Here is a 44,704-nt window from a genome sequence, read left to right on the forward strand (position 1 = left end):
ACAGCAGCGTGTCGCGCTGGAGCGATCCATTCCGGGCAATGGCGTCGGCGACGGCCTTGGCGGCGGTGATTGACGGTTCGGTGAAATCGAATTCGAGAGCTGCGGCTGAGGTGCGCATCGAGGGCTTCCTTCTTGTCGCCCGGTGCTCATCACCGGATCAACAAGCCGAAGGCTCCCTCTCCTCTGAACGCGTTGTGCCCGACGAAGCATCGCTACCGCGAAGCCATCTTCCAAAGCCGGTCGGGACACGTCTGCCGCAGATAGTCGCGCAGGACGTCAGGCATATGGATCGATATCAGGCGGCCAACGCGGCTCGACTTCCTGTCAAACGATCCTTGGGCTTCATCACGACGACCGTCTCGGGCTTCCCGACCCGTCGGCCTAGTTTATCCCGCGCAGGGACTTCCGGAACAACTTCCCGCACTTCGATGGAGTAGCTCGGCATTTTATTCTCGGCTGCGATCTTCTTCAGCTGACTTTTCAACGTGCGGAGCGGCGACGTTGAGCCGATCTTCGCACCCAGCATTTCCAGAGGCATTTCATATTCTTCATCACGACAATAGCAGTGCGCCAATTCATAAAGGCGTCGCTCAATCGAGCCGAGACGGAAGTAATCGTTGTGGTAATCGTAGATACGGCTGTCACGCGAGACCGCGCGGACGAGCCAGTCACAGAGCTGGACGCGGACCGGCATGAGTTGATCGACGCCGCTCGCCGTTTCGCGAGTGGTCGCCTGCGCTTCCGCGAACCAAGAGAAGAAGCCCTTCGTCCCCACGGTGCCAGTTTTGATGTTCGTCCGGATCTGCGTGCCCTGCAAACGACCGAGCGCTTCGATGAAGCGATCGTAATCACGCTTCGATGGGCGTCCGACGCCGGTCGCTCGGAAGAAGTCGTGTGCATTGAAGGTGAAGACGTTCTGTACTTCACCCCCGGTCCGACCAATATGCTGCACCATCAACGACAGGACGTAGATCAGGACCTCTTTATCCCACATCGTCGCGATACCGCTCGAACTGGGCTTGATCTCGATTTTGACGCCGTCCATCTCGTAGGTCATTGCCTCCATCTGAGGCCGCTTCGCTAACGAGAATAGTGGAAAGTCCATAATGCTCTGCTCGCCACGGACTTTGCCGTGCAGCGGGCTGTCGAGATAGTCGAACAGCTTACCCTGGGTGAGAGCGACTTCTCGCGAATCCATCGTCGGGGCTCCCACCAGCTTCACTTAGCAAACCCGCTTATAGCGGATCGGCCGCAAACCTGCAGTCGGATAAGCGACCGCGTTATCGATAGCACGAGGATTTGGAGCGATTTAGCCGGTAAATCGGGGTGTGTTTCACATTTCGGTAGGTGCGGGCCACCGCAAACTCGGTCGGGACTCGTGCTATCGGTAACGCCGTGAAAGCCGTTCAAAGACCAGGTGTGCAGTACGAGGTCCAGGCCTTTGAAAAGATGACGAGATCCGTCATCGTAGTCCGGCTCCCCGGGAAACCAGCCGCGACATTAGGCTACCGATCGGCGTCGCATCGGTCCCATCGGACATCCCCCGCATGGCGACCGTGCGGCTCGTGTCCTTGAGGCCGTGGAGCGTCCGCCCAAGGTTCAATTCGCCCTTGTCAGCTTTGCTGCTCATTCCGCGAAGATACGCGCCGGGCCGCTGAACCTCGCCGCGCCGGTATTTCTGGATGGTGGCGATGACGGAGGCAGCAGCACCTCGCTGGCCCATGATGCGACAGGCTTCCTTGAACGCGTGATTGCTGATCCCCGACTGGCCCGCAAGCCGCTCCGCGGTGGCGACCACCTCGCCCCACGATCCATCGCGGTAGAGTAGACCGGAACATAGCTCCGGAGCGATCGACATCATGAATTCCGGATCGACACCGTGTTTCTCCAGATCGTCGTCGACGGCAGTTTGAGGTTGAGAGGGGAGGGCGTCCCCATTCTCACTACTTTTCTTCGCCAAGCCACTACGGGTATCTGCTTTAGCAGATTGGAGTTGGTTTGTAGTTGTAGAGTGAGTGTCCTCAGGTCCATCCCAGCATGAACTATCATCCTGATCGCTACCCGTATTGGGGACGGCAATCTTAGCCGAAACAGCCCCGGCAAGACGACGCGCACGCTCTTCGATCTGCTCCACACAGGCCGTCAGAAGGCCGGCATCGCGGACGCAACGCATCTGGTCGGTGGCCATCAACGCCAACGCGAGATCGTCACCCGCCTTCAAATCGTGAAGATCGGCATCGAATGCCGTTTGGGCCAGAGCCCTGATATTCCTGCGGGCAGCGGCAAGGCGCTTGCGGAGCACTGTGAGTGCCGCGTCCTCTGCGGCTCCCTTGGCCGCGCGGGCAGCAAATTCTTGAAGCCTGGTACCGATCGGAGCGAGCACGATGCCGTAGCCCCACGTGATGAAGCCGTCGGCCCCGCGGCGTCCACCACGATGACCGTTCGGACTATCCCGAAAGCTGATCAGACCGAAGGCCTGTGCCTGGTTCAAGAGCTTTTGAACCTGTCGGACGGTTACGCCCAGCTTTTGCGCAAGCAGGTCGTTCGATGGCCAAACGACGGGGATTTGTCCACCCTTCCAGTCCTGCGGCTTCGTCCAGGCAAACAGCAGATCGATGACGGAGACCACGCGCAGGGGGACGCCCATATAAGGAGCAGCCCGTTTAAGCGCCGCAAGCGCGTTGGAAGGTGCCATTCCGGTCTCGAGCCCGCAAAATTCGTCGACAAGCTTTGTCGCCTTGGCGGCATGCTCGTCAAACCGGCGTAGTCCCCGGCCGGGGCTTTGGGCAGCAGCCATCGTTCGTTCTCCCTGGGAGGGGAGCCCGTGCAGACACAGCGACACCGTGGCGCCACGGTCGACGCTTTGGGGTAGCAATATGAAAGGGAGCCAGCTAAGTGAGGGTTCTCACATCCGCCCTAGCAGGCGTCCCGAAAAGCCCGGCCTCGTGCCGGGTTTTTCATGTCCGCACAGCGTCCCCCTTGATCGTTGTGGCGCCCGCCCGGGTGGACGGCGGCGGTCAGCGTTGAGCCGATCCACAACGTTGATTGTTAAGCATCGCTGGCGGGTCGGTCGTGCGCGATGAATCGTGCTATCGGTAACGGGACGGGTAATAATCACGTGCTATCGGTAACGAAGCGTCGATCTTCGCTCGTGCTATCGATAACGCCGTGCCGCTGAGACACGTGCTATCAGTAACGCCGTCGCGTTCTCGCTCGTGCTTTCGGTAACGGCGTGAGAATCGTGCGATTCGTCTGTCTTACGTGACATGTAGCGCAGAGGGAGAGCATCCTCCTCTGTGCCGCGCCGGATAGGCGTGGCGGGGCAATGGCAGTTAAGTTAGCGAGGCACTGCAGGTTCGGGCTCGAAATTGGCTGACGCCGTCTGTCCAAGCGGTAGATCGAACGAGACCTTTTCAGTCGTTCGATATGTCTCTGACGATCAAAAGAACGGAGTCTAGTGTGAGCCGTAGAAAATCGTCAGCCCGATCTCCGATCCTGTATTCGGGACTCCGCGATTTGAAGATCGAGCCACTGCTCCGAAGCAGCAAGAAGGGGAGTGAGCGTGCCGACAATCAGGCGGCGTCCGTCATCGGGATCCGACTGTCTGACTATGTATCCAAGCGCCTCGAGATGCTCGATGTGGCGCAAAGCGGTGGTCGTCGAGCCTCCGCTAAGCTTACAAAGCTGGGACACAGCGATGCGGCGCCGCTCGCACGTGGCCACGTAAAGCTCCAGGATCATGTCCCAGCTCGGATCATAGAAGCGGACCCCGTTGAAGTGGGTCGCCCGCCGACGCCGGCCGACCAACACCGCCCTGGCCTCGGCAAGCCTGCGCTCGGACAGGTCGCTCGCGTCTGGCGGCATAGACAGCAAAGTGTCCTCGATCGCCTTGCGCGGCAGCCGCACAACGACGTCGATCAGGTCGTCTCCTTCAGATGCTGCACCCATAATCGTCTTGATCCGTTTCGGATGTAGGGCTCGGCGTTCGCCGGCAAGCGGAACGTGCCGAGCGCAAGCGCGCCGAGCGCGAGGTAGGCGTAGATCCCAAGCCCGGTGTGGTAGGCAAAGAGCGGCACGCGTGGCAGCAGGGCGCCGAAGATGCTCATGAAGATGTCAGCGACTGCGAAACCGGCCGCCCAGATGGGCCAGAAGCGGATTGTAGTTACACCGAGCCAATAGAAGCCGCCCGCTACAGCGAGATCTATCAGCAAGGTGATCGTTTCCGCGGGCGCGAAATACGCTGCATCCATCAGCCGAAGGGCGGTCGTAACGACCGAGGCTGTAAGATTTATAGCCGCTCCGACACGCTCAGGTCGTCCGCCCTTCAGTGCGGCATAGCCACAAGTGAGCAGCAGCGTGACGTCGAACAGCAGAGCCAAAATAATCTGCAGCGACATCACTTCTCCTGAGGGGTTCGCCCCTAAATTGGAAGGCTCTCAAGCTCGGGCAAAGTGGCCAATGCGGGCTTCGGTGCGCCTTCCCCCCAACTCGTCTCGGTCAGCCCCAGCTGTCGGCCGACCTTTTCGATCGAAAGATGCGCTCGTATCGTCATGTGATCTTGGCCTTCGATGAGGGAGGCCAGAGCTGCGACCGTAGCTTTGACGGTCCGCTGTGTCATCGCGGGAGATAGGCGGTGCGCCTCCGTCGCATCAAGCGTCGTCAGCAGAAATTGCGCCGTGTCACGCGCGGCCAAGTTGATCGATCGCTCCGCTTTGCGCAACTCATCGGCGATAATCCGGCTCGTATTCGAAATTGCTTGCATTACGCCTCCTCGGACGTCGGGCGCCCATTACAGTGTTTTAAGCCCAAGCAGGAGGAGCAGCGTTACGATCGCCATACCGGCCGCAGTCAGCCCCAACGGGGTCACGATCGAGATGATCGCGGTCCAGAAGGCAACCTGCTTCCAGGTGAGCAAATTCGCTGCCGCCCCAGCGGTCGGCAACGGGAGGGGAAGCGGGAAAGTTGGCGGCGCGGAAGGGAGGTCGTTTGCAGGGGGTAAAGGCTCTACCCCTGCGTCGTAATCCGCCAAGAGTCGCGCGGCATCAAAACGGGTCGGCACACCGAGGATATTATTGGCCTTTAACAGCTGCTTATCGACCGCCCTGTGGCTGCTGCCCGTGGCCGCGGCGATCTCCTTCGAGTTGCGGTTCTGAAGCACAAGGCGGAGATAAGACCGTTGCCGATCGGTCAGGCTGGCAATGCGATCCGGTGCGCTTACATCGGGCGTCGGGGTTGGGGGCGTCCGTTCGGCAGGACGTCTGCCCGGTTCGTTGGTAAGCATGCTCTCGAAAATACTCACGACGCGGAATGATTCGGCTCCAGATCAGGGATAACTCCTGACGGGCTCTGTCGATCAAATTGACATTGCGAATGAGTTCAGTCGGCGCGCGAACGCGGCGAACAGGTCACGTTCGACCGCCCACGACGCGTCGGCGAGTTCTTAATTTCGAAGCAGGCCACCCCCATGCGCACCTCGGCGATCGGCAGCGGCCGCCACTCAGCATGAGTGAAGCCCTAGTGAACGGACGGAAATTTGCCGAGAGTTGCGGCTGTGTCGTTCAAGCGCGAGGCCCAAAAGGAAAGGATCTGTCCCTCGGCAGGGCGATCTTCGGCTGTATGCGCGGCAAATTCGGCCAGGGTGCGGGCAAGTTCGGCGCCTGTAATAACGCGTTCGCGTTCCAATATTGTGGCCAGAAGAGCCAGCCAGTCACCATGTGCCTGCACCAGCGCTTCGACCTGAAGCATTCCCGAACCATTTCCGGAGAAACCCTTTGAAGGGCTTTGACGCCGGCGAAACCTCATAAGCAAACTTTTGATCAAGGACATGGCGCGCGTTCCATCAACCGCCCGTAGCCGGGACGGTTGAACACGCGGGAACACTGGTAACCACGCCCCACGTATTCCCCGCACCGACAAGCGGTAGCAAGGTCTTGTATTTCGCGGGCCGCCCGACGGAAATCGGGGACCCAGCATTCGACCGCACATGCGGGCCAAGGATGGTGTTCAAGCCATGCCCAAGCCCGACCGCTATGGCACAAGGCTCAGGCGAAAACACGCTGTCATTGCAAATCCAAGCAGACCCCAGCATCCTGGAAGCAGGCGTCGCGCTCGTTGCCGAATTCGATGTCAATCGGGTATTGATCTCGGGCTGCGCGCCCATAGGTGTGCCACGTGGCACACCTGACGCGAGGATCGTCACCCATATAAGACGGGATGCCAGAGCGGGCTCGGTCGACGCCCCTGCGTCGATAGAGCCGTGCCCGTAGGGGCACGCCCGCTGTTGGCGTATTAGCTTCCGCAACCATGCACAGCGACACAGAAGCGCTTGCTCCTCTAGTGACTGTAGCTTGTAGGCGACTTCTGCACCTTCCGTCGACGGAGGGTTGGAGATCGCTTTGTGTTGTTCGCACAACCGGGAACCCCGCGCGTGTCCCGGCGCTCGTTGATCGGCCGCCTGTTGGGTTTCGGTGTGTCTGCAGCTGTGGGCACCCCTGGCTTGGCGACCATCGCGCCGCATCTCGTTGGCCAGTGGAATTTTGGTCCGCTATCTCCTGACTGGCAGCCCCTGGAAGTCGCAACCGGTGACACGTTGCTGGTGAAGGCTCGGGTAGCGGGATCGCCAGTTGAGGCGGTGCTGGATAGCGGGAGCGGGGCGTCCATCATCGACGTATCGTTGGCGCGAACACTCGGGATGGCGGACGGCGAACGTCGCACGATAAGCGGTTTGGGCGGGAAAGCTGCGGTCCGCTTGATCCATGATGTCGAGGTGCAGCTCGGGCATCGAACACGTCGACTACAGTTCGCAGTGGTAGCGGATCTGGGCGCACTGTCAGCTGCGTTCGGAAGACGGATCAACATGCTGCTCGGCGCAGATATGTTCGTCGGGAATTGCATGGCTCTTGATTTTGGAAATCGGCAATTCGCGCTCATGCCGACCGGCAGTTTCCCCGGCGGTGCGGACTGGACGCCGGTCGCTTTGGGGCATGGTGCGAAGCAGGAGCTATACGTCTCTGCCGCGATCGCAGGATCGAGCGCGGTGCCGCTGATGATCGACCTTGGCAGCTCTGCAGCGCTCATGCTGTCTTCGGCCTATGTCGATGCGCATGGCCTGGCTCGCGGGCGAGCGACATCGACTGCGGCGCTCGGAGGTGTCGAAGGTGTAGCTACCGTCGATGTGTTCATAACGCCGAAGCTGGAGATTGGCGGTCTGGCTGCATGGAACATTCCGACCCTAGGAAATCGCAACTGGCTCTCGACCAGCACGGTCGGCAATATCGGATTGCCGTTAATTGGTCAGTTCGACGCCATATTCGACGTGACTGCCGGGTTTGTGTGGCTTCGCCGGCCCGCCTCGCGAAACCTCCTTTCCATGTTGAAAGATCGAAGCGGGCTTGGCCTTTCGGCGTCCGAACACGCGCTTACCGTCGTCCATATTGCGATCGGCAGTCCGGCAGCGAAGGCCGGATGGAGCGTGGGTGAGCATATCGTCACGGTGAACGGTCATCCCGTCGACACAGATTATACGCATGGGTCGCTCTGGAATTGGCGCTTCGGTCGCTCAGACAGCGTAATCAAACTTGGAATAGAAGGCGGCATCATGCGCGAGCTAAGACTCTCCGATTACTATTAGCTAAACTAGCATCGTAATAATCAGTTAGTGGACACTCGGGTCACACTCCCGCAATGGTTTGAATAATCCGGCAGTCTGCGATTTTTTTGTTGGTGCAGCTTTGGGCGAGCGTCGCCAGCTCGTTATGTAATGAAGTGAGCTGAGCTAGGCGGCGCTCCACATCTTCGAGGTGCCGCGCTGCAATGGCAGATGCCGAGCTGCAATCTTGGTTAGGTGCTTCCGCTAAGGCAATCAGCGAGCGTATTTCGTCGATCGAAAAACCCAACCGACGTCCGTTGCGAACGAAGTTGAGTCGTTGGATGTCGGATGCTCCATAAGTCCGACGTCCGGACGCGGTGCGAGGTGGCTCCGGCAAAAGTCCGATCGTCTCGTAAAAGCGGACGGTGGTCACCTTGGTAGCGGTTTCACGCGCTAGCTGGCCTATCATCATGGGCGCAATCGTCATCGTGTTACCTGCTAATGCGAACGGATCGCAGATTTCGCTTGATCCTACAGTTACTGTAGCATGTAGGGAGGGGCCATGGAACCCAATGAAGCAAGCTGCGGCTGCGCCGGCGAACCGGCTCGCGCGCAACATGATCCAGCCTACCGCCGCGCGTTACTGATCGTCGTGGTGCTCAATCTCGGCTTCGGTGTTGCCGAGCTGTTCGGTGGATTTATTGCCGACAGTCAGGCGCTGAAGGCGGACTCGCTCGACTTTCTGGGCGACGGCTCGATCAGCCTCCTTGGCTTGCTTGCACTCGCCTGGGCGCCCCGGGCGCGGTCTAATATTGCCCTCTCGCAAGGGCTGTTTCTTGGGGCTCTCGGAGTGGGCGTGATTTGCTTCGCGATCTGGCGAGCCCTCAACGCTACCGCACCTGATGCCGAGCTGATGGGCGCGATTGGCGTCGTCGCTCTGGCAATCAATGTCGCCTCGGCATTGGTGCTTGCACGCTTCCGGGAAGGAGACGCCAACGTCCGTGCGATCTGGCTGTTCAGCCGCAACGATGCACTCGCTAATGTGGCAGTGATCGCCGCTGCCGGGCTGGTCGCTTGGACGGGGAGCGCCTGGCCGGACTTGGCGGTCGCCGGTGTAATCGCACTTCTGTTCCTGCACTCGGCTTATGAGATTGTCACAGGCGCGTTGCGCGAACGAGGGCAGCGATAATGCGTATCCTCGACGTGATCAGGGCGCTGCTCTCGGTTCGGTTTTTGGCCACGATAGTTGCCTTGCTCGTCCCCACCGCGGCGATGGCCGATCCGGCTGATGTGCAAACCGCGTGGCGGCTGCTCGACTATGTGGCGGTCGATTATGGTGGTGCCGTTGAGGCCGGCAGGATCAAAAGCAAGTCCGAATATTCCGAAATGAATGAGTTTGCTGCATCGGTTTCGACACGGCTTCTGAGCTTGCCGGCAAAGCCCGAACGGCAAAGCCTCATTCAAGGAGCCGCCAACCTCCAAGCGCTTATTGGCCGCAAGGGATCGGCCGAACAGGTCGCTACCCTCGCGCATGGGCTCGCAGCCGATCTGCTGCGCGCCTATCCGGTGCCGCTTGCGCCCGACAAGGTGCCGGATCTCGCATCGGGATCTGCCCTATTCCAGCAGACCTGTGCCGCTTGTCACGGCATGACAGGGAACGGGCACGGTCCCGACGCGGCCAAGCTTTCCACGCCTCCGATTGCGTTCACCGATGTAACCCGCGCCCGGCAACGGAGTGTGTTCGCGCTTTATCAGGTGGTGACGCAGGGCATTGACGGGACGGCGATGCAGAGCTTCGCTGATCTGCCGAACGATCAGCGTTGGGCGGCTGCGTTCCGCGCTGGCAGCTTTGCCTTTACCGACGAACAGGCGCGAGAAGGCGCGCGGCTGTGGAAGTCGGACCCGGCGCTTCGCAGACGTATTCCGGATTTGAAAACGCTGGTCGCGCTCACCCCGGCTGCGCTCGCCACCTCAATCGGCGAAGCCAAGGCCGACGCCGTGCTCGCGTTCCTGCGTCGCCACCCCGATCAGGTGGTGCAACAGGCGCCCGGATCGCTCTCACTCGCCCGTGCCAAGCTCGCCGAAAGTGTCGCTGCGGCACGGCGCGGCAATGCGCACGGGGCAAAGGAGCTGGCCCTGTCGGCGTATCTCGACGGGTTCGAACCGATCGAACCGACACTCACGGCGCGCGATGCGACCCTGATGGGTCGTATCGAGGGCGCTATGGGCGAGTTCCGCGCCGCGATCGACCGCGGTGCCTCGCCCGAAGATCTCGCAGAAAAGGTATCGGTGCTCGACGGTTTGTTCGACGATGCGGAAGCCGTGCTGTCCCCTGATGCCGCCACGGGGGCGTCCACCTTCCTGGGGGCATTTACAATCTTGCTGCGCGAAGGGCTCGAAGCGCTGCTCATCGTCGTCGCCATGATCGCATTTCTGCGCAAGGCCGATCGCACCGACGCGCTGCGCTACGTTCATGGCGGATGGATTGGCGCGCTCGTCGCCGGCGGCGTCACCTGGGCGGTTGCCACCTATGCGATCGGGATCAGCGGCGCGAGCCGCGAGCTCACCGAAGGGTTCGGATCGCTGTTTGCAGCGATCGTGCTACTTTCGGTAGGCATCTGGATGCACGGCAAGGCGCAAGCCGATCAGTGGCAGCGCTACATTCGCGAGAAGATGTCGCGCGCGCTTTCGGGCGGCTCGGGCTGGTTCCTGTTCGGGCTTGCGTTTGTCGTGGTCTATCGCGAGGTCTTCGAGACGATACTGTTCTATGCGGCGCTCTCGGCGCAGGGGAACAACGCAATGCTCCTTGCCGGTGCCGGGTCAGCGGTTGCTTTGCTGGGCGTGATCGCCTGGGCCATGCTCCGCTACACCCGAAAGCTGCCGATCACGCAGTTCTTCCGCTTTAGCTCGTGGCTGATGGCGGCGTTGACGGTCGTGCTTGCGGGCAAGGGTGTTGCTGCACTCCAGGAAGCTGGGATCATCGACATAGCGCCGCTCGCAGACGTACCACGGCTGTCGATGCTTGGTCTGTTTCCGACCTGGCAATCGGTGCTCGCGCAAATTCTCATGGCGGTCGCTATCGCCATCGGGTTCGCGTGGAACCGGCGTGGCGGAAACCAGCCCCGGAAAGCTACCTCGGCCTAGAGTAGAGGCGGACCGCCTTGGACGGTCCGCCTGCAACGTCAACGTGGCTTTATGGCGGTCACGGTCGGCCCCGTCGCAGTGACCTGCACCGTAAAATCGATCCGCTGCCCAACCTTGACGCCTTTAAGGAGCGTTGGCGGGTTGGCGACAAAGGCCATCGTCATCCCGGGCCATGCCAGTGCGGCGATCGGCCCGTGCTGGAGCGTGACCTTGGCTGTCTTCGGATCGAGCGCCTTGACGATGCCGCTACCGTTGCCGGTTTTGGCGGCCTTCGCCGCCATGCCCGGCATCGGTTTCATCGGCTGTGCTATTACGGGGGTAGCCGTGAGGCTGGCAGCGATGAGTAGTGCGATCGGTTTCATATTTGCTCCTGAGTTGAAGGGGGAAGGGGGAACGTAGAAGCGGCAGGCTGGCGCGATCGTCGCAGCAGCAGATAGGCGGCGGGCAGCACCAGCATCGAAAGAAGTGGCGCCGTCAGCATCCCACCAATCATGGGAGCCGCGATCCGGCTCATCACTTCGGAGCCGGTGCCTGTGCCGATCAGGATCGGAAACAGGCCGGCCAGGATCACAGCGACGGTCATCGCCTTGGGCCGGACACGAAGGAGGGCGCCTTCGCGCACTGCCGCTACGACCGATGCGTCGTCCGGCCTAGAGCCGCGGGCATCGAGCGCGTGCTTTAGGTAGATCAGCATCACCACGCCGAACTCCGCCGAAACGCCGGCGAGCGCGATAAACCCGACACCGGTCGCGACCGACTGGTTGTAGCCGAGCAGATAGAGCAGCCATAGACCGCCGGTGAGCGCGAACGGCAGGGTGCCCATCACCAGCGCGGCTTCATCGAGCCGGCGGAAGGTCGCGTAGAGCAGCAGGAAGATGATGACCAAGGTCGCCGGCACGACGATCTTCAATCGCTCGACTGCGCGCTGCAGATACTCGAACTGTCCGGTATAGGTGACGCTGACGCCGGGGGGCAGTTTCACCTTGGCGGCGATCGCGTTCTGCAGATCACGAACGATGGTGGTGAGCGGCGCGCCGCGCCCGTCGATGTAGATCCACGTCACCGGCCGGCCGTTCTCGCTGCGTAGCATCGGGGGTCCATCGGTGATGCGAACGTCGGCGACGGTGCCGAGCGTGATCTGCTGCCCTGCCGGCGTCAGCACGGCCAGGTTGCGCAAGCCATCGATGCTGTCGCGCAGCTCGCGCGGGTAGCGCACGCTGATCGGATAACGCGCCAGTCCCTCGACGGTCTGGCCGATCGTCTCTCCGCCGATCGCGCCCGACACGATCGACTGCACGTCGGCGACGTTGAGGCCATAGCGTGCCGCAGCGGCCCGGTTGATATCGACATCGATATACCGCCCGCCGGTGAGCCGTTCGGCGAGCGCAGACCCCACCCCAGGCACGGTCTTCGCGACCTGTTCGATCTCGCGCGCGGCCGCATCGATTTCGGCGAGGTTGGACCCCGCCACCTTGATACCGATCGGACTCTTGATGCCGGTCGACAGCATCTCGATCCGGTTACGGATCGGCGGAATCCAGAAATTGGCGAGGCCCGGCACCTTCACTGCCTTGTCGAGCTGATCGATCAATTTGTCCTGCGTCATGCCCGCGCGCCACTGATCCTTGGGCTTGAAGCGGATCGTGGTCTCGAACATTTCGAGCGGCGCAGGGTCGGTCGCGGTGTCAGCGCGGCCGGCCTTGCCGAACACGCTTTCCACTTCGGGTACGGTCTTGATGAGCCGGTCGGTGAGCTGGAGCAACTGACCTGCCTTGGCGGTCGAGATGCCGGGCAGCGCGGAAGGCATGTAGAGCAGGTCGCCCTCGTTCATCTGCGGGATGAACTCGCCGCCAAGCTGACTGATCGGCCAGAGGCTGGTCGCAAACACCAGGCCGGCGATGACCAGCGCCTGCTTCGGCCGCGCCAGTACCCAATCGAGCGCGGGACGATAGATGCGGGTGAGGACGCGATTGATTGGATTGGCATTCTCGGATGGGATGCGACCGCGGATCAGCAACCCCATCAGCACCGGGATCAGCGTGATCGACAGGATTGCAGCGCCAGCCATCGCATAGGTCTTGGTAAAGGCGAGCGGCGCGAACAGGCGCCCCTCCTGACCCTGAAGCGAGAAGATCGGCACGAACGAGAACGTGATGATGAGGAGGCTGAGAAAGAGCGCCGGGCCGACTTCGACCGCAGCGGCGGTGATGACGCGCCAGCGCTCAGCACCCGCTAATGTTTCGTCCGGATGATCGTGCGCCCAATGCTCGAGATGTTTGTGCGCGTTTTCGATCATGACGACGGCCGCATCGACCATTGCGCCGATGGCGATGGCGATGCCGCCCAGGGAGAGGATATTGGCGTTCAGTCCCTGCACGCGCATCGCAATGAAGGCGATGAGGATACCGAGCGGAAGCGTAAGAATGGCGACCAGCGCCGATCGAACGTGCCAGAGGAATAGCGCGCAGACGAGCGCCACGACGATGAACTCTTCGATCAGCTTACTGCGCAAATTGTCGACCGCGCGATCGATCAGGCCCGACCTGTCATAGGTGGTGACGACCTCCACGCCGGGTGGCAGGCTCTTCTTCAATTCCTCGAGCCGGGTGCGTACCCCGTCGATCACCTCGCGCGCGTTCTTGCCCTGGCGCATCACGATGACACCGCCTGCAACCTCACCCTCGCCGTTGAGCTCGGCCAACCCGCGCCGCATTTCCGGACCGATCTGAATTGTGGCGACGTCGCCGAGTGTCACGGGGACACCGCCAACCGTCTTGAGCGGCACGCTGCGGAAATCGTCGAGCGTCTTCAGATAGCCGGTCGCGCGGACGATATATTCCGCCTCGGCCATCTCGAGAACCGATCCGCCGCTCTCCTGGTTGCCGCGCTTCAGTGCTTCGGTCACCGCCTCGTGGGTGATCCCGTAAGCGGCCAGCTTCTGCGGATCGAGGACGACCTGATACTCTTTCACCATGCCGCCGATGCTCGCGACCTCGGCGACCCCCGGCACGGTCTTCAACTCGTAGCGCAGGAACCAGTCCTGGATGCTGTGGAGTTGTGCGAGATCGTGACGCCCGGTCCGGTCGACCAGTGCATATTCATAGACCCAGCCCACCCCGGTAGCATCCGGGCCGAGCGATGCCTTTGCACCCTCGGGCAGACGGCTTTGCACCTGGCTCAGATATTCAAGGACCCGGCTGCGCGCCCAATAGAGATCGGTAGTGTCGTCGAACAGCACATAGACGAAGCTGTCGCCGACGAACGAATAGCCGCGCACGACGCGCGCGCCCGGCACGGACAGCATCGTCGTCGCGAGCGGATACGTGACCTGGTTCTCGACGATCTGCGGGGCCTGGCCCGGATAGGTGGTGCGGATGATGACCTGGACGTCGGACAGGTCGGGCAGCGCATCGACCGCGGTCGAGCGCAAAGCGCCCACCCCGACGACGATCAGCGCGAGTGCTGCGAGCAGGACGAGGAAACGCGCCTTGACGGACGCCTCGATGATCCGCGCGATCACTTCGTGTCGCCCGTGATCGGGCGCGCGGCGATGCCGGTCAGGCTCGCCTCGCTGTCGAGCAGGAACTGGCCCGATGCGACGACCTTCTCGCCTGACGCCAGTCCGGCTAGGATTTCGGTCTGGCCGCTTGCCTCGCGCCCGATACGGACCTCGGCTGGTCGGAAACGACCCTTGCCGTCGGCGAGCATGACGAGCGTGCGCTTGCCGGTGCGGATCACGGCTTCACTCGGCACCAGCAGCGCGGTGTCGGAAGTGCCACCCAGGTGAACGGTCGCGAACATGCCGGGGCGCAGGCGACCGCCCGGGTTACGCAGCTCGACCCGTACCGTGAGCGTCCGGCTGTCCGCCTGCGTCGTCGGCAAGACGGCGATGACGCGGCCGGTGAAGCGCTCGCCGGGGAACCCCGCCAGCTCGGCATTCGCGGTCTGCCCGACTTTGACTGCGGTTGCGCGCACTTCCGGCACCGCAGCGTTCAACCAGACCGTGCCGAGGCCGTTGACCTGCGCGAGCGTCTGCCCGGGCGCGAGCGTGACCCCGGCGCGCGCATCGAGTGTCTGGATAACCCCCCCGATCGGGCTGCGGATGGTGGTCATCCCGCGCCCGCCCGCCACGCCGCCCGGAATGCCGATCAGTCGCAGACGCTGGCGTGCGGCAGCGATCAACGATGGATCGCCGGTTTTGCGCACCGCTTCATATTCGCCCTGCGCGCCGCCCCATTCGGGGACCAACACGTCGGCGATCGGCGCCCCGGCACGGATTATGTCGCCCGGTGCGCGGCCATAGACGCGTTGGATGAAGCCTGCGGCACGTGCCTGCACGATTGCGATGTCGCGCTGATTGAAGTCGATTGCGCCGGTCACATCGAGCGTGCCGGCCAACGTGCCGGTGGTTGCGGTCGCGAGCCGGATGCCGAGGCTCTGCATCGCCGAAGGGTCGATCGTGACGCTTGGCTTTGCCGTTGGGCCGCTACTCGCGTCGGCATATTTGGGGACCGTCTTCATCCCCATAGACGACAGGGAATCCGGATTGTCGTAATGCTCCTGCGGCACCATCGGGTCGTAATAATAGAGCGGCTTGCGAGGAGTATCCGGTGTCCCTGCGGAAGGTGCCCCATTTCGCGAGCCGGCCAGATAATAGCCTCCAGCACCCGCGACGAGGGCGACAGCGGCAAGCGTCGCAGCGAGCTGCGACCGTTGAAGTGACGTGGTCATTGGTCGGCGCTCCCGAACAGGAGAATGAGCCGCGCGCCGTCCGCGGCGACAGTCGCCTCGCGATCGAGCGTGGTGAGGACCGCGTCGGCAAGCGCGGCGTGCGCGTCGGCGATATCGGTGAGGGTGGCGCGCCCGGCGCTGTAACTGCCGGTCTCGAGCGTCACCCGCTGCTCGGCGAGCGGCTGCAGCACGTCGCGCGCGCGCGACCATTGCGCGTGGTGCATCGCGTGATCGGCAAGACCTGCTTCGAGATCGGCGGTCAGTTCGCGCAAACTGGCATCTGCGCTGGCGCGCGCGCTGTTGGCATCGGCAGCGCGGGCCGCGATCAACGGTTCCTGGCGCCGCTTTTTGAATAACGGCAGGCCGATCGTGACGCCTGCAGACACATAATCGCCGAACCGGGGATCGCGGCGTTGGTAGGACAGATCGACGCCGAAATCGGGACGCCGTTCGGCCTCGGCCAAGCGAAGGTCGGCATCCGCGCGACCGATCGTGGCACCGGCCAACACCAGAGTCGGATGCTCGCGGAGCGATGCGCGCAGGCGCGCAGGCTCGACCGTGAAGTCCGGGATCGGACCTGCGATGTCGGGGTCGGCTTCGCCGGTCCAGCGCGTGAGGTCGGCGCGCGCGCGGCCGACCATCGACACCAGTTCGTCGCGCCGGTCCTGTAATTTCGCAACGGCTTCGCGCCCGGCGAGCACCTGTGCTGGCCGAGATGCACCCGACGCGACCGCACCGGGTGACGCTTTGACGAAGCGGTCGAGGCGTTGGAGCACCGTGTCGAGCGCCGTAAGTCTACGCTCGGCATATGCGAGACTGATCCATGCAAGCGCGGCTTGGACCTTGACGATGCGGGCTTCCACGCCGGTCTCTGCGTCGGCGACGCCTATGTCCGCTTCCGCGCGACCACGTTGCGCGCGACGCTTGGCAAGATTGGGAATGTCCTGCGAGACACCGACGCGCACCCAGGTGAAGTTATCGCGCTGTGGCGCGAACGCGAGCGGTCCCGAGATCGGAAAGCTGTCGATCCCGAGCGCGAGCTTCGGATCGGGCAACTGTCCTGCGGCGCTTCGCGACGAACGCATAGCATCGGCACCGAGCGACTTCGCCTTGATCGACGGCGCATCGGCAGCGGCTTTTTGCAGCGCCGCGTCGAAGGTCATCGGTCCAGCAATCGCCGGCATACTGACCGACGCGAGCGCGAGCCATACCAGCGCGCGCGACGCACGGCGGCGTAAGAAGGTTCGCATGTCGTCATGTCCTGATCCTTGAGTTCACATCGCGTCGTACCCGGCGCATGCGCGCCGGGTCGCGTGACGAGCACGCGCGCGGACTTGAAATCAGATCAGGATCGAAGGAGGTTCTGGCTCGGGGGCGGTCGAACGGCCGCGCAAGGCTGCGAAGATACCGATCTGCTCATCACGATCGGAGTGCGCCGCAGCCTGGAGAACCATCGATGCGTCGGACAGCATCATCGTCCCGCCCGCCGCCATCATGGCGATGCAGCCGGCCAAGCCGCACTTGCACGGCTTGTGGGCTGCATTCTTCTCCGCCGCTGACATGCAGTCCGGCATGGATGCCATGTCGCTGGGTGCCATCGCTGCCATGTCCATCGCCCCTGCCGGGGCGGCAAGCGCTTGGGCCGGCTGCTGCACAGCCAGTCCGACCATCACGCCGATCAGCATCAGGAAAAGGAACAGGCGTTTCACATGCACTTCCTGCGGGGTGCCTCTCAACCTGTCAATCGGCCAAGTCTTCTTCGTGGGATCATCGATTTGGTTACATGATGAAATCGAAAGCCCCGCCCTGTTGCCCGTGCTTGGGGAAACAGAGCGGGGCAACACCCGTTATTGCGGGCGCTTACCGTGCTTGCGGAGCCACGCCTGTAGCCCTGCAATATCCTTTTCCTGTTTGGTGATCGTCATCTGCGCCATCTGCCGCGTCTCGGCATCCTTGGCGTCGCGCACCGCGACACGCGACATGGTGATCGCGCCGCGGTGATGCTCGATCATCTTGCGGGTCCACATTTCCGATGGGTCGCCCTGCTTTGCGGCCATCATCTTCTGGTGCATGTCCATCTCGGCCTGACCGTACGGATTGCCAGCCATCATCGTGGCCATATCGCCGTGGTTCATGCCCTTCATCTGGCTATGATCCATGCCCTGCATCCCGCCCTGCTGCGCGAGCGCGGGGGTGGCGAGGATCGCGAAGGCTGCAAACATCGGTATCAAACGCATTCTCGATCTCCTCGGTGATTACTCAACCTTCTACGCGGCAAAGCATCGCATCCCTCACGCCGTCAGCGGATCGGCTGCAGGGTGTTCACCCCGGCGCTCTCGTCGGTTTCGGGCGGGGGAGGGGGAACCTGCTTGTCGCGGTAGGACGGTAGGTCCGGCGCGCCGTTCGGCATGGGGTGCGCTTCCAGCCGCGCAATCATCCGCTTCATGTCTGTGATTTCGCGAACCTGGGCATCGATAATCCCGTCGGCCAGTCGGCGAACCTCAGGGTCTTTGATATGCGCCCGCTCGCTCGTCATGATCGCGATCGAGTGGTGTGGGATCATCGCCTTCATGTAGCTCACGTCGTCCACCGTCTCCTGGCTGCGGACCAGCCATAAGGCGAGCACGAAGACCACGGCGCTGCCAGCAAGAATCGCCAAATTGACGGTCCGGTTCTTATACATCGACCACATGAAGCCGAGCATGATGACGGCCATCGTCGCTCCCATGACGACGGCCATCCATGTTCGGGTCTGGCTATATTCGACGTGACTCCACGTGTAGGTGTTCAGATACATCAGCCCGAACATCACGACGGTCGAAGTTGCGATCATCGCGGCAAAACGACCGTAACCCGTTCCGCTACTTTTCTCGTGGTTATCCATCTTCGTGTTTCCCTATTTGTGCCCCCGCGTCTTTCATCGTCAGAACCACACCCGCACACCGGCCACGAAGCTGGTGGTGGTCGGATCTTTGCCCTCGGCGCGTGTGAAATCGGCGGTACGTCCGGTCTGTGCGACATAGGAGACGCCGATATAGGGCGCGAACTGCCGCCTGATGTCGTAGCGGAGCCGGAGCCCCAGCTCGGCGTCGGTCAGCCCCGCGCCAAGCCGGTTTTCGGGCACGTCCTGCGCCGATAGATTGAACTCGACCCGCGGCTGAAGGATCAGCCGCTGTGTGATGCGCTGGTCGTAATACCCCTCGAGGCGACCGAGCAGATCCCCCTTGGTCGACAGGAACAAAGCGCCCTCGACCTCGAACATATAAGGCGAAAGACCCTCGAACCCGACGGTCGCATAGGTGCGGTCGGGTGACGGCTGGAAGTCGTGGCGGACGCCTGCCTGAAGGTTGAAGTACGGACCGACGGCTCGACTGTAGAGCGCCTGGACTTCGGCACTTTCGACACCCTCGCGTAACGCGCCCTCGCCCTCGCTCTTCAGCCACAAGCGATTGATGTCACCGCCGAACCACGCCTCGCCATCCCAACGATATCCGTCGCGGCCTTGGCGTGCCTGATATTCGGCAAGATTGAACATGGCCTGGTAGAAGGGCTGGCCGCCTTGCTCGAACATCATGTCGTGCCGCGCCTTGGCCATATCGGCCGGCGCGAACTGACGATCGGCGTAATGATCCATCGGTGGCGCGGGGGCCGGTGCGTTCCCGGCGGAAAGCGCCGTGCCGGTCTGCTCCATTTCGGGCATCGCCATCCCGACCATGCCCGGCATGGCCTGCATATCATGACCGCTGTGCTGGTCGCCGGACATATTCATCCCCGGCATTGCCTGCTGGGCGCCCTGTGGAGCCGTTTGGCCGCTCGCGGGCATCACCATTCCCGGCATGGATTGGGACGCGCCCGGCGCTGGCTTTGAGGCATCGCCGGGCATGGTCATGCCCGGCATCGCCGAATGGTCCATGCCCGCCATGCCGACCATCGGGTCAGCCGTTGCGTTCGCGGGCGCCTTGCGCTTCGCGGCAACGGGCTTTGCCTTGACGCGCTTGGCTGGCGCGGACGATTTGGCCGCAGGTTTCTTCTGAGCCGGCATCGTCATGCCGGGCATGTTCATGCCCTGCATCGACTGCGCAGCGACCGGAGCCGCGAGGGTGAGCATGGCGCCCGACGCCAACATGGGAGCGAGGCGCGTCATGCGGCGTCTCCCCGCGGACGGACACTCACGGTTCGCATCATGCCGGCGTGCATGTGGTAGAGGAGATGGCAGTGGAACGCCCAATCGCCGACCGCATCGGCGGTAAAATCCCACGTTACCTTGCCGCCTGGCTGGACGATGACGGTGTGTTTGCGCGGCGCGTGATCGCCGTGCCCCGTCACCAGCTCGAAAAAGTGGCCGTGGATATGGATTGGGTGCCCCATCATGCTGTCGTTGATGAGGTTGATCCGCACACGCTCACCTTCGAGGAAGGGAATCGGCTCCATTTTGTCAGACATCTTCACGCCGTCGAACGACCACATGAAGCGCTCCATGTTGCCGGTCAGGTGAATGTCGAGGCTGCGGCTGGGAGCCCGCACGTCCGGGTTGCGTTCCAGCGCCATCAAGTCCCGGTAGACCAGCACCTTGTGGCCGACATTCTCAAGCCCCTGACCGGGGTCGCCGGTGCGATCCATCGGCATCGGCGAGATCGTCTGGACACCCGGTCCTTTCTTGACCTGCGGGGCTTTGGAGAAGTCGCGCATCTTCATTGACCCCATGTCCATGCCGGCCATGCCCTGCTGGCCACCCATCGAACTGTGGTCCATCCCCGCCATGCCGCCCGCGCTGCCGCCCGTCGCCATCGCACCGTGGTTCATCGCCGAATGATCCATCCCTGACATCGTGCCGCCTTGCGGCATTCCGCCCATTGCCATCGCGCCTGCTGCCGTGCCGGCGCCGAGGGTGGTGAGACTGGCGGACGGGTTTTTCTCATTGGTCGGGTCGGGGCCGCGCATCCCGCCGCTCGACACATCCATGCCGCCCATCGACGACATATCCATGCCCATGTCCTTCATCGTCGCGAGCGGGCGCGGACGAAGCGCAGGCACCTCGGCCGCCATGCCGGGGCGCGGGGCGAGGGTGGCGCGCGCCAGGCCGGATCGGTCGATTGCCTCGCCGACAAGCGTGTAAGCGCGGTCGTCGACCGGAGTGACGATTGCGTCGTAGGTTTCGGCAACACCGATCTGGAACTCGTCCACCTCGACCGGCATGACGTTTTGCCCGTCAGCCTGGACGATGCTGAGCTTGAGACCGGGGATGCGGACATTGAAGGTTGTCATCGACGATGCATTGATGACGCGTAGTCGCACGCGCTGCCCGGGCGTGAACAGCGCGGTCCAGTTGTCGCGCGGGCCGTGACCGTTGACAAGATAGGTATAGGCGGGGCCGGTCGCGTCGGAAATATCGGTGGGGTCCATCCGCATCTTGCCCCAATCCACACGGTCCTTGAGCGGCTGATCCTTGCCGGAAAGCAGGCCGGCGAGGGTCTGACGCTGATAGTTGAAGTGACCGGGGTCGACTTTCATGTCGCGGAAGATGGTAGCGGGGCTGAGCTGGCTGTGGTCGGACAGCACGATGACATGTTCGCGGTCGGACTGCACCGGATCGGCGCCGACAGGATCGATCACGATCGGCCCGTAATGCCCAAGCTGTTCCTGAAGCCCGGAATGGCTGTGATACCAATACGTGCCGTTCTGCCGGATCGGAAACTCATAGAGGAAGCTCGAACGGGGCTTGATGCCGGGGAACGAGATGCCGGGTACCCCATCGAACTGCGGGGGAACGAGCAGTCCGTGCCAGTGGATCGAACTGTCCTCGTCGAGATCGTTGATGACATTGAGCCGAACGGTCTGCCCCTCGCGCAACCGGATCAGCGGGGCCGGCACGGTGCCGTTGATGCCGATCGCCTTGGACGCGCGGCCATCGATCATCATCGTCTGGCGCGCGATGCGGAGCGTAATGTCGTTGCCGGTGACGGTCGGCAGCGGCGTGATGATGCCTGCCGAATTGGTCTGCGCCCATGCCGGCATGTAGGCCGACAGCGCGAGTCCGCCGCCTGCAAGGGCGGCACCGCGTAGCATCTGGCGGCGGTCGATAATGCGGCTCATACGATCCTCAAGGCTTTCGATCGGGGATGTCCCTCTAGCCTTGATACGCGGTGCGTCGTGCTACCCCTCAACGATCGCCTAATTGCTCGAGCAGCTTGGCACGTGCGCGATAAAGCCGTGTTTCCACAGCCTTCTCGCTGATCGACAACACCGCAGCGGTTTCCGCCTGGCTCAAGCCTTCGATCGTCCGCAGCACCAGCGGCTCCTTCAAGGCAACGGGGAGGGCAGCAATGGCGCGCGTCACCCGGTCCAACTCCTGCCGATCGCTGGCGGCGTCGTCGATCGGCACCTGATCGTCCGTAACCGCCTCGGCCTCGATGCCGACCGGGATCGCGAATGAGAGGAAGCGGCGCACGGTCCGCTTGCGTCCCCAATCACGGCATTTGTTGAGCGCGATCGTGGAAAGCCACGCCCGCATCGACCGATTGCCATCGTAACGCGGCATGGCTTGGTGGGCAGCAACGAAGGTCTCCTGCAACAGGTCCAGCGCCTCGTCGGGTTCACCGACGCAGGCGCGGACCATCCGGAAAATCGGTTGCCGATGACGACGCATGATCTCGGCAAAGGCCGCTTCCCGCCCCGCGATGCTGAGCGTCGCAAGCTCGGCCTCGGTGAGCGAGGTCCAGTCGAGGCTCAACGCTGATCGTCGGTGAGCGCCTTGACCACCGCCTGGTCGAACTGCCCGGTCTGGTTAGGCCGGAGAAGCTGTCGCATGGCGAATATATGCGCGAGCGTCGCCTTCTGGAGCTCGCCCATGACGGCGTGGCTCCGATCGACTGCCGCGACAACGCGCGGCCCGTTGCCGTGTTCGACTTCGATAGCCTCCGCGAGACGGGCATTGTCGGCCCGCAACTCCAGCTCGAAGGCGCGGCGTTGGACCGCGAAGCGCTGTTCCAGCGCTTGCAGGCGTGCCTGCTGGTCTGCGTCCAGCGCCAGCTTGTGATGCAACACCTCGTGCAGCTCCGCGCCGGGCTGCACCGGCGAGGGGAGAAGTGCCCGTCCGATGAACACACCGCCGATCGCCGCTACAAAGCAGGCGATCACGCACAATATCAGCCGGACGCGACCGCTCATGGCGCGCCGGCGAGCAAGACCGACGGGGCGAGCGGCGACATTGGCCCGAGTGGCGAAAGCGCAGAAACCGCTCCGGCCTCTCTGGCCGGAAAGCCCGCGCCCAAGACGCCCATGACGAGCGCTACGGCGATCGTCACTGCGCCGATGCCCGTGCCGGCTCGTGCCGCTGGCCGCGCCGCGATGCGCGCAAGCACTCTGGCTTCCATTCCGTCGAGGCTGGCGGGCACGGGAGCGTGCGCCATCCTCGTCAATACTGCGTCGAGGTCATCCATGTCGTTCACTCCACCCCTCTAGCATAGGTTACGCATGCCGCAGCCCAATCCCTCAACACGACCTTTCGAGGGGTAGTCGATTGGGGCGCGTAACGTAGGATAGTCCCCGTTACGAAGGAGCCATCCATGCGCCGCTTCCCTGTCCTGATCGCCACTGCCGCAAGCCTTGCACTCGCCGGCACCGCCTACGCGCACCCCAAACTGCTGTTCGCGAGCCCGTCCGCGAATGCGACCGTTGCCAAGCCGACGCATATCGAGCTGCATTTCAGCGAAAAGCTGATGCCAGCCTTTTCCAAGGCAGAACTGACTATGGCGGCCATGCCCGGGATGGCAGCCATGAAGATGGCCAGCGTAGCAAAGCTGGGGCCTGATGGCCGTACGCTGATCGTCACTCCCAACGGCTCGCTCCCGCACGGCCGCTACAGCGTGGCATGGCAGGTGGTGTCGACAGACACGCACAAGGTCGCCGGAAGCTATTCCTTCGCGGTGAAGTGAGACGATGACCGATTGGTCGCTGATCGGCATCCGCTTCGCGCTCTACCTGACGCTGGCGGCGCTGTTCGGCCTCGCTGCATTCGGCATCTATGGGCTGCGAGCTGACGAGCGCGGTGATGCGCTCGCGCTGCGCGCATGGCTGGTCGGCAGCGCCGCCCTCGGCCTCTTATTCTCGGCCGCCTGGATCGTGCTGATGGCCTCCTCGATGGCGGGAACGCCAGCGTGGCCGATCGATCGCGAAGCGATCGGCGCGCTGCTCACCGGGTCTGCGATCGGGGCGGCCTGGAAGCTCCGCATGGTCGTGCTTGTTGTCGCAGGTGTGGCGGCAATGATGATTGCCCGCCACGTAATCTGGCTGTGCATCGTCGCGCTTTGCGGCGTCGTTGCGATCGGCACGCTGGCATGGACCGGGCACGGTGCGATGGATGACGCCGCGATCGGCTGGGTTCACCTCGGTGCCGATATTCTGCACCTGGTCGCTTCGGCGACTTGGGTCGGCGCCTTGTTCGGCCTGATCCTTCTTGTCTCGCGGCCCGCTGCGCGGGTCGATGCAGCACACCTCGAACTGACGCACCGCGCGCTGTACGGGTTCGGGATGGTCGGAACGGTCGTGGTCGCTACGATCGTCGTCACCGGCTTGATCAACGGCTGGATGTTGGTCGGTGTCGACCGCCTCACGGACCTCGGCAAGTCGCTCTATGGTCGGCTCCTGCTCGCCAAGCTGGTGTTGTTTGCAGTTATGCTCGGTCTTGCCGCCCTCAACCGCTTTCGGTTGACGCCGACTTTCGAGCGATCCATCGTCAGTGCCGATCATCGCAGGGCTATTAGTGCGTTGCGCGCGAGCCTCGTAACCGAGACCGGGTGCATCGTCGTCATCCTCGGACTCGTCGCCTGGCTGGGGACCCTCGCTCCCCCTGCATCGGCGATGTGAGGATCGGCCGGGCGGTCCTCGTGGCTCCCGGCCTCCTGCTCTGATGGATCAATCGGAGGACCACTCCCGTTTGTTTCCAAGGGTAACCGACCCCGGCCGCGTAGAGTCTAGGTAGGCGGGCTTGACCTTGACACGATGTCAGACCCTACATGCCCTCGGGTAGAAGGAGTCTCACGCCATGAACGACCCTCAGTCCCATACGCCTCAAGCCAGCGGGTGCGGCTGCTCCGGGCAGAGTACCACGGAGCCTGCGGCCGCGACTGTCTCTCCCGCGCCAGCGGCCTGCTGCTCGGGTGGAGCGGCTGAGGGGCCTCCCGAGACGGCGAAAAACGAAGAACATCACCCTCAGGCTGGAGGTTGCTGCGCTGGCGGCAAGGTCTCTGAAGGCGCAGCGACGGTTACGGACCCGGTGTGCGGGATGACGGTCGATCCGGCGAAAACGGCGCATCATGCCGAACACGCCAGCCAAACCTACCATTTTTGCAGCGCTGGTTGCCGGACCAAATTCGTCGCCAACCCTGACGCCTATCTCGGCGACAAGCCGAAGCCTGAGCCAACGGCGACGCCGGGGGCTATCTGGACGTGTCCCATGCACCCGCAAATCCGCCAGGAGGGACCGGGGACATGTCCGATTTGCGGCATGGCGCTCGAACCGGAAGAACCGTCGCTCGATGATGGGCCTAATCCGGAGCTGGTCGACTTCACGCGTCGGCTGTGGGTGGCGGGCGTGCTCGCCGTGCCGCTGCTGGCAATCTCGATGGTCGCCGAAATGCTCGGCATCCATGTCGTCAGTGCTGCCGCATCGCCTTGGGTACAGCTTGCGCTGAGCGCCCCGATCGTACTGTGGGCGGGCTTGCCGTTTTTCCAGCGGGGATGGACCTCGCTTCGCACCCGCCATCTCAATATGTTCACGCTGATATCTATCGGGGTCGGTGCAGCCTTCCTATACAGCCTGGTCGCGACGGTCGCGCCCGGCATCTTTCCGCCGACCTTCCGCATGCACGGCGGCGTGGTCCCGGTCTATTACGAGGCGGCCGGAGTGGTGGTAGCCTTGGTGCTGCTCGGACAGGTCCTCGAACTGCGTGCCAGAGCGGCAACAGGACGCGCGATCCGCGCCCTCATGGACCTTGCCCCCAAGACAGCGCGCCGACTGCGCGCAGACGGGTCCGAGGAAGAAGTCAGCCTTGCCGACGTGGCGGCCGGTGACCGGCTACGCGTTCGTCCCGGGGATGCCATCCCCGTCGACGGCGTGGTAATCGAAGGACGCTCCTCGGTCGATGAATCCATGCTCACTGGCGAGCCCGCCCCTGTCCTGAAGGAGGTCGAGGCGGCCGTCACGGGTGGTACGGTCAACGGCACGGGCAGCCTGGTCATGGAAGCGCGCGCGGTCGGGTCGGATACGATGCTGGCGCGGATCGTCCGCATGGTCGCGGACGCGCAGCGCAGCCGTGCGCCGATCCAGGCAGTCGCCGATCAGGTGTCTGGCTGGTTCGTGCCGTTGGTCGTGCTGGTTTCTATCGCGACGTTCGTGGTGTGGTCGCTGGTCGGTCCTGAGCCGCGCATGGGCCACGCCATGCTCAATGCCATTGCCGTGCTCGTCATCGCCTGCCCCTGCGCGCTGGGTCTCGCTACGCCCATGTCGATCATGGTCGGGACGGGCCGCGGGGCTCAAGCCGGCGTTCTGGTGAAGAACGCCGAAGCGCTACAGGGGCTAGAGAAAGTCGATACACTGGTCATCGACAAGACGGGAACGCTCACGGAAGGCAAGCCTAAGCTCATCGCGGTCCAGACGATCGGCGCCGTCATAGAGAACGACATGCTCGCCCTCGCTGCGGCCGTCGAAGGGCAATCGGAACACCCGCTCGCACACGCGATCGTCGTTGCCGTCAAGGATCGAGAATTGCAGCTCGGCACGGTCACGGACTTCGCCTCGCAAACCGGTCGAGGAGTCAGCGCCACGGTCGATGGCCGTTCGGTCGTGATCGGGAGCGCCGAGCAAATGAGCCGAATTGGCGCCGATCCCAAGGCGCTCGATGCCGATGCCGATCGTCATCGCGGCGAGGGTGCAGGCGTCATCCTGGTGGCGATCGACGGCGCTCTTGCCGGCTTGCTCGCGGTCGCCGATCCGGTGCGCGCCAACGCCGGAGAGGCAATCGCTGCGCTTCGCCAGCAGGGGCTTCGCGTCATCATGCTGACCGGTGACAATCAGACGACTGCCGATGCGGTCGGCCGCGCCGTCGGCGGACTCGACGACGTGCGCGCCGGTCTGCGCCCGGAGGACAAGGCGCGTATCATCGGCGAACTGAAAGCGTCCGGTGCCAAGGTCGCGATGGCCGGCGACGGAATCAACGATGCGCCCGCTTTGGCGGCTGCCGATGTGGGCCTCGCGATGGGCACGGGAACAGACGTAGCGATCGAAAGTGCCGGCATAACGCTCACGCGCGGCGATCTGTCGGCGATCGTGCGAGCGCGGAAGCTCGCCCAGGCGACGATGCGGAACATCCGCCAGAACCTGTTCTTTTCGTTCCTGTTCAACGGGATCGGCGTGCCGGTCGCGGCCGGGGTGCTCTACCCCGTGGCGGGCATCCTCCTCTCGCCGATGCTGGCCGGCGCGGCGATGGCGCTCTCGTCCCTCACCGTGGTCCTCAACGCGCTGCGGTTGAACACGGTGAAGCTATGAACATCGGGGCGGCATCGGATGCCAGCGGCGTCTCGCAGCGCATGATCCGCCATTACGAGAAGATCGGTCTCGTGCCCGCGCCGCCCCGGCGTGGGAGTTACCGCGACTATGCCGACCCCGACGTTCACCGCCTTCGCTTCATTGCCAACGCGCGTGACCTCGGGTTTCCGATCGAGGAAATTAGGACACTGCTCGGGCTGTGGTCCGATCGCAGCCGATCCCGCAGTGAAGTCAAAATGCTAGCGCAAGCGCGCGCTGATGAACTCGGGCGTAAGGCGGCTGCGCTCGAAGATATGCGATCGACGCTGCTGGAATTGGTGAACCGCTGCCACGGAGACGATCGACCGGACTGCCCGATTCTTCGCCGCATGGAAGCATGAGGTCGCGCCGAGTCGCTAGGGCGACGAGCAACGCCGTCCCGCCACGGTCGTTGCGAAGAGCGAAGCGTGATCCGCAGCGACGCTGCCCGGCCGCGGATCGCGTCCATCGTTCGTCCCATCTCGCGCGCGATCTCACCGATGGTCTGCTTGGCCGCCACGCGCCGGCGTAGCTCGGCGTCGGTCTCGGCGGTCCAGCGTGTGCCAAGCCGACCGGTCAGCTCAATATCTCCTCGATCAGGAGGAGCCCCAAAAAGCCGATAAAGAACATGGCGCTGATGAGTGGGGTATCAGGCTTCTCGTGCGCCTCGACCAACAGCTCCTCGGTGACGAGGTAGAGCAAAGCCATCAGCCCGAAACTCAGAAACCCAGCGATGACGACGGGCGAGAGTAGTGCAACGGGTGTTGCCAGCGCCGCACCAATCGGGAGCAGCAGCGCGATCCCCACTGTGATGACGACGATGCGGGCCTTTGACCGGATCGTTTCACCGAGTTCGGTCGTCACGGTCAATCCGAGGAACAGCACCTCGAGCGTCAAGGCGATGGTGAGCAATATGCCCGCCTTGCCGCCGGCGACGAACGCCAGCCCTAGCACCAGTCCATCGATCAGGATGTCGACGCCGACTGCGCCGAGCATCGCTATAGGCCCCTTGGCCCGACCCTCGATGGCTTTCAATGAAAGCATGACGATGATGCCGATCGCCCCCCCGATGAAGGTCGCGATGGGCGAGCCTTCGTGCATCACCTGCGGAAGGATCTCGACTGCCGCTGCGGCGAACACCACGCCTGCCGCCAGATGCTGCATCGCGCTTACGACGGCTTCGCTCGGTCGTCTGGTAACGGCAACCAGCGAACCGAGCAGTACGGCCGCGACCGGGATCAGGGTGAAAACTATTGCCTGCATGTCGGGAGCCTCAAACGGTCTTGTCGGATTCGAGCGCGCACGGCGTTCCCGGGTCGGTCTCGATCTGGATCGTCGCGTGGTCGATCCCGAACTTTTCCTTCAGATCTGCCGCGACGCCGGCCGTGTAGGCGTCGCCGGGATGCGATGCCGTAACCGGCCTCGATGATGACGAAGCCGAGATTAGGGCTGTGCCGATCGCGAACGCCTTGCCGAAGCTCTTGGGGGCATGGCTGTGCCCATGCTCCCCGTGAGCGTGGCCGTGATCGTGATTACCCGGTTCGCTATGGTCATGGGCGTTTCCGCCCGCATGATCGTGCATGATCTGTCTTTCAGTGTGCCGGAGCAGGCAGCGGAGGCAGTTCGAGATGGCCGTCCGACGATGCCGGCAGCGTGCGCGCGCCGAAGCGGGCGTAGAGCGTCGGCAACACGAACAGCGTCAGAAGGGTCGCGGAGATCAGACCGCCGATGACGACGGTCGCGAGGGGCTTCTGCACCTCGGCACCGGCACCGTGTCCCAGCGCCATCGGGACGAACCCGAGCGACGCGACCAGCGCGGTCATGGCAACCGGCCTGAGCCTGGCTAGCGCCCCTTGGTGCGCCGCCACGGCCCGTTCCACGCCGTCGCGCATCAGGTCGTGGATGGAGGACACCATCACCAACCCGTTGAGGACTGCGATACCCGAGAGCGCGATGAAGCCCACGGCTGCGGAAATGGAGAACGGCATTCCTCGCAGCACCAGCGCCAGCACACCACCCACCAGCGCCAAGGGCACGCCGGTGAATACGATCAGCGCGTCCCGTACCGAGCCTAACGCCCCGTAGAGCAGCAGCATGATGACGGCGAAGCAGATCGGGACGACGATCGCCAGCCTGTCGCGCGCGGATGCCAGATTCTCGAACTGGCCACCCCATTCGAGATAGGTGCCCGGGGGCAGCTTCACCTTGGCGTCGATCGCAGCGCGTGCGTCCGCGACGACACCCGCCACATCGCGGTCGCGGACGTTCGCCTGCACCACGACACGCCGCTTTCCGTTCTCCCGGCTGATCTGGTTGGGACCGTCAACGACGGCAATATCCGCGACCGTCGACAGCGGCGCGAAACCGCCGGCTGCGGTCGGCACGGGCACCTGGGCGACCGCGGTCAGATCGGATCGTGCGCTTTCCGCCATGCGGATTACGACGGGGAAGCGGCGATCTCCTTCGAAGATGACGCCAGCCTGACGTCCCCCGATCGCAGCGGCAACCGTGTCCTGTACGTCGCCGGCGGTCACCCCGACCCGCGACATAGCGGTGCGGTTGGGACGGATGTCGAGCATCGGCAGACCTTCGGTTTGCTCGACCCGGACGTCTGCGGCGCCGCGTGTCCCGCGCAGGATGCCGGCAATGCGATTTGCGGTCGCGTTCATCTCGCCGAAGTCGTCGCCGAACACCTTGATCGCGATATCGCCGCGTACGCCGGCGATCAGTTCGTTGAAGCGCATCTGGATGGGCTGGGTGATCTCATAAGCGTTGCCCGGCAGGGTGGAGAGACGCTTTTCCAACTGCTCGACCAGCGCCTCCTTGGACAGACCAGGGTCAGGCCATTCCGTCTTCGGTTTCAGGATGACGAACGTGTCGGTCGCGTTCGCCGGCATCGGATCGGACGCGATCTCGGACGTGCCGGTGCGCGAAAAAGCGAACCGGACTTGCGGCGCCTTGGCGAGTGCCTTTTCAACCTGGAATTGCATGGCCTGGCTCTGGTCGACCGACGTGCCCGGGATGCGGACCGCCTGTACGAGGATATTGCCTTCATCGAGCTGGGGCAGGAACTCCTGGCCCAGGGTGGTGAAGGCGACACCGGCAAGCGCGAGCGCGCCGACCGCGACACCGATGGTGAGGCTCGGCCGGCGCATGGCCGCGCCGAGTCCCGGTTCGTAGCGTCGCCGCAGGAATGCGACGATGTGGCTTTCCTTCTCCTCGACCCGCTTGCTGAGCCAGATGGCGATGGCTGCGGGCACGAAGGTCAGCGACAGGATGAAGGCGAAGACGAGCGCGATGATGACGGTCAACGCCATCGGCTCAAACATCTTGCCTTCGACGCCGGAGAAGGTGAGGAGCGGCGCATAGACGAGGATGATGATCGCCTGCCCGTAGACGGACGGGCGGATCATCTCGCGGGCGGACGCGGCGACTAAACCGAGCCGCTGTTCCATCGTCAGCTCGCCGTCGCGGCCGTGCTGCGCCTCGGCGAGACGGCGGAGCGCATTCTCCACGATGATAACGGCGCCGTCGACGATCAGGCCGAAGTCGAGCGCACCGAGGCTCATCAGATTGGCGGAAACTCCGGCTTTCAGCATGCCGATGCTGGTGAGCAGCATCGTGATCGGGATAACGAATGCAGCGATCAGTGCCGCCCGGAAATTGCCGAGCAGCGCGAACAGGACGACGATGACCAGAACCGCGCCTTCGGCGAGGTTGCGGGCAACCGTAGCAATGGTGGAGTTTACCAGTTCGGTCCGGTTCATCACCGGCTTCACCACCACATCGACCGGCAAGGATCGGCCGATCTGGGTCAGCCGCTCGGCCACGCCCGTCGATACGGTACGGCTGTTCTCCCCGATCCGCATTACCGCCGTCCCGACCACGACTTCATGGCCGTTCTCGGACGCGGACCCCATGCGGAGCCCCTGCCCAGTGCGCACGGTCGCGATCTGGTTGAGCAGGATCGGCACGCCCTCGCGCGTGGCAATGACGGTGCGGGCGAGTTCGTCGGCGTTGCGCACACGTCCGTCCGAGCGGACGGCAAGCCCTTCACCGTTGCGGTTGACGACACCAGCGCCGGCGCTGGTGTTGTTGCGCTCGAGCGCGGTCGACAGATCCTGCAGCGTGAGGCGCATCGCCGCCATCCGCTGGACGTCGGGAACGACGAGATATTCCTTGGTGTAGCCGCCAAGGGAGTCGACGCCAGCCAGGCCCGCCGTGCTCTTGAGCTGCGGCGTGACGATCCAGTCCTGTACGGTACGCAGGTAAGTCGCCTTGTCAGCATCGCTGACGAGGTGATCGCCTTCCGGGGTGATGTAGCTGCCGTCGCGTTGCAGGCCGGGTTCGCCGTTACGGTGACGAGTCTGATCCAGCTCGCGATATTCGACCGTCCACATGAAGATATCGCCGAGACCGGTCGCGATAGGCCCCATCTCGGGATTCACCCCCTGCGGAAGGTTTTCCTGGGCGGAGCGCAGGCGCTCGGCGACCTGCGCCCGTGCAAAGAAGATATCGGTCTTTTCTGAGAAGACCGCCGTGACCTGGGCGAAGCCGTTGCGGCTGAGCGACCGGGTATAGTCGAGTCCGGGGATGCCTGCGAGCGACGTCTCGACGGTGAACGCGACCTGCTTTTCGATCTGATCCGGGGAAAGAGCAGGGGCAACGATATTGATCTGCACCTGATTGTTGGTGATGTCTGGCACGGCGTCGATCGGAAGCTGGCGCAGCGCGCCGATCCCGACCAATGCCGCGGCGACGGTGAAAAGCAGAACCAGCCAGCGCTTTTCGACGGACAGGGTGACGATTCTACCGATCATGGCTCAGTCCTCGTCCTTGGCTGCACTTTTGCCGAGTTCGGCCTTGAGCGTGAAGCTGTTGGTGGAGGCGATCCGCTCGGAGCCGGTGAGGCCCGATGTCACTACGACCTGACCACCGTTGGTCCGGCCCAATGTCACGGGCATCGCGCGGAATCCTGTCGGGGTCCGGACGAAAACGAACGACTTGTCCTCGATCATTTGCACCGCGGCCGAAGGCACGGCGACGGTGCGGTCGCCGCCTGAAGGCACGAGGATCGACACGTTGACCGTCTCGCCGACCCGCCAGGTGCTGCCGGCGTTATCGAGCGTCGCGATCACAGGCACCAGCCGGGTCGTCTCGTCCAGCACGGGCGAGACAAACGTCACCCGACCCTCCTGACGCCGACCGGGGGCCGTGACCTCGACGCGCGCGCCGGGCTTCACCCGGCCTGCATCATTCGGCACCAGCGACGTTGTGACGGTGACTTTCGAAAGATTGGCGACGCGGAACAGTTCGGCGTCGGCCGCGACCGTCTGCCCGAGCGTGGCGGACCGTGCGATGACCTGACCGCCGATCGGAGAGCGCACCGCAATGCGGTTAAGCGCACCGCCCCCGCTCCCGGTCGCAGACAACTGCTGTTGCGCCAGGCGCAGTGCGATACCGGCTTCCGTCGCAGCGGTCCGCGCGGCGACAAGATCCTGTTCGGGCGAGACGCGCTCGGCGAACAGGCGCTGTTCGCGGCGCAGGTTGGACCCGGCGAGGGCGGCACGTGCGCGCGCTGCCTCGACTTCGGCCTTGAGCGATGCTGCTTCCCGGCTCTCGATAATCGCGAGCGGATCGCCGCGGCTGACGGATTGGCCGAGATTGCGGGTGAGCGAGACGAGGCGCCCTCCGACCGAGGCCGACACGACCTGTACGCCCTGTGGATCGCCTTCGATCGTCGCGGACAGCTCGATCGCGCCGGCTTCGCCGCCCACGGTCGGGCGCGTTACTTCGATCCCGGCATCCGCGATCTGCGGCGCGGATAAGGTGACGACATCCTTGGCCGCTTCCTTGGTTTCGCCGGCTTCGGTTTTCTCCGTCTTTTCAGCTCCGGCTTTCTCGCCGGCTTCGCCGTTGCTGGCGCCACTACCGCAGCCCGCAAGGATGAGAGCAAGGGTCACGGGTGCAAGCGCCCGGATGATGATCTTCGTCATTGATTGGTGTCCTCGAACGAGGGCGCGGCGGCTACGAGCCGTTGGAGGCGTGCCTTCGCGTCATGATAGGTGGCGAGCGCGTCGATCGCGGCGGTTCGCGTTTCGGACAAGGTCCGCTCGGCATCGAGAAGGTCGAGCTGGCCGAACTTGCCTTCGCGGTAGCCGATCCGGGCGATCCGCGCGGCCTCGGTTGCCGACGCGAGCGCCGGTCCGCTCGCATTGCGGGCGGACGTGGCCGCATTCGCCACCTCGACTTGGGCGCGTGCGATATCCTGTGCTGTATCCAGCTCGGCTACACGTCGAAACGCCTGCGCCTGATCGCTCTGGGCGCGGGCCTGGGCAACGGCCGCCTTCCCGTTGTTGAAGACGGGGAAGGGGATCGACACCCCGAATACTGCCGCGACGTCGTTGGTCGCCTCGAGACGACGCGCGCTGGCGCTAAGCGTCACGTCGGGGACGCGCTGGGAGCGTGCGAGCCGCACCTGTGCTTCGGCTGTGGTCGCGTCCGCGCGCGCGGCGGCAAAAGCAAGCGTACCAGCGGTCGCAATCGGCTGCGCCGGACCATAGCCCTCGACGCGATCAAACCACGCCATATCGAGGGCGCCGGTGACGGGTTGGCCGATGCGGCGCGTCAGGTTCTCGCGTGTGACGTCTGCGAGACGCTGCGCGCGCTCGACGGCGGTTTCGGCATTGATGCGCAGCACGTCGGCTCGCTGCTGTTCGAGGGGCGACGCCCGCCCCGCCTGCACGCGGACGCCGGCTGCGCGCAGCGCTTCCCGGGCGATGCCGGCCTGCTCACGCGCCGTGACGAGGCGACGGTCGGCGGCCGTCGCTTCGATGTAGAGTTGCGTGACGGCAAGCCGTAGATCGGCTTCGGCCAAGGCAGAGCCGATCCGGGCGCGGCTACCGAGCGCGTCGGCGACTGCGATCCGTGCGGACCGCTTGCCCCCAAGCTCGATAGGGAACGCCAGGCCTGCCGTTGTCTCAGCGCTGCGCACCCCGCGATATTGGCCGCTGCCCGCGACGTTTTCGGTTTCCGCGACGATCGAGGGGTTGGGGCGATAGCCCGCAACGGTGCGACCCGCCTCTGCCGCCCGGACCCCGGCCGTCGCCGCGTCTAGCGCCGGCGCGGTCGCCCCGGCGAGCGCCAGCGCCTGTTCGAGCGTAAGAGTTGGACCGGTCGATATCGGTTCGGAGGATTGCGCCTGCGCGATCGACGCGCACGACGCCACGGCCAATAGGGCCGCGATTAAACGCTGCATGGGTAAGGATCTCCTGACAAACACTGGAATCCGCGCGGGTTTGCCGGGCGGAGCTTATACGTCGGTCAGGCTTGGGGAGGTCGCAGCGCCGGGTCCGACGGCGCCATCGTCATCGGACCATTGTTCCAAACTGAGGGCATTACGCGCAGATCCGTAGCGGATGCGACTGCATCAGATGCCATCGGAACGCCGATATCATGGCCATGGCATCCGCCATGATGATGGGGATAGCCCTTCTGGCTGTCCGCCGGCACCTGGTCGCCATCGCCATTGGCATGGCCGATCGACGTAGAGGCAGATACTTCCACGGCCGGCCCCTCGGCCGCGTGCGCGACCGATCCAAACCCGAGCGACAGCGCGAGCATCAGACAGAGGAAGAAAGCGGACAGGCGCTGCATCGGCCCGGCTCGTAGCAGCTTACCGATTGCCATGTAATGATCCTTGGAAATCGGCGGGCGCGGATCGCGGGTAAGACCGCAACTCGGAACGGGCCTGTCGCATGATCTGGAAGCCGCCAGCCAGTCCCAGCGTCGCCATCAGCGCTGCGACAACAAGGTCGGGCCACGCACTGTTCAGGCCGAACACGCCGCATGCGGCCAGGACGACGGCGATGTTGCCGATCGCGTCGTTGCGCGAGCAAATCCAGACTGATCGCATGTTCGCATCACCGCTGCGGAAGCGGTAGAGCATCACTGCCACCACGAGGTTCGCGATCAAAGCCACGATGCCGACGATGCCCATCATCTCGGCATGCGGCACAGTTCCGTGAACCGCCGCCCATCCTGCCGCGATCAGAACATAGAGACCAAGTAGCGCAAGAGTCGCACCTTTCAGGACCGCCGCGCGGGCGCGCCAGGCGAGGGCCATACCTGCGACGCCCAGACTGATCGCGTAGTTCGCCGTATCGCCGAAGAAATCGAGGGCGTCGGCCTGAAGCGCCTTCGAGCCGCCTGTGATGCCGGCGACGATTTCAACTCCGAACATGGTGCCGTTGATCGCAAGCGCAATCCAAAGCGCACGCCGCCATTTTGGGTCGTTGAAGGTGCCCGTCTTGTCGGACGCGCAACTCGTACAGGCCATGTTCGCCACCTCGATAGAATCGATCTGGCAGCCTATATGCACCCTCTAGTCGCTAGAGGGTCAAGCGCCATGTCCGAAAAACTGACGATTGGGAAGCTGGCCGGCGCAACCGGCACCAAGGTCGAGACGATCCGCTATTATGAGCAGATCGGTCTGCTCCCGGCTCCCGCGCGATCGGCAGCGAACTACCGGACGTATGACACCGCGCATCTTCGTCGCCTGTCATTCATTCGACGCGCGCGGGATCTAGGATTCTCGATTGACCAAGTGCGGGAATTGATGGGGCTTGCCGATCGGCGCGACCAATCCTGCATGGCCGTCGACGTTATTGCCAACCAACACCGCGACGCCATTACGCGCAAGATCGCCGACCTGACGGCTCTGGCAGGCGAACTGGATACGCTGATCGATTCCTGTAGCCGCAACACCGTTGCTGATTGCCGGATCATCGAAGCCTTGGCGCCGACCGTCTAGGCAAGCACCGACCGCTACTGCTCCGCGAAAAGACAACGCCCTATGCGGGGCGGGGCCCAGGCAACACGTCGTTTCCGACGATCGCTAATGGCGCACCCGGTCCTCGCAATCGGCCACTGGTCGTCACGCCTGCGGCACTCGGTTGAGCTTATTAGATCGCACCAATACGGCTGAGACCACTTAGACCGGAATAGGCCATATAGCCGGCGATTACGAGCATACGGCCGGCCGATGCGTACGGTGCCTTGCGCGCGAAATCGCCGAAGCCGGACCAGCGCTTTTGGATCTGGTTGACGCTGAGCGCGGCGATCACACCGGCGCTGACCATCGTCACCGCCAAGCCGACGCTGAACGCGCTGACCAAAACGACACCAAGCGAGAGGCGCTTGAGTTGGAGGCAGAGCAGGAGAACGGTGACGGCTGCGGGGCAGGGGATAAGCCCGCCCGTGAGGCCAAACAGCGCGATCTGGCCGGTCGTCACCTTCCGGTCGGCGAAACGGCGACTGATGTCGGAGGCATGGGCGCGCTCGTGCGCGTCCATGTAGGCGTTGTCGCCTAAAACCTTGAGGCCATCGCTCGGCGCTGCGTGGTCATGTTCGTGTTCGTGTTCGGCGAATGTGAGATCGTAGTCGTGGCTATGACCGCCATGCCCGAGCGACACCCGTGCCGCGAACGCGTGCGGCTCCGGTATTTCTTCGACGCTCTCAAGGAAATCGCCACGATCGACGAAGCGGAAGGTCTGCGACCGTCCCTCGTCGCGGGTCGTGGTGACGGTCACGTCATCCGCCTTCCAACCGCCCTTGCCGAAGTGCGCGCGCCAGCGAGGCGGTACGCCGTCCTCGAAGATTTCGAGACGCATCATGCCGTGGCCGGTATCGATTGAGCGGACCTCATCCTCGCCGTGATGATGATGGTGATCGTGCGCGGCCTCCGCCTTCTGGTCCGCACGCGTGCGCCAGACCATCCAGAGGCCGATGCCGAGCACCATAACCGCGGAACCAAGCAATAGGTAAGGCTCGGTCGTCTCGGTGTTGATGCCGCGGCCAAGATACTGTCCGCCGAGCGCAATCCCCCAAACGATCGCAGTATGCGACAAGGCCGCGCAAAGACCGAGCAACACGGCTTGGCCAACCGTGCCGCGCACCGCGATAATGAACGCGGCCATCATCGTCTTGGAATGACCGGGCTCCAAACCATGCAACGCGCCCAGCAGTAACGCGCTCGGAATGAACAGCCATAGGTTCGTACTGCCCTGCTGAATAAGGTCTGCAAACGAGGTCATCATGCTTCCCGATGTTTCAAAACACCCAAACGATAGCTGTGCCTGGGTGCCGAGGTCGGCCTCCTATATCCCCCCAGGGGGATATAGTATATCCCCCTGGGGGGATGCTCGACAATCGTTCAAGGAATGTCCTACATGGGGTGACATGGCCCACAGCGATCATTCCAATCATCCTGCGATCATCAAGCGCCTGAACCGTGCGAACGGCCACCTTCGGAGCATCGTCAGCATGATCGAGGAGGAGCGCCCGTGCGTCGACATCGCGCAGCAGCTTCAGGCGGTCGAAAATGCGATCGCCAGCGCCAAGCGCGCGCTGATCAACGACCATATCGATCATTGCCTTGTCCACGCGGATGAGGGCGAAGGGACCAAGGCCGCGGTGGAACAGTTTAGAGCAATCTCGAAATATTGGTGACACGGCTCAAAACGAAGCCGAACGTCACCACCACCAGCGATCTCGTCCTTCTGCAGCTTCGATGATTCCCCTGCATCGCCGGTAGCGGCTCGTGCCGAATGTCACGGCAAACACTTTCACTGCCGTTGATATCCGCTATGCTGGATATATGGAAAACGAATCGGCAATCTCCGCACTCGGTGCGCTCGCACAAGGTACACGTCTAGACGTGTTTCGCCTGTTGGTGCGCCACGAGCCGGATGGCTTGGCGGCGGGCGAAATTGCCCGCCAGCTCGACGTGCCGCAAAATACCATGTCCGCACACCTCGGCATTCTGGCCCGTGGCGGACTGGTACGATCCGAACGGCATAGCCGCTCGATCATCTACCGTGCCGATCTCGACGGCCTGCGCGCGCTCACGCTGTTCCTCGTCAAGGATTGCTGCGCCGGCAATGCGGAACTGTGCGCTCCGCTGATCGCCGAGCTTACCCCTTGCTGCTGAAAGGACGCCCCTTGGCCGTCGATATCGTCGTCTATCACAACCCCGAATGCGGCACGTCGCGCAACACCCTTGGCCTGATCCGCAATGCCGGCATCGAGCCGCATGTCGTGGAGTATCTGAAAACCCCGCCCTCGCGCGCGTTGCTGGTCGAGCTGATCGAGCGCGCCGGGATCACGCCCCGCGAGCTGCTGCGCGAGAAGGGCACGCCCTATGCGGAGTTGGGCTTGGGCGACACGTCGCTGTCCGATGATGCGCTGGTCGACGCAATGATGGCGCATCCGGTCCTTATCAACCGGCCGCTGGTCGTTTCGCCGCTCGGCGTAAAGCTCTGCCGGCCGTCCGAAGCCGTGCTCGATCTGCTGCCGGACGATCAGCTCGGCGCATTCGCGAAGGAAGACGGACAACAGGTGGTCGAAGCCGCGGGACAGCGCGTCGCCTGATGCTCCTTGCCGTCCTGATCTTCGTCGCCACGATCGCGCTCGTCATTTGGCAACCCAAGGGCCTCGGCATCGGGTGGAGCGCGATGGGTGGTGCCATCGTGGCGCTGCTTGCGGGCGTAGTCACGCTGTCCGACGTGCCGGTAGTGTGGGGCATCGTCTGGAACGCGACGGCTGCGTTCGTTGCAATTATCGTCATAAGCCTGCTGCTCGATGAAGCCGGTTTCTTCGAATGGGCGGCGCTGCATGTCGCGCGCTGGGGGAGGGGGCATGGTCGCCGGCTGTTCGTTCTGATCGTGCTGCTCGGCGCGGCGGTGTCCGCGCTGTTCGCCAACGATGGCGCGGCGCTGATCCTGACGCCGATCGTCATCGCCATGCTGAGGGCGCTGGGCTTCAAGGACAAGGCGACGCTGGCGTTCGTCATGGCGGCCGGGTTCATCGCCGACACGGCCAGCCTGCCACTGGTCGTGTCGAACCTCGTCAACATCGTGTCGGCCGACTTCTTCAAGATCGGCTTCGGCACATATGCGTCCGTGATGGTGCCGGTCGATCTGGTGTCGATCGCCGCAACGCTGGGCGCGCTGCTGCTTTTCTTCCGGCGCGACCTCCCAGACAACTATGACGCAGGCGCGCTGCGCGCGCCCCGCGAAGCGATCCGTGACGTCGCGACCTTCCGCGCCGGATGGATCGTGTTGGCGCTGTTGCTCGCCGGCTTCTTCCTGCTCGAACCGTTTGGCGTGCCGGTCAGCGCCGTCGCCGCTGCCGGCGCGATCCTCCTGCTGGTAATCGCGGCGCGGGGCCAAGTGATCCAGACCGGCAAGGTGCTGCGCGGCGCGCCGTGGCAGGTCGTGATCTTTTCTCTCGGCATGTACCTGGTCGTCTACGGACTGCGAAACGCGGGCCTGACCGACCATCTGGCGGTGCTGCTCGATCGCACCGCTCAAGGCGGCGTGTGGGGCGCCGCATTCGGCACAGGCGTGATCGCGGCCGTCCTGTCGTCGGTGATGAACAACATGCCGACCGTGCTGGTGGGCGCGCTGTCGATCGACGCGGCCCATGCCACGGGGGCGGTGAAGGAAGCGATGATCTATGCCAACGTCATCGGCTGCGATCTCGGTCCCAAGCTGACGCCGATCGGCTCGCTTGCGACTCTTCTGTGGCTTCATGTTCTTGGCCAAAAGGGCGTGCGGATCGGATGGGGCTATTACTTCCGGGTCGGTGTCACGCTGACGGTGCCGGTGCTGCTCATTACGCTGGCGGCGCTCGCGATCAGGATCAGCGTCGCGTGACGAGAATGGCAGCCTCGTTGCTCGATCCGGGCGAGCTCGCCGGGTTGGCATGGTGTCTCGACGCCGCGAACCTGCCGAGCGCCGATCTTGCCGATCCTGGCCGCGTGTTCTTCCGGTTCGAGGCGGATAGCCTCGTCGGTTATGGCGGCCTCGAGGGGGAGGGGGCCGACCGCCTGCTCCGCTCGATTGTCATCCTCGCCGATCGCCGCGGGCATGGCCTGGGGCAGGCGTTGGTCGCCTCCCTCGAACAACAGGCCCGCAACCTCCGTGTGGAGCGCCTGCATCTGCTGACGACAACGGTTGCACCGTTCTTCCGAGCGCTAGGCTATGCCGACGCCGATCGCGGTGCCGCTCCCCAAGCCGTCGCCGCACCGCGCGAGTTTACCGCGCTGTGCCCCGCATCGGCCGCCTATCTCGTGAAAGCTCTCTGATGCCGCTCCGCACGCTCCACGATCCCGACACCTTGCCGGCGCTTGATCCTGCCTATGCCATCCAGCGGCCGGCCCTGGGGCTCGGATCGCTCGATCCCGCGCCGCGTATCCTGTTGCTCTAAGGTAGCTTACGCGAACGGTCCTTTTCCCGGCTGTGCGTCGAAGAAGCGGCGCGCCTGCTCCGCTTCTTCGGGTGTGAAACGCGCATCTTCGATCCTTCCACCCTGCCGCTCCCTGACCAACACGCCGGCGACGATCATCCGGCTGTCCACGAACTGCGAGAGTTGTCGCTATGGTCGGAAGGACAGGTGTGGTGCAGCCCCGAACGGCACGGCCAGATTACGGGTATCATGAAGCTGCAGATCGATCATCTGCCGCTGTCGATGGGCAGGATGCGACCGACCCAGGGGCGCACGCTGGCAGTCATGCAGGTGTCGGCGGGGTCGCAGTCGTTCAACAGCGTCAACACGCTGCGCGTGCTGGGCCGCTGGATGAGGATGGTCACGATCCCGAACCAGTCGAGCGTCGCCAAGACGTTCAACGAGTTCGACGATGCCGGGCGCATGAAACCGTCCAGCTACTATGACCGGATCGTCGACGTGATGGAGGAACTGGTGCGGTTCACGGTGCTGCTGCGCCCTCATGCGGTCCAGCTCGTCGATCGCTACTCGGAACGGAAGGAAGCCGGCGTGCCGATCGACACGGCGACGGATCTGTCGAGCGTTGCGACCGCCCCCCAAGGATAGCCTGACAGATTTCAGCGCTAGTCGACGTCAAAGCTGACGACGCTCGGCGAGCAGCCGCTTGGTGGTCCCTGCGCTGGCGGGCCTCCGGGGCGGGGTGCGGCGCATGACGGGCTCAGTGCCGCGCATGCGCGCGGGGCGATAGGTGTGCCACGTGGCACACCTCACGGGAGGATCGTCATCCGTCAGGGCTGAGACGCCGGTGCGGTGGCTCGGTTGGCAGAAACGTGCCGATAAAGCCGGCTCCGGCGGAGTCGTGCCGCAAGCCCCTTAAATCAGGCCAGATCGCTTCTGCGTCCCAGCCGGCCAAGAAACCGCTTTGGAAGAGACTTGCGAACGGCATCGTAGGGAACGCTTGCCAGTGCGCCTTCATGCGGGACGGCCAGAATGTCCCGGGATTGATCCGCCTGACGAAGCAGCTGGCCACGGCCACGACACCATTTACACGCGTGCGCCGCTCCAGATCGCCATCAATATGCACGAGCTGCGGTGCCTCGAACGGCTTGCGCTCCAACGGCTAATGATGCCTGCGTTCCACAGACGGGCATGATGCGCGCTGATGTTGCGCACGAACGCGAGCGTCTTGATCCAGCTCACCAGCGTGTTGGGAAGAAGGCCGTAGCGCTTGCCGGTGGCGGCACGATCGTTGGGATGCGCCATCTCGAGCAACCAGGACAAGGTCTCGAAATTCCATGCCTCGACTGCCATTCATATCGGCACGACCAAGCCGCGCGGTTTGAGAAGCGCGATCTGATCGGCGAAACTAAGGAGAGGGCGTGGTATAGGGCGCAAGCATCCGGCCCAGATACGGAGAAGGCCGCCCCTTGATGCCAGCGGCAACAGAGGGGAGGGCCATGTTGCGTCCGATATAGGCCTGGATGCATGAGGGTTCAAATAGGATTTGAAAGCCGGTCAGGGAGTTATCTAGCTTTCTTCGGGGGATGACCGCGCTCCTGCAACTCAACGTCGCCGGAACGACTTGGACATCGCGACCCGAAGATGCGCTGCTGATCGGCCAATTAAGTCGCAGTGATCAACGCGGTCCGTGGCGCCATGCAGGCATGATCTGAGAGAGAGTGTGCCACGTGGCACACCTGCAACGTTTGCTGGGCGCCATTCGGCTGCGATTGTAGAACGCGCTTTGATATCGACGGCGATCGCGCGACCGGCTGTAGCGGAGAGAGGCCACAGGCGTTATCTTGAGATAACGATTTAACCTTGCCGCAGGAGGGTAGGATATGGCGACCCACGCGATAATTCAGCTTGGCAACCCCAAGGTGAGAAGGCGCAAGACCCGCTTCGGAAGCGTGACGGTGACTGCACCCGCGCCTTCCGAGGCGGTGGTCCAGCACAACGTGAAGGCCAGCACGCAAGCGCTCGAGCGGGTAACGGGACGTTTGGCCAAAGCCGGCGTTCGGCTTTACGCCAAGAAGGACGTGCCCCTCTATTCGCTCGACAGCGACAATCCCGAAGTGATGATCCGCAGGCTCAACGGTAAGGTCGAGCGAGGCAGCTTCGTCGATGGTACCTTCAGGGCGGCGGGTTGACGCCTGCGCTCAAAGCAAGCCGCCAAGTTCGTGAAACCCAAGATAAGCACAAACGCCCTTGCGATCAGTCCCACGGGAACGCCGTAAGGCAGGTATTGCGGTTTTCTTCTCCGCTGCCCTTATATATATAGAGTGAACCTGCGGCGGCTTATCGGGCGTGTCCGTTTCCCGAGAGGGTACTAACAGACTGGGGCCGCCCAAAAAAGGCGGCCCTTGGTTTATCTGCTCTCGAGGAGTGCCACTCCACGCGCAGATCATTCCCGGCGCTTGAAGATTTCATTTCGCGACTCTAGCCGCAGCAACTCGCCACGCCCCCGGTCAGCCGAGCCTCCTGAATGGGCGGGCATGGGATGTCGGCAAACGAACAGTAGACGCAGCAATCACCAGCGTTCGGCCGGAGCACTGCGGCACAACCCTTGCAGTCGTAGAAAAATTGGCACGCATTCGTCGGCATCGTCTCGGTTTCCACGTGTCCGCACTTCGGACAGGTAATCGTCGATCTTGGTTCGATCGCCGTCGCGTCAGCCCCCCGGCTCATCGTGTCGCAATCCGTGCGGGATAACCGACCTTGGTCGAGGCCGCCGCGATCCCTGCAGGCGTCGCGCGCGCCGGGTCGTAATTCACTGTCGCGATCTTGGTCGAGAAATCCACAGTAACGTGGGTGACGCCGGGCACGCGTCCCATCGCCGCCTTCACCGCGATCGGGCAGGTCGGGCATGTGAGATTGCTGACCGCAAACGTGACGCTTCGTTCAGGGGCGGCGATGGCCGCTGAGGGCAGGCAGAACGCAGCGAGTGTGAGCACGAGATGTCGGTTCATCGGGATTCCTAGTAGAAAACGGGTGCCCACCACCGAGTGGTAAGCGCGAGAATGACCAGCACGGCACCGAGCCAGAGCACTGTCCGGGTGAGCGTCCGGCGACGGATGCTTGCGCAGGCCCCTTCAGCGCATCTGTTTGGCTGCCCGTGATAGGCGTGCCAGAGACCTACTGTGATCAGCCCCAACGTCACGACCGCGAACAGCGGGGTGTAGGGCTCGAGCACAGCAAGATTGCCGATCCACGCACCGCTGACGCCGATCAGGACGAGACTAAGAGGCAGCAAGCAGCAGGACGACGCAAGCAGCGCGCCTGCGATGCCGCCTGCGGCGAGCCAGCCGGCACGGCGATCACTCAGGCTGCCGGATGTTGATGGTCGATCCATTCCAGGTTCCGATCCTTGTATGAAAAGACTATAGGGTCTGTAGTGACTACAGGTTCAAGAGGTATTTTAATGGTGATTGCGGGACGGTCCAGGAAGCGTGGCGACGTTGCCCGGCGGTTCGGATGCAACATCGAGACCGTGCGTCACTACGAGAAAATCGGGCTGCTCGACGCGCCGGATCGAACAGCGTCTGGGCACAGGCTCTATTCGGCCGACGACGAGGCGCAACTCGCGTTTATCCTACGCGGTCGTCAACTCGGCTTCTCGATTGACGAGCTGCGAGGGCTCCTGAGTCTAGGCGGATCTGGTTCCGAGGCCTGCGGCGAAGCCAATGCGCTCACGCAGCGTCATCTAGCCGACGTGCGCGCCAAGCTGCGCGATTTGGCGCGATTGGAGAAGACGTTGGTCGCGATCTCTGCGCAGTGTGAGCACGGCGAAGACGGCCTGGGCTGCCCCATCCTTGAGGCATTACAGGCCGGACCGGAGGGTCAATGACCTGTTCTAAATAGTGCCGCGACGTGCCTAACGCCTGCCCGGTCAGGGCAGCCCGCATCAGCCTAGCGATCGTCAACCGTGAGGGCAGCAATTTATCGAAGTTCCGAGGCGTGCCGGCGGGGTGTGGCCTGAAGCGGAGGTCCCGTCGACTAAGCGCTTGTTCCAAGCGCGCATCCCTTCGGCATTGTCGCCCGCTGGCCAAAGTCTGCTATTCGTTAGCGACAAGGCGTCTCTTCAGGTTCTGAGCAGCATTCTTCAGGGATCCGCCGCCCTTCAGCACCTGAGGCGCGATCGGTTTGGTAAGATCAACGCCCTTTTCCAATTTCAGGCGGCCGTTGAGCGCACCGACGCCGCGCACGGTCTGAAAACGACCTGTTTTCGGGTCACGAACCGAAGTGCTGGTTGAGGTAGGCTGCGCCCTGGCCATAGCTCAAATATACTTCGTCGCTCGCGCTGAAGATAGGTGTGCCACGTGGCACACCTCCTCTACCAGGAATTCAATCTACACGCACTCGCGCTGCAAATCGCTTTTTTCCTACAGCAT

At 63.5% G+C, this 44,704-nt stretch carries 49 protein-coding genes and 1 pseudogene (1 of these 50 running past the window's edge); 16 read left to right on the forward strand and 34 right to left on the reverse strand.

The window, feature by feature from the left end:
* From OXQ95_RS14220 to OXQ95_RS14255, 8 genes are all read right to left on the reverse strand, one after another.
* On the reverse strand, positions 1 to 118 hold the 5' end (the start) of the coding sequence (locus OXQ95_RS14220) for a strawberry notch-like NTP hydrolase domain-containing protein (protein ID WP_267382049.1). 4,103 nt of this gene lie to the left of the window's left edge; the window shows 118 of its 4,221 coding nt (coding positions 1-118); its start codon is at positions 116 to 118; the stop codon falls past the left edge of the window.
* 177 nt (positions 119 to 295) lie between these two features.
* Positions 296 to 1,222 (reverse strand): replication initiator protein A, encoded by a 927-nt coding sequence (locus OXQ95_RS14225; protein ID WP_267382050.1) that lies wholly within the window; start codon positions 1,220 to 1,222, stop codon positions 296 to 298.
* 240 nt (positions 1,223 to 1,462) lie between these two features.
* On the reverse strand, positions 1,463 to 2,797 hold the full coding sequence (repC, locus tag OXQ95_RS14230; RefSeq protein WP_267382051.1) for a plasmid replication protein RepC: 1,335 nt from the start codon (positions 2,795 to 2,797) through the stop codon (positions 1,463 to 1,465).
* A gap of 680 nt (positions 2,798 to 3,477) precedes the next feature.
* Positions 3,478 to 3,948 carry a MarR family transcriptional regulator gene (locus tag OXQ95_RS14235; RefSeq protein WP_267382052.1) on the reverse strand — a complete coding sequence of 157 codons (471 nt, stop codon included), beginning with the start codon at positions 3,946 to 3,948 and terminating at the stop codon, positions 3,478 to 3,480.
* Positions 3,918 to 4,397, reverse strand: coding sequence for a hypothetical protein (locus OXQ95_RS14240; RefSeq protein ID WP_267382053.1), 480 nt, complete (start codon positions 4,395 to 4,397; stop codon positions 3,918 to 3,920). The genes OXQ95_RS14235 and OXQ95_RS14240 overlap by 31 nt, the downstream gene beginning before the upstream one ends.
* Positions 4,398 to 4,420: 23 nt before the next feature.
* Positions 4,421 to 4,762: a hypothetical protein gene (locus tag OXQ95_RS14245; RefSeq protein WP_267382054.1), complete on the reverse strand. Its 342-nt coding sequence runs from the start codon at positions 4,760 to 4,762 to the stop codon at positions 4,421 to 4,423.
* Between the two features lie 27 nt (positions 4,763 to 4,789).
* Positions 4,790 to 5,299, reverse strand: a complete 510-nt coding sequence (locus OXQ95_RS14250) for an RNA polymerase subunit sigma-70 (protein ID WP_267382055.1) — start codon at positions 5,297 to 5,299, stop codon at positions 4,790 to 4,792.
* Between the two features lie 215 nt (positions 5,300 to 5,514).
* A complete protein-coding gene (locus OXQ95_RS14255; protein WP_267382056.1) occupies positions 5,515 to 5,826 on the reverse strand; it encodes a hypothetical protein in 312 nt (103 codons plus the stop codon).
* 670 nt (positions 5,827 to 6,496) lie between these two features.
* On the opposite strand from OXQ95_RS14255, the gene OXQ95_RS14260 reads away from it, so the two are divergent.
* Positions 6,497 to 7,630 (forward strand): aspartyl protease family protein, encoded by a 1,134-nt coding sequence (locus OXQ95_RS14260; protein ID WP_267382057.1) that lies wholly within the window; start codon positions 6,497 to 6,499, stop codon positions 7,628 to 7,630.
* Between the two features lie 40 nt (positions 7,631 to 7,670).
* Here OXQ95_RS14260 and OXQ95_RS14265 read toward each other — a convergent pair whose 3' ends face one another.
* Positions 7,671 to 8,075, reverse strand: a complete 405-nt coding sequence (locus tag OXQ95_RS14265) for a helix-turn-helix domain-containing protein (protein WP_267382058.1) — start codon at positions 8,073 to 8,075, stop codon at positions 7,671 to 7,673.
* A gap of 75 nt (positions 8,076 to 8,150) precedes the next feature.
* Between OXQ95_RS14265 and OXQ95_RS14270 the strand changes: the two genes are divergently transcribed.
* The gene (locus tag OXQ95_RS14270) at positions 8,151 to 8,777 is read left to right on the forward strand and encodes a cation transporter (RefSeq protein ID WP_267382059.1); all 627 of its coding nucleotides are present in this window, start codon (positions 8,151 to 8,153) and stop codon (positions 8,775 to 8,777) included.
* On the forward strand, positions 8,777 to 10,732 hold the full coding sequence (locus tag OXQ95_RS14275) for a cytochrome c/FTR1 family iron permease (protein ID WP_267382060.1): 1,956 nt from the start codon (positions 8,777 to 8,779) through the stop codon (positions 10,730 to 10,732). The genes OXQ95_RS14270 and OXQ95_RS14275 overlap by 1 nt, the downstream gene beginning before the upstream one ends.
* A gap of 38 nt (positions 10,733 to 10,770) precedes the next feature.
* On the opposite strand, the gene OXQ95_RS14280 is transcribed toward OXQ95_RS14275, so the two are convergent.
* The 12 genes from OXQ95_RS14280 to OXQ95_RS14335 all read right to left on the reverse strand — a co-directional run bounded on the left by OXQ95_RS14280 (position 10,771) and on the right by OXQ95_RS14335 (position 22,902).
* Positions 10,771 to 11,094: a copper-binding protein gene (locus tag OXQ95_RS14280; protein WP_267382061.1), complete on the reverse strand. Its 324-nt coding sequence runs from the start codon at positions 11,092 to 11,094 to the stop codon at positions 10,771 to 10,773.
* On the reverse strand, positions 11,091 to 14,252 hold the full coding sequence (locus tag OXQ95_RS14285; RefSeq protein WP_267382062.1) for an efflux RND transporter permease subunit: 3,162 nt from the start codon (positions 14,250 to 14,252) through the stop codon (positions 11,091 to 11,093). The genes OXQ95_RS14280 and OXQ95_RS14285 overlap by 4 nt, the downstream gene beginning before the upstream one ends.
* The gene (locus OXQ95_RS14290) at positions 14,249 to 15,304 is read right to left on the reverse strand and encodes an efflux RND transporter periplasmic adaptor subunit (protein ID WP_267382063.1); all 1,056 of its coding nucleotides are present in this window, start codon (positions 15,302 to 15,304) and stop codon (positions 14,249 to 14,251) included. Before OXQ95_RS14290 ends, OXQ95_RS14285 begins: the two co-directional genes overlap by 4 nt.
* 155 nt (positions 15,305 to 15,459) lie before the next feature.
* The gene (locus OXQ95_RS14295; RefSeq protein ID WP_267382064.1) at positions 15,460 to 16,713 is read right to left on the reverse strand and encodes a TolC family protein; all 1,254 of its coding nucleotides are present in this window, start codon (positions 16,711 to 16,713) and stop codon (positions 15,460 to 15,462) included.
* Positions 16,714 to 16,803: 90 nt separating this feature from the next.
* Entirely contained in the window at positions 16,804 to 17,172 is a 369-nt protein-coding gene (locus OXQ95_RS14300; protein ID WP_267382065.1) for a hypothetical protein, read from the reverse strand.
* A 138-nt stretch (positions 17,173 to 17,310) separates the two neighbouring features.
* Positions 17,311 to 17,685, reverse strand: coding sequence for a DUF305 domain-containing protein (locus tag OXQ95_RS14305; RefSeq protein ID WP_267382090.1), 375 nt, complete (start codon positions 17,683 to 17,685; stop codon positions 17,311 to 17,313).
* Positions 17,686 to 17,762: 77 nt separating this feature from the next.
* Complete coding sequence (locus OXQ95_RS14310) at positions 17,763 to 18,347, reverse strand: DUF305 domain-containing protein (RefSeq protein ID WP_267382066.1); 585 nt, start codon at positions 18,345 to 18,347, stop codon at positions 17,763 to 17,765.
* A gap of 39 nt (positions 18,348 to 18,386) precedes the next feature.
* A complete protein-coding gene (locus tag OXQ95_RS14315; protein WP_267382091.1) occupies positions 18,387 to 19,589 on the reverse strand; it encodes a copper resistance protein B in 1,203 nt (400 codons plus the stop codon).
* Between the two features lie 14 nt (positions 19,590 to 19,603).
* Positions 19,604 to 21,556, reverse strand: a complete 1,953-nt coding sequence (locus OXQ95_RS14320; protein ID WP_267382067.1) for a copper resistance system multicopper oxidase — start codon at positions 21,554 to 21,556, stop codon at positions 19,604 to 19,606.
* Between the two features lie 67 nt (positions 21,557 to 21,623).
* Complete coding sequence (locus OXQ95_RS14325; RefSeq protein ID WP_010165211.1) at positions 21,624 to 22,193, reverse strand: RNA polymerase sigma factor; 570 nt, start codon at positions 22,191 to 22,193, stop codon at positions 21,624 to 21,626.
* A complete protein-coding gene (locus OXQ95_RS14330; protein WP_267382068.1) occupies positions 22,190 to 22,630 on the reverse strand; it encodes a periplasmic heavy metal sensor in 441 nt (146 codons plus the stop codon). Before OXQ95_RS14330 ends, OXQ95_RS14325 begins: the two co-directional genes overlap by 4 nt.
* Positions 22,627 to 22,902, reverse strand: a complete 276-nt coding sequence (locus tag OXQ95_RS14335; protein ID WP_267382070.1) for a hypothetical protein — start codon at positions 22,900 to 22,902, stop codon at positions 22,627 to 22,629. Before OXQ95_RS14335 ends, OXQ95_RS14330 begins: the two co-directional genes overlap by 4 nt.
* Positions 22,903 to 23,028: 126 nt before the next feature.
* On the opposite strand from OXQ95_RS14335, the gene copC reads away from it, so the two are divergent.
* From copC to OXQ95_RS14355, 4 genes are all read left to right on the forward strand, one after another.
* Positions 23,029 to 23,397: a copper homeostasis periplasmic binding protein CopC gene (copC, locus tag OXQ95_RS14340; protein ID WP_267382071.1), complete on the forward strand. Its 369-nt coding sequence runs from the start codon at positions 23,029 to 23,031 to the stop codon at positions 23,395 to 23,397.
* A 4-nt stretch (positions 23,398 to 23,401) separates the two neighbouring features.
* On the forward strand, positions 23,402 to 24,328 hold the full coding sequence (gene copD, locus OXQ95_RS14345; protein ID WP_267382072.1) for a copper homeostasis membrane protein CopD: 927 nt from the start codon (positions 23,402 to 23,404) through the stop codon (positions 24,326 to 24,328).
* Positions 24,329 to 24,737: 409 nt separating this feature from the next.
* The gene (locus OXQ95_RS14350) at positions 24,738 to 27,008 is read left to right on the forward strand and encodes a heavy metal translocating P-type ATPase (RefSeq protein ID WP_267382073.1); all 2,271 of its coding nucleotides are present in this window, start codon (positions 24,738 to 24,740) and stop codon (positions 27,006 to 27,008) included.
* Positions 27,005 to 27,388 (forward strand): MerR family DNA-binding protein, encoded by a 384-nt coding sequence (locus tag OXQ95_RS14355; protein WP_267382074.1) that lies wholly within the window; start codon positions 27,005 to 27,007, stop codon positions 27,386 to 27,388. The genes OXQ95_RS14350 and OXQ95_RS14355 overlap by 4 nt, the downstream gene beginning before the upstream one ends.
* 214 nt (positions 27,389 to 27,602) lie before the next feature.
* Here the strand turns inward: OXQ95_RS14355 and OXQ95_RS14360 are convergent, their stop codons facing one another.
* From OXQ95_RS14360 to OXQ95_RS14390, 7 genes are all read right to left on the reverse strand, one after another.
* Positions 27,603 to 28,289 carry a transporter gene (locus tag OXQ95_RS14360; RefSeq protein ID WP_267382075.1) on the reverse strand — a complete coding sequence of 229 codons (687 nt, stop codon included), beginning with the start codon at positions 28,287 to 28,289 and terminating at the stop codon, positions 27,603 to 27,605.
* A 10-nt stretch (positions 28,290 to 28,299) separates the two neighbouring features.
* Positions 28,300 to 28,608 (reverse strand): hypothetical protein, encoded by a 309-nt coding sequence (locus OXQ95_RS14365; protein WP_267382076.1) that lies wholly within the window; start codon positions 28,606 to 28,608, stop codon positions 28,300 to 28,302.
* 10 nt (positions 28,609 to 28,618) lie between these two features.
* Positions 28,619 to 31,846, reverse strand: coding sequence for a CusA/CzcA family heavy metal efflux RND transporter (locus tag OXQ95_RS14370; protein ID WP_267382077.1), 3,228 nt, complete (start codon positions 31,844 to 31,846; stop codon positions 28,619 to 28,621).
* A gap of 3 nt (positions 31,847 to 31,849) precedes the next feature.
* Positions 31,850 to 33,022, reverse strand: coding sequence for an efflux RND transporter periplasmic adaptor subunit (locus OXQ95_RS14375; RefSeq protein ID WP_267382078.1), 1,173 nt, complete (start codon positions 33,020 to 33,022; stop codon positions 31,850 to 31,852).
* On the reverse strand, positions 33,019 to 34,284 hold the full coding sequence (locus OXQ95_RS14380) for a TolC family protein (protein ID WP_267382079.1): 1,266 nt from the start codon (positions 34,282 to 34,284) through the stop codon (positions 33,019 to 33,021). The genes OXQ95_RS14375 and OXQ95_RS14380 overlap by 4 nt, the downstream gene beginning before the upstream one ends.
* Before the next feature lie 65 nt (positions 34,285 to 34,349).
* A complete protein-coding gene (locus OXQ95_RS14385) occupies positions 34,350 to 34,682 on the reverse strand; it encodes a hypothetical protein (RefSeq protein WP_267382080.1) in 333 nt (110 codons plus the stop codon).
* A 19-nt stretch (positions 34,683 to 34,701) separates the two neighbouring features.
* On the reverse strand, positions 34,702 to 35,364 hold the full coding sequence (locus OXQ95_RS14390; RefSeq protein ID WP_267382093.1) for a cation transporter: 663 nt from the start codon (positions 35,362 to 35,364) through the stop codon (positions 34,702 to 34,704).
* 69 nt (positions 35,365 to 35,433) lie between these two features.
* On the opposite strand from OXQ95_RS14390, the gene OXQ95_RS14395 reads away from it, so the two are divergent.
* On the forward strand, positions 35,434 to 35,838 hold the full coding sequence (locus tag OXQ95_RS14395; RefSeq protein ID WP_267382082.1) for a helix-turn-helix domain-containing protein: 405 nt from the start codon (positions 35,434 to 35,436) through the stop codon (positions 35,836 to 35,838).
* Positions 35,839 to 35,989: 151 nt separating this feature from the next.
* Here OXQ95_RS14395 and OXQ95_RS14400 read toward each other — a convergent pair whose 3' ends face one another.
* Complete coding sequence (locus tag OXQ95_RS14400; RefSeq protein WP_276589106.1) at positions 35,990 to 37,123, reverse strand: nickel/cobalt efflux transporter; 1,134 nt, start codon at positions 37,121 to 37,123, stop codon at positions 35,990 to 35,992.
* 142 nt (positions 37,124 to 37,265) lie between these two features.
* Here OXQ95_RS14400 and OXQ95_RS14405 point away from each other — a divergent pair, with 142 nt between their 5' ends.
* From OXQ95_RS14405 to arsH, 6 genes and pseudogenes are all read left to right on the forward strand, one after another.
* Complete coding sequence (locus tag OXQ95_RS14405) at positions 37,266 to 37,535, forward strand: metal-sensing transcriptional repressor (protein ID WP_267382083.1); 270 nt, start codon at positions 37,266 to 37,268, stop codon at positions 37,533 to 37,535.
* Positions 37,536 to 37,683: 148 nt separating this feature from the next.
* The gene (locus OXQ95_RS14410) at positions 37,684 to 38,016 is read left to right on the forward strand and encodes a metalloregulator ArsR/SmtB family transcription factor (RefSeq protein WP_267382095.1); all 333 of its coding nucleotides are present in this window, start codon (positions 37,684 to 37,686) and stop codon (positions 38,014 to 38,016) included.
* An 11-nt stretch (positions 38,017 to 38,027) separates the two neighbouring features.
* Positions 38,028 to 38,456, forward strand: a complete 429-nt coding sequence (gene arsC / locus OXQ95_RS14415) for an arsenate reductase (glutaredoxin) (protein WP_267382084.1) — start codon at positions 38,028 to 38,030, stop codon at positions 38,454 to 38,456.
* Positions 38,456 to 39,742: an arsenic transporter gene (locus OXQ95_RS14420; RefSeq protein ID WP_267382085.1), complete on the forward strand. Its 1,287-nt coding sequence runs from the start codon at positions 38,456 to 38,458 to the stop codon at positions 39,740 to 39,742. Before arsC ends, OXQ95_RS14420 begins: the two co-directional genes overlap by 1 nt.
* 17 nt (positions 39,743 to 39,759) lie before the next feature.
* Positions 39,760 to 40,173: an arsenic resistance N-acetyltransferase ArsN2 gene (arsN2, locus tag OXQ95_RS14425; RefSeq protein ID WP_346731930.1), complete on the forward strand. Its 414-nt coding sequence runs from the start codon at positions 39,760 to 39,762 to the stop codon at positions 40,171 to 40,173.
* Positions 40,173 to 40,919 (forward strand): annotated as a pseudogene (arsH, locus tag OXQ95_RS14430) (arsenical resistance protein ArsH). The gene arsN2 and the pseudogene arsH overlap by 1 nt, the downstream one beginning before the upstream one ends.
* 438 nt (positions 40,920 to 41,357) lie before the next feature.
* On the opposite strand, the gene OXQ95_RS14435 reads toward arsH, so the two are convergent.
* Positions 41,358 to 41,624, reverse strand: coding sequence for an Abi family protein (locus OXQ95_RS14435; RefSeq protein ID WP_262827251.1), 267 nt, complete (start codon positions 41,622 to 41,624; stop codon positions 41,358 to 41,360).
* Between the two features lie 530 nt (positions 41,625 to 42,154).
* Between OXQ95_RS14435 and OXQ95_RS14440 the strand changes: the two genes are divergently transcribed.
* On the forward strand, positions 42,155 to 42,463 hold the full coding sequence (locus tag OXQ95_RS14440) for a hypothetical protein (RefSeq protein ID WP_262827252.1): 309 nt from the start codon (positions 42,155 to 42,157) through the stop codon (positions 42,461 to 42,463).
* A gap of 289 nt (positions 42,464 to 42,752) precedes the next feature.
* Here OXQ95_RS14440 and OXQ95_RS18750 read toward each other — a convergent pair whose 3' ends face one another.
* Genes OXQ95_RS18750 through OXQ95_RS14450 form a run of 3 tightly spaced genes read right to left on the reverse strand, consistent with a single transcriptional unit; the run spans position 42,753 to position 43,665 of the window.
* Entirely contained in the window at positions 42,753 to 43,001 is a 249-nt protein-coding gene (locus OXQ95_RS18750) for a GDCCVxC domain-containing (seleno)protein (RefSeq protein ID WP_276589107.1), read from the reverse strand.
* On the reverse strand, positions 42,998 to 43,282 hold the full coding sequence (locus tag OXQ95_RS14445; protein WP_133192460.1) for a cation transporter: 285 nt from the start codon (positions 43,280 to 43,282) through the stop codon (positions 42,998 to 43,000). The genes OXQ95_RS18750 and OXQ95_RS14445 overlap by 4 nt, the downstream gene beginning before the upstream one ends.
* Positions 43,283 to 43,290: 8 nt before the next feature.
* Positions 43,291 to 43,665, reverse strand: coding sequence for a mercuric transporter MerT family protein (locus OXQ95_RS14450; protein ID WP_262827253.1), 375 nt, complete (start codon positions 43,663 to 43,665; stop codon positions 43,291 to 43,293).
* Positions 43,666 to 43,734: 69 nt separating this feature from the next.
* On the opposite strand from OXQ95_RS14450, the gene OXQ95_RS14455 reads away from it, so the two are divergent.
* The gene (locus tag OXQ95_RS14455) at positions 43,735 to 44,160 is read left to right on the forward strand and encodes a MerR family DNA-binding protein (protein ID WP_262827254.1); all 426 of its coding nucleotides are present in this window, start codon (positions 43,735 to 43,737) and stop codon (positions 44,158 to 44,160) included.
* Positions 44,161 to 44,368: 208 nt separating this feature from the next.
* Here the strand turns inward: OXQ95_RS14455 and OXQ95_RS14460 are convergent, their stop codons facing one another.
* The gene (locus OXQ95_RS14460; RefSeq protein WP_262827255.1) at positions 44,369 to 44,587 is read right to left on the reverse strand and encodes a hypothetical protein; all 219 of its coding nucleotides are present in this window, start codon (positions 44,585 to 44,587) and stop codon (positions 44,369 to 44,371) included.
* Positions 44,588 to 44,704: the final 117 nt, after the last annotated feature.

Origin of the sequence: Sphingomonas sp. GC_Shp_6 (assembly GCF_026540835.1) — a bacterium.
Taxonomy (GTDB): Bacteria; Pseudomonadota; Alphaproteobacteria; order Sphingomonadales; family Sphingomonadaceae; genus Sphingomonas.

Excerpts from the sequence above, each read along its gene's own strand:
- repC (WP_267382051.1), bottom strand. The coding sequence starts at position 2,797 with ATGGCTGCTGCCCAAAGCCCCGGCCGGGGACTACGCCGGTTTGACGAG.
- OXQ95_RS14235 (WP_267382052.1), bottom strand. The coding sequence starts at position 3,948 with ATGGGTGCAGCATCTGAAGGAGACGACCTGATCGACGTCGTTGTGCGG.
- OXQ95_RS14240 (WP_267382053.1), bottom strand. The coding sequence starts at position 4,397 with ATGTCGCTGCAGATTATTTTGGCTCTGCTGTTCGACGTCACGCTGCTG.
- OXQ95_RS14245 (WP_267382054.1), bottom strand. The coding sequence starts at position 4,762 with ATGCAAGCAATTTCGAATACGAGCCGGATTATCGCCGATGAGTTGCGC.
- OXQ95_RS14255 (WP_267382056.1), bottom strand. The coding sequence starts at position 5,826 with ATGTCCTTGATCAAAAGTTTGCTTATGAGGTTTCGCCGGCGTCAAAGC.
- OXQ95_RS14265 (WP_267382058.1), bottom strand. The coding sequence starts at position 8,075 with ATGACGATTGCGCCCATGATGATAGGCCAGCTAGCGCGTGAAACCGCT.
- OXQ95_RS14270 (WP_267382059.1), top strand. The coding sequence starts at position 8,151 with ATGGAACCCAATGAAGCAAGCTGCGGCTGCGCCGGCGAACCGGCTCGC.
- OXQ95_RS14275 (WP_267382060.1), top strand. The coding sequence starts at position 8,777 with ATGCGTATCCTCGACGTGATCAGGGCGCTGCTCTCGGTTCGGTTTTTG.
- OXQ95_RS14280 (WP_267382061.1), bottom strand. The coding sequence starts at position 11,094 with ATGAAACCGATCGCACTACTCATCGCTGCCAGCCTCACGGCTACCCCC.
- OXQ95_RS14290 (WP_267382063.1), bottom strand. The coding sequence starts at position 15,304 with ATGGTGCCGCAGGAGCATTACGACAATCCGGATTCCCTGTCGTCTATG.
- OXQ95_RS14295 (WP_267382064.1), bottom strand. The coding sequence starts at position 16,713 with ATGCGAACCTTCTTACGCCGCCGTGCGTCGCGCGCGCTGGTATGGCTC.
- OXQ95_RS14305 (WP_267382090.1), bottom strand. The coding sequence starts at position 17,685 with ATGTTTGCAGCCTTCGCGATCCTCGCCACCCCCGCGCTCGCGCAGCAG.
- OXQ95_RS14310 (WP_267382066.1), bottom strand. The coding sequence starts at position 18,347 with ATGGATAACCACGAGAAAAGTAGCGGAACGGGTTACGGTCGTTTTGCC.
- OXQ95_RS14315 (WP_267382091.1), bottom strand. The coding sequence starts at position 19,589 with ATGTTGGCGTCGGGCGCCATGCTCACCCTCGCGGCTCCGGTCGCTGCG.
- OXQ95_RS14320 (WP_267382067.1), bottom strand. The coding sequence starts at position 21,556 with ATGAGCCGCATTATCGACCGCCGCCAGATGCTACGCGGTGCCGCCCTT.
- OXQ95_RS14330 (WP_267382068.1), bottom strand. The coding sequence starts at position 22,630 with ATGAGCGGTCGCGTCCGGCTGATATTGTGCGTGATCGCCTGCTTTGTA.
- OXQ95_RS14335 (WP_267382070.1), bottom strand. The coding sequence starts at position 22,902 with ATGGATGACCTCGACGCAGTATTGACGAGGATGGCGCACGCTCCCGTG.
- copC (WP_267382071.1), top strand. The coding sequence starts at position 23,029 with ATGCGCCGCTTCCCTGTCCTGATCGCCACTGCCGCAAGCCTTGCACTC.
- copD (WP_267382072.1), top strand. The coding sequence starts at position 23,402 with ATGACCGATTGGTCGCTGATCGGCATCCGCTTCGCGCTCTACCTGACG.
- OXQ95_RS14355 (WP_267382074.1), top strand. The coding sequence starts at position 27,005 with ATGAACATCGGGGCGGCATCGGATGCCAGCGGCGTCTCGCAGCGCATG.
- OXQ95_RS14360 (WP_267382075.1), bottom strand. The coding sequence starts at position 28,289 with ATGCAGGCAATAGTTTTCACCCTGATCCCGGTCGCGGCCGTACTGCTC.
- OXQ95_RS14365 (WP_267382076.1), bottom strand. The coding sequence starts at position 28,608 with ATGCACGATCATGCGGGCGGAAACGCCCATGACCATAGCGAACCGGGT.
- OXQ95_RS14370 (WP_267382077.1), bottom strand. The coding sequence starts at position 31,846 with ATGATCGGTAGAATCGTCACCCTGTCCGTCGAAAAGCGCTGGCTGGTT.
- OXQ95_RS14375 (WP_267382078.1), bottom strand. The coding sequence starts at position 33,022 with ATGACGAAGATCATCATCCGGGCGCTTGCACCCGTGACCCTTGCTCTC.
- OXQ95_RS14380 (WP_267382079.1), bottom strand. The coding sequence starts at position 34,284 with ATGCAGCGTTTAATCGCGGCCCTATTGGCCGTGGCGTCGTGCGCGTCG.
- OXQ95_RS14385 (WP_267382080.1), bottom strand. The coding sequence starts at position 34,682 with ATGCAGCGCCTGTCCGCTTTCTTCCTCTGTCTGATGCTCGCGCTGTCG.
- OXQ95_RS14390 (WP_267382093.1), bottom strand. The coding sequence starts at position 35,364 with ATGGCCTGTACGAGTTGCGCGTCCGACAAGACGGGCACCTTCAACGAC.
- OXQ95_RS14395 (WP_267382082.1), top strand. The coding sequence starts at position 35,434 with ATGTCCGAAAAACTGACGATTGGGAAGCTGGCCGGCGCAACCGGCACC.
- OXQ95_RS14400 (WP_276589106.1), bottom strand. The coding sequence starts at position 37,123 with ATGATGACCTCGTTTGCAGACCTTATTCAGCAGGGCAGTACGAACCTA.
- OXQ95_RS14405 (WP_267382083.1), top strand. The coding sequence starts at position 37,266 with ATGGCCCACAGCGATCATTCCAATCATCCTGCGATCATCAAGCGCCTG.
- OXQ95_RS14410 (WP_267382095.1), top strand. The coding sequence starts at position 37,684 with ATGGAAAACGAATCGGCAATCTCCGCACTCGGTGCGCTCGCACAAGGT.
- OXQ95_RS14420 (WP_267382085.1), top strand. The coding sequence starts at position 38,456 with ATGCTCCTTGCCGTCCTGATCTTCGTCGCCACGATCGCGCTCGTCATT.
- OXQ95_RS14435 (WP_262827251.1), bottom strand. The coding sequence starts at position 41,624 with ATGGCAGTCGAGGCATGGAATTTCGAGACCTTGTCCTGGTTGCTCGAG.
- OXQ95_RS14440 (WP_262827252.1), top strand. The coding sequence starts at position 42,155 with ATGGCGACCCACGCGATAATTCAGCTTGGCAACCCCAAGGTGAGAAGG.
- OXQ95_RS18750 (WP_276589107.1), bottom strand. The coding sequence starts at position 43,001 with ATGAGCCGGGGGGCTGACGCGACGGCGATCGAACCAAGATCGACGATT.
- OXQ95_RS14445 (WP_133192460.1), bottom strand. The coding sequence starts at position 43,282 with ATGAACCGACATCTCGTGCTCACACTCGCTGCGTTCTGCCTGCCCTCA.
- OXQ95_RS14450 (WP_262827253.1), bottom strand. The coding sequence starts at position 43,665 with ATGGATCGACCATCAACATCCGGCAGCCTGAGTGATCGCCGTGCCGGC.
- OXQ95_RS14455 (WP_262827254.1), top strand. The coding sequence starts at position 43,735 with ATGGTGATTGCGGGACGGTCCAGGAAGCGTGGCGACGTTGCCCGGCGG.
- OXQ95_RS14460 (WP_262827255.1), bottom strand. The coding sequence starts at position 44,587 with ATGGCCAGGGCGCAGCCTACCTCAACCAGCACTTCGGTTCGTGACCCG.